Here is a 57671-nt window from a genome sequence, read left to right on the forward strand (position 1 = left end):
CCCAAAGGTCGGCGCCGAACTCACCCGGCGGCTGATCGCCCTGATGCCGCCTGGCGAAATCGAATCCTACGGCAAGGCCGCGGCGGTCGGCGTCAACGGCGAGATCGAGCATGCCTCGGCGCTGATCCACACACTGCGCTTCGGCAATCTGTTCCGCGACGCCGTTGGCGGCACCACCTATCTCGAATTCTGCAATACGCGAAACGCGCCCGGGGCATTGCTGTCATTGCCGATGATGCACAAGAGCGAGAACGGCAGGCGCTCGCATTTCATCACCGCGAACTTCCAGATCGCCGACGCACCAGGGGCCGACGAAGTGCTGGTTGCCATTGGAGCCGCCAATGGCGGACGGGTGCACGCACGCATCGCCGATCGCTTTCAGGATGTTGCGGAGATGGAGGCGGAGAGGACATAGATCACCTTTGAAGCCCTCTGTACCAATCAGGACCCTGAAGGCGATGCGCATTCAATGCGATGAGTTAGCTGATCATTGCTTGATGAACGCGCCCGTGTAGGTCTGGCCGGCTAGGGTATAGGTTCCGGCCAGGGTTCCCTCCGGCTGCATCACAAGACTGATATCCGCGCCATTCGGCAGGCGCCCAAGTTTCAATGTCCCGCCCACAATTCTACCAGCGCCGGCTGCCTCTCCCGGATTGTTATCGCCCAGATTTCCCCACGCAAAGGTGACTGTCACTTCGCCATTCGGAGAAATCGTCTGCACAGCGACTTTGGCTTCATACGTCCCCTCCAATCGTCCAGCCCACATGCCCGAAAATGCAGCGTACTTTATCGGAACGCCCTTCGCGGGGGGAGTGATTGTCACGGATTGATCCATGATTGCCGAGCCAGGAGGAACCGCGCCGGGATCCAAGGCGGGTTGAGGAGGAACGGCATCTGACGCAGGCGCGAGAGTGGCGGGTTGGGGCACCGCAGGAGCCGACTGGCAAGCGGCTAGGGCAAGTGCCAGGAAACCCAGCATCACGTTCCGCATCAAGTTCTCCACCTCGTTCCCAAGCTATCGGTGGGCCCCAGACCCGCCGGATTGCACGTCATTCTACGCCGCCGCCCACTGTAATGCGTATAACTTTCTACATCTGCGCCAACTGCGTTTCAGATCGGTCGCCCCCTTAGGAAGGTCCGAGGGCCGAAAGTCCACCGAGGTGTGGATATAGGACGGAGGGGATGGCCCGCCGAGTGTTTGTCATTGCCCGCCCGCCGGTTACTCCCGCCGCACCGCCGACATAGCCGAAAACTACCGTCAGCAGCGCCAGGGATTGACCTCAAGTCGCTTGGAGCGATCGCAGCTCGGCTTCCGACCGGATTACGGCAAGCGTCGCCGGCGACCTGCCGCGCGTCAGTCGCGCGATATGGACAGCCCCGCGAGAAGCGGCGCGTATGCGGCGAGCCTACGGGATACGAACTCCGTGAAGAGCCGCACGCGCTTCGTCTTGCGTGTCTCGCCCTGTGTCAGAAGCCAAACCGTTCCGTACATGTGCAGGTCGGTGCCCGGCACCCTCACCAGTAGGGGGTCGGCATCGCCAATGAAGCACGGCAGTGTCGTCATCCCGAGCCCTTGCCGTACAGCAACGATCTGCGCCTCGCCGTCCGTGGTCCTGAACGGAACCCCCGTGGTGCGAACCTCACGGGCCCAATCCGGAACTCCATGAATGCTTATGACGATCCACCGGATGGGATCAGGCGCGCCCGCACGCCACGCGGCCAGTCGATCCCGTGACATGTAGACGCCGCCGAACAGCTCCGGTCCCTTCAGGCCGTGAAGATTGAGCGGCAGGGTTTTGCGGTCGTAGACGACGCGGATCGCCACGTCGGCCTCTCGGTTGGTCAGATTTGCCAGCTCGCCGGACGACAAGATTTCCATCTCGATGTCCGGATGCAGACGCGCGAAATCGGCGAAGTCCGGCATGAGCAGGTGTGTCGCAAGGGTCGGTGCCAGTGTCACCCGCAGAAGCCCGCGCACGCTCTGGTCGCGACCGAAGACGCGCGTCTCCAGCTGGTGCGACGACGCTTCCATCTGGTTCGCGAGCTCGAGGACCTCCTCGCCCGCAGCCGTCAGGCGGTAGCCCGAAGGCAGCTTTTCGAACATGTGCGCCCCAAGGCGCTCCTCGAGCTGGGCGATGCGTCGCAGCACGGTTGAATGATTCACCCCGAGGTGCGCGGCAGCAGCTCGCACCGAGCCTCCGCGTGCGACGGCAAGAAAGTAGCGAACGTCATCCCAGTCGATCATGGTGCAATCTCGCACCGCGAGGTGCGCCTTTCAAAGCCCGTGTCCAACACATCGAACAGCATCTCCTATGTGGGTGGCGCGGGGCGGTCATCATAGCCCATGCCGGCAGGCACGGCCTAATTCCGAACGGTGACACCGATTGCCGCGGCTGGCGTCAGCAGTCCGGCCGGATCGATTTTGCACCACCGATGTGCGCGTTTCCGCACTCAAAGCCTGACCCCGGCAGACTTATTTCCAGGCTCTCGGGGTTCTTCCCGAACGACCACAGGCAGAGCCTGAAAGGAAAAGTCATGGGAAAGCTAGACGGTAAGGTTGCAGTCATCACAGGTGGATCGAGCGGCATGGCGCTGGAAAGCGCCAAGCGGTTCGTTGAAGAAGGCGCCTATGTTTTCATCACGGGCCGGAGACAGGAGGCGCTGGACGAGGCCGTCAAGCTGATCGGCCGGAACGTGACCGGCGTGCGCGGCGACGCGGCCAATCTCGACGATCTCGACCGTCTGTTCGACACGGTCAAGCGGGAAAAGGGCAGGATCGACGTCCTGTACGCGAGCGCTGGCACGGGCGAAGCCGTCCCACTGGGCGAGATTACCGAGCAGCACTTCGATGCGGCCTTCAACCTGAATGCGCGCGGCACGCTGTTTACGGTTCAGAAGGCGTTGCCGCTGTTCAACGATGGCGGATCAATCCTCATGACCGGGTCAGTTGCTTCGATCAAGGGTTTTCCTGGTTATAGCGTGTATGCGGCGAGCAAGGCGACGTTGCTTGCATTCGCACGCGGGTGGCTCAACGAACTCAAGGGCAGGAATATCCGGGTGAACGTGCTGCACCCAGGGCCGATCGCCACACCGATGCAGGACCAAGTTCTCACCGAGGAAGCGAAGCAGATGTTCGAGTCCCTGATCCCGCGGGGAAAGATGGGGCGTCCTGAGGAAATTGCGGCGGTCGCGCTGTTTCTTGCTTCGGACGATTCGAGCTTCGTGAATGGGGTGGAATTGTCTGTCGACGGCGGCTTCTCGGCCATCTGAAATCGCGCCAGATCGCGGGAGGCGGCTGACCGGCGGGAACTGGCGTGTCCCTGGTCGAACACTACGCAAAGGTCGCCATACAGCGAACGGATAACCCAGCGCCGTTGAAGGCTGGGGAAACAATACCAACACGGATCGGAGAAGCATTATGAACTACGCGATTGTAGGATTCGGCAAGATAGGCCAGGCCCTCGCCCACGCCTTCGCCCGTAACAACATCGACGTGACCGTCGCGAGCCGCCGGCCGCCCGAGGCGTTGGCGCCGCAGGCTCGGGCGATTGGACCCAGGGTCGTCGCCAAGTCGCTGCGGGAAGCACTCGAGGCCGACACAATCATCTTGGCGGTCCCTTTCGGAGAGCATCGCGAGGTTGCGAAAGCCCTGCCAAGTTGGAAAGGCAAGACGGTCATCGACGCGATGAACGCGTTTCCTGTCCCTGAAGAGCTGGATGGCCTCCCGTCCTCCGCCTTCGTTGCGAAGTCGTTTACCGGCGCCAAGTTCGTGAAAGGCTTCAATCACTTGATTGCAGCCACCCTGGCTACCGATCCGGTCGTCGAGGGCGGCCACCGGGTGGTCTTTCTGTCGAGCGACGACGAGGACGCGATCGCTCCCGTGGCGGCCTTGGCCAAACAACTCGGGTTCGCACCCGTCAAGCTGGGAAAGCTCAACGAGGGTGGCGCGCTGGTGCACGCACGCGGCCGCACCTGGGGCCAGCTGATCTTCCAGGATTTGTTCAAGAAGGAGCAGTAATCGATCAGTTTGACTTGGTTATGAGGATAGCAATGCCCTATGCGACCGAGGAAGATCTTCCACCGCCCGTTAGGACGCATCTGCCCCTCATGCCCAGGAGATCTTTCGCGCTGCCTTCAACAGCGCCTGGGATGAATATGCCGACCGAGGCCAAGAGTGAAGAAATAGCTCACCGCGTCGCTTGGACGGCCGTAAAGCGTCTTTATCGCAAGGAAGGCAGGGACTGGGTGCCTATCTGAGCAGTCCGGCATTTTTTGATCCAGATCAAACCATCCCCGCCGTATTCATTCCATATGATTTCAAATCAGGCGCTTAATTCATGCGGGTTCAATGACGGACATCGTCGCGAGACTTCTCAATGCGTGCAATGCTGAAAAGAACAAAGGAGCGGATTTTCCGACGATCTGGAAAAACACCCTGAAGGTGCACCCTTACGTCGCGGGATCGCCGATCCAGGACAGCGGCGAGAATGGCCCCATACTGAGAATTCCCCTGATTACCGGTCAGGTTCTCGTCTTTCTCGGCTCGAACTTCTCTCTCCTCTAGCAGCAGTAGCTTCCGCGTGTCGGTGATCCGGCCGATGCCCTGGACATCCCTTGACCGATGCCGATCAAGGTCGTGGCATGCGGTCTCTGGCTGTGGCAGCCTGTCCGTCAAGATCAGCGAATCCTGGTCCATGATCCGGGCGGGACTCAAGCCGCCGCCAATGTGTTCTCGATGGCTTCGACGGGGTGTTTCGCGAGATCCTTGGTCAGCTCGCCCACCAGCTTTGCTTTCAGCGAAGCCTCGAAGTGCTTGCGCAGTTCACCCAGCGTGCGCGGATCGGCGATCATCACCACATGCTTGCACGCTTCCGTCAGCGCTTCGCGATTGAGATAGGCATCCGCGTTGATGTCAGGGTATGTCGGCCACGAGCCTTTGATATGGCTCAAATCGGCCAACTTGAGGCAACATCGAAGCGCCGCAGCGAACGATGCTGGTGTCCAGGCGCGCCCACGATTGACGCGGATCAAGGCCGTCGCGGCTGCTCTCTGTTTTGGCTTCGTGAAAATCAGCCACCCCAAGCGGAGTCCTCGCCATGGTCGACATCACATCAAGCCCCGAACAAATCAGATCCGCTTCGCCCGAACTGCGGCGATGGCTGGGGCACGAGATCGCGCGCGCGCTTGTGGAGGAAAAGGCCCCGAACCCGGCAAGAGCTTTTCCGAAGCCGGCCGGTGCCGCGGGAGTCCTTCGGTGATGAACTCTCGGCGGACATGGCTGATCGCCGGCCTCCTGATCGCTGTTGGCGCGGGTGGTTACTACGCATGGCAGAAATCCAAGGATGGCGATCTGCCGGAAGGCATAGCGAGCGGGAACGGCCGCATAGAAGCGGTCGAGATCGACGTGTCGACGAAAGCGCCGGGCCGGATCAAGGAAATCCTTGTCGATGAAGGCGATTTTGTCAAAGCTGGCGAAGTGCTTGCCCGCATGGACACGGTGCAGCTGGAGGCCCAGCACCGTCAGGCCGCAGCCCAGTTGCAACGCGCTATGATCGGCGTGGAGACCGCCAATAGCCTGGTAACGCAGCGCGAAGCCGAAAGAACGGCCGCGGCCGCGGTCGTCGCGCAGCGCGAAGCCCAATTGGACGCCGCCGAGCGCACGCTGGTGCGCACTGAGCAGCTTGCCACCAACAACACCATTTCCCAGCAGGTTCTCGACAACGACCGGGCAACCGCGCAGGGAGCAAAAGCCGCGGTGGCCGCGGCACAAGCTCAGCAAGCAGCAAGCGATGCCGCTATCAATGCGGCAAAGGCTCAGGTCATCGACGCCAAGGCGGCGGTCGACGCTGCCCAGGCCGCGATCGAGAGCATCGACGCCGACATCGACGATTCCACGCTCAAGTCTCCGCGCGACGGACGGGTGCAGTACCGGGTGGCGGAGCCTGGAGAAGTCCTGTCCGCCGGTGGGCGCGTGCTCAATCTCGTCGATCTCGGCGACGTCTACATGACCTTCTTCCTGCCGACGGCCCAGGCAGGCCGTGTGGCGATCGGCACGGAGGTCCGCCTCGTGCTCGACGCAGCCCCGCAATATGTGATCCCTGCCAAGGCCACCTACGTCGCTGACGTCGCCCAATTCACGCCAAAGACGGTCGAGACCGAGGAAGAGCGCCTGAAGCTGATGTTCCGGATCAAGGCGCAGATTTCACCGGACCTGCTGCGCAAGTACATCCAGCAGGTGAAGACCGGCTTGCCGGGCGTGGCCTATATCCGGCTGGATCCGCAGGTTGCGTGGCCGGCCAAACTCCAGGGAAAGCTCGCTCAATGACCGCATGGCCGAGCGCCACCGCAAGCCTTCCCTCACAGCCGGTCGCTCGGCTGGAAGGAGTCGGCCATTCCTACAGCAGGACCCGGGCGCTCGACGGCATCACCTTGGACATACCTGCCGGCTGCATGGTTGGCCTGATCGGGCCCGACGGCGTCGGCAAGTCCAGCCTGCTTTCCTTGATCGCGGGAGCGCGGGCAATACAGCAAGGACGCATCGAGGTGCTTGGCGGCAACATGGCCGACGTCCGCCATCGCCAGACCACCTACCCCAGGATTGCGTATATGCCGCAAGGCCTCGGCAAGAACCTCTATCCGACGCTGTCCGTCTTCGACAACATCGACTTCTTCGGCCGCTTGTTCGGGCATAGCCGGGATGAGCGGGAGCGCCGCATTGGCGAGCTTCTGCAGAGCACGGGGCTGGCCCCCTTCGCTGCCCGACAGGCGGGCAAGCTTTCCGGTGGCATGAAGCAGAAGCTCGGCCTCTGCTGCGCCCTTATCCATGATCCCGACCTCCTGATCCTGGACGAGCCAACGACCGGTGTCGATCCTCTGTCGCGTCGTCAGTTCTGGGAGCTGATTGACCAGATCCGCCGCGGTCGCACTGGAATGAGCGTCATTGTTGCAACCGCCTACATGGAGGAAGCCGCCCGATTCGACTGGCTGATCGCAATGGACGGAGGCCGCGTGCTGGCCTCTGGATCGCCGTCGGAGCTGCTTGAGCGGACCGGCGCGCCTGACCTCGACGAGGCCTTTATCGCACTCCTTCCGCAGGAAAGGCGGGACGGCCATCAGCAGGTGGTGATCCCGCCCCGATCCGCGGGCACCGGCGGCGAAGCTGCCATCGAGGCCGACCATCTCACCATGCGGTTCGGCGATTTCACCGCCGTCGACGACGTGAGTTTCCGTATCGAACGGGGCGAGATCTTCGGCTTCCTGGGCTCGAATGGCTGCGGCAAGACGACCACCATGAAGATGCTGACCGGTCTGCTTCAGGCAAGCGAAGGCAAGGCCCGGCTCTTCGGACGCGAGATAGACCCGAACGACATCGAAGTTCGGCGGCGCGTCGGCTACATGTCGCAGGGATTCTCGCTCTATTCCGAGCTGACGGTCCGTCAGAACCTCGAGCTTCATGCCCGGCTCTTCGGCCTGGCTCCAGACGCCATCCCACAAAGGATCGCGGAGATGGCGCAGCGCTTCGATCTCGCCAGCCATTTGGATGCGCTTCCCGATGCCCTGCCGCTCGGAATTAGGCAGCGCCTGTCGCTTGCCGTGGCGATGATCCACTCCCCCGATATCCTGATCCTCGACGAGCCCACATCCGGTGTGGACCCGGTCGCCCGCGACGGGTTCTGGCAAATCCTCTGCGAGCTATCACGCAAGCAGAACGTCACGATCTTCGTCTCGACACACTTCATGAACGAGGCGGAACGTTGCGACCGCGTTTCGTTGATGCATGCCGGCAGGGTTCTTGTCACCGATACGCCGGCGATGATCGTCCAGAATCGGGCGGCGCCGACGCTTGAGGAGGCTTTCATCCGCTATCTCGAGAGCGCGGCCGCCACGAAGGAGACCGCACCGCCAGATGCCGGGACCGAACCGGGACACGCCACCGACGCGCCGGAAGGGTGGACGAAGCATCCGCAGGAAAAGCGTGGCAATCGCTTCTTCGATCCCCGCCGTATGTTCGCCTATACGCGGCGCGAGGCGCTCGAACTCCTGCGCGATCCGATCCGCGCCACGCTCGCCATCGTCGGCACGCTCATCCTGATGCTCGTCGTGGGTTACGGCATCAACATGGACGTGGAGAATATGACGTTCGCCGTCCTCGATCACGACGATACGGCAATCAGCCGCGACTACGTGCAGCAAATCGTCGGCTCGCGATATTTCACCGAAAAGGCGCCTATATCGGACTACGCCGATCTTGACCGGCGCATGGAAGACGGCGAACTCAGCCTGGCGATCGAGATTCCGCCCGGCTTCGGTCGCGACCTGGCGCGCGGCCGCAACGTCACCATCGGCGCGTGGATCGACGGCGCCATGCCGACGCGTGCCGAGACCGTGCGCGGTTACGTCCAAGGCATGCACGCAGGCTGGCTTGCCCAGAAGGCACGCGAGATCTATGGCGACGCGGCCATGGTCGGTGATTTTCAGCTGGCGATCCGCTATCGCTACAACCCCGATGTCCGGAGCCTCGATGCTATTGTTCCGGCAGTGATCCCGATGCTTCTCCTGTTAATACCGTCGATGCTGGCCGTGCTGAGCGTCGTGCGCGAAAAGGAACTCGGCTCGATCATCAATTTCTACGTCACGCCGGTCACGAGGTTCGAGTTCCTGCTCGGCAAGCAGATTCCCTATGTCGTGCTCGCGATGCTGAACTTCCTGCTGCTGACAGCCTTTGCCATCTTCATCTTTGGCGTGCCATTCACCGGCAGTTTTGCAACCTTCGCCGCCGCCGCGTTTCTCTATGTCATCGTCACGACGGGGATGGGGCTGCTGCTCTCGACTTTCATGAGCAGCCAGATCGCGGCGATCTTCGGAACCGCGCTGATCACGATGATTCCGGCCTCGCAATATTCGGGCATGATCGATCCCGTCTCATCGCTTCAGGGCGTGGGTGCCTTCATTGGCCAGATTTATCCGATGACCTATTTTGTCATCATCTCGCGTGGCGCCTTCTCAAAGGCACTCGGCTTTGACGATCTTTCCAGCGCGTTTTTGCCACTCATCATCGCCATCCCCGTGTTGCTCGGCCTTGGAGCGGCACTTCTCAGGAAACAGGCCCGCTGAAATGCGTTTCGCCAACATCTTCCAGCTCGGCATCAAGGAACTGCGCGGTCTCGCGCGGGATCCGATGCTGCTCGTGCTGATCGCCTATGCTTTCACCTTGGCGATCTACACAGCGTCCAAGGCGATGCCGGAAACCCTCAATCGCGCGCCGATCGCGATCGTCGACGAGGATCAGTCGCCGCTGTCCTCGCGCATCGCAACCGCGTTCTACCCTCCCTTTTTCACGGCGCCCCGGCTCATCTCCCAGCCCGAAATGGACAGGCGCATGGATTCCGGCATGGACACATTCGCGCTCGATATCCCTCCGAACTTCCAGCGCGATCTCCTGGCCGGCAGATCGCCCACGATCCAGCTCAATATCGATGCGACCCGCATGTCGCAGGCCTTCACCGGCGGGGGATATGTCCAGTCGATCGTATCGGGGGAAGTGAGTGAATTTCTGGATCGCTATCGCGCCGAAACCGTACTGCCTGTCAATCTTGACTTGCGCGCGCGTTTCAATCCCGAACTCAACAAGGGATGGTTTGGCGCCATCACCGATGTGATTTCCTCGATCACCATGCTCTCTATCATCCTGACCGGCGCGGCACTCATACGCGAGCGCGAGCATGGCACGATCGAGCATTTGCTGGTCATGCCGGTAAAGCCATTCGAAATCATGATGAGCAAGGTCTGGTCGATGGGTCTCGTCGTGCTGGTGGCTTCCGGCCTATCGCTGGTCTTTGTCGTGCAGGGCCTGCTCTCCGTGCCCACGAACGGATCAGCGCTGCTGTTCATGACCGGCGCCGCCCTGGACATATTCGCCATGACCTGTCTGGGGATCTTCCTTGCGACCATCGCGGGCTCGATGCCGCAATTCGGTTTGCTGCTGATGATGGTGCTTCTGCCGCTTCAGTTGCTGTCCGGCGGCGTCACGCCGCGTGAGAGCATGCCCGAGATCATCCAGGCCATCATGTTCGCCGCGCCCAACACGCACTTTGTCATACTGGCCCAGGCCGTCCTGTTCCGCGGCGCTGGCCTGGGCGTCGTCTGGCCGCAGCTTGCGGCGTTGCTGGCCATTGGCACTGGGTTGTTTGCCTTTTCGCTTCGCCGCTTTCGCCAATTCCTGAGATAGGTTCGAGAGTCCGACGCTCTTGAACGCCGGCTACGCGGTGTTTCGCCCTCTGCCCTCCAGCAGATCGAGCACGGCGCGCGCGGCGTCGATGACATTGGTGCCGGGGCCAAAGATAGCTGACACCCCGTGCTCGAACAGCACCTGATAATCCTGGCGCGGCACGACGCCGCCGCACACGACGATGATGTTGCTCGCGCCCTTTTCCTCCAGCACCTCGACAAGCTGCGGTAACAGCGTCTTGTGGCCGGCCGCCAAGGAAGACACGCCGACGACATGCACCTTCGAGGCTATCGCCAAGTCGGCCGCCTCGCCCGGGGTCTGGAACAAGGGGCCAGTGACGACCTCGAAGCCGATGTCGCCGAAGGCCGAGGCGATGATTTTCGCGCCACGATCATGCCCATCCTGTCCTAGCTTGGCGACCATGATCCTCGGTCTTGAGCCAAGCAACGCCGAGACTTCCTCCATGCGCGCAACCAGCGTGATGAATTCGGGTTCGCACTCATAGGCCTTGCCATAGACCTTGCTGACCACTTCGGGAACGGCCGCATGGTCGCCAAAGGCACTGCGCAAGGCATCGGAAATCTCGCCGACCGTCGCGCGCGCTCTGGCTGCCTCGACCGCGGCTTTCAGGATGTTGCCCTTGCCACTTGCCGCTATCTCGCCAAGCGCGGCAAGGGCTGCGTCAGCGCGCTTGGGATTTCGCTGACGCTTTGTCTGTTCAAGACGGGCGATCTGCGAACGGCGCACCGCCGCGTTGTCGATGTCGCGGTTGTCGATCCTGTCTTCCTCGTCGAGACGGTATCTGTTGACCCCGACGATGACCTCTTCGCCCTTGTCGACAGCGGCCTGACGGCGTGTCGCCGCCTCCTCGATCATGCGTTTGGGCAGGCCGGCGACGACGGCTTTGGTCATGCCGCCCAGTGCCTCGACCTGCTCGATCAGTGTCCAGGCCTTTTCGGCGAGTTCATGGGTCAGGCTCTCGACATAGTAGGAACCAGCGAGCGGGTCGACGACCTTGGTCACGCCAGTCTCGTGCTGCAGGATGAGTTGCGTGTTGCGCGCGATGCGGGCGGAAAACTCGGTCGGCAGTGCGATCGCTTCGTCGAAGGAATTGGTATGCAGCGACTGCGTGCCGCCCAGTGCCGCGGCCATTGCCTCATAGGCAGTGCGCACGATGTTGTTGTAGGGATCCTGCTCCTGCAGCGACACGCCGGAGGTCTGACAATGGGTGCGCAGCATCAGGGACGACGGCTTGCCCGGCTTGAACTCTTCCATAATGCGCGACTTCGGCCTGCCGCTTGCCGGACACAAGGACAATCATGCCGGGCTGATGACCCCGACCCAGGTTGAGATCCTGCGCAAATCGATGAAGGTGCGCGAAGGCCGCGAGTGGAACCCATTCGAAGGCCTCGCTACGCCGGAAGCCACGCTGAAGGAGTTCCTTGCCGACGTACCGTTTGTGCAGTCCGGCCGCCGCCGCTATGTTTCGCCGGTCATCGAGGTGCCGGAGCGGCTCGAATTCGGCGCTCAACCCTCGATGTCGACCCAGCAGGGCTTTGGCCTGGTGATGCATGAGATCGCAAAGAGCGACACGCCATTTGCCAGCCGCATTGTCACCACGGCGCCCGACGTGACAGTGTCGACCAATCTCGGCGCCTGGGTCAACCGGCGCGGGCTTTTCGCCCGGGAGGAGATGGCGGACCTGTTCAAGACAGAACGCATTCCCTCGACCTACAACTGGACCTTCTCGCCCAAGGGCCAGCATATGGAACTTGGCATTGCCGAGATGAACCTGTTCATCATGCTGTCGGCACTTGGCCTGTCGCATTCGATTTTCGGTGAGCGCCTGTTGCCGGTGGGTACGCTCTACGATCCGTTCATCGAACGAGGGCTCGATGCGCTGAACTACGCCTGTTATCAGGACGCCCGCTTCATGTTGGTAGCAACGCCATCTGGCGTAACCCTGGCACCAGAAGGCGGCGCGCACCAATCGATCGCCACGCCACTGATCGGTATGGCGCAGGACGGCTTGGCGAGCTTCGAGCCTGCCTTCGTCGACGAGCTTGCCGTGATGATGCGATGGTCGTTCGAGTACATGCAGCGATCGGGTGAAACGGAATCTGATCGGGTGACTTGGCTGCGCGATTCAACCGGCGGCTCTGTCTATCTGCGCCTGTCCACGCGTTCGATCGAGCAGCCACAACGCGTGATCACGCCGGAGTTGGAGCAAGAGATTCTCAACGGGGCTTATTGGATGCGCAAGCCGGGTCCCAATGCTCAGATCGTCGTTGCCTACACGGGCGCAATCGCTCCGGAAGCGATTGAAGCGATCGGTCTGATGGCGGAGGATCGCCGCGATGTAGGCCTTCTCGCCGTGACCTCGGCTGACAGGCTCAATGCGGGCTGGACCGCAGCGCAGCGTGCCCGCGACAATGGCCTTTCACACGCACGCAGCCATATTGAGCGCCTCTTGGAAGGCGTACCATCGCATTGCGGCATCGTCAGCGTCATCGACGGCCACCCCGCGGCGTTGGCCTGGCTCGGATCCGTGCACGGTCACCGCACACGTTCACTTGGCGTTGAGCACTTCGGTCAGACCGGCACCATTGCCGACCTCTACCGCCACTTCGGCATCGACGCGCGTGGAATCATTGCCGCAGCGGAGGCGCTGACACCTGGCCGGCCTATCAGGAATCTACGCGTAGTCTAGCCGCGCGCCAACCTGGCTATTCGTCCGTCGCTCGGTGGGCGGACCATGGTTCGCCATCAGCGCGCGGCCAACCGCGAGCATTTGCTGCTCGAAATCCACCTCGTCCCACCCCGTCCTGCACTTCGCTCTTGCGCACCATGGTGAGCAGATAAAGCCGCATTCCCAAACGGATCGTGGGAAGCGTGGGGACGTGCTCGAGCTGCTTCAGCATCACCCGGATTTCTGAGGGCGAGAGCGAGCGATCCTTTGAAACGAACGTAGCAATTGACGCCGGCCCGACTTCATCAGCCGGATTGGCGACCTTTTCACCATGCAGAGCTGTAAATCTGCTTCAAGATGTCTCTTACGTGGATAGCCTGCTGGCGATCGCTCCTCGCCAATAGCGCGGTTCGCGCCGAGGCATTTCCCTCAGGCCAACGCGAGCGAGATACCGCCCTCTCCCATATCTGCCCAGGTAGACCGTCTCGCGACGTCCATTGAGCCTGTAATCCAGCCGAAACGAGATCGCACCACTGGGCATGACGGGGACGTACATGCCGTCACGGTCAGCAATCTTGTAGATTTTTACTTTTGGTTTCAGGGCTTTAAAGGCGGCGTCCGTCAGCACACCCATTGCCTCCTGAAAAGTACCATCAGTACAATTTCGAGGCTTCGCGGCAGGAAATTCCTTTTTTCCTCAATGCCTTAAGGCACAAAAAAGTACCGTCACGAGCCTCATTGGCTGCGACGGTACTTGGAAAAATTCGGGTGGGCAATATGCGGAAGGTCCGTCAAGCGGTCCGTCAAAGCCAATCTCTGCTTACCGATTATCGTTGATTGTCCCCGAAAGGATTTATTTTTGTTTTCAGTAGGTTAGGTCGCAGATTGGCGTATTTTCGGCGGCGTTTGAGTGGGCCTGAATCACTCCCACTCAATCATCAATTAGATCTATATCTGTTTGTTTTAACTGATCAAATCTTATCATCTAACCAAGGAATACCGTCAATAATACCGTCAGATTCTTACGCTGTTGAAAACACTGAAACAATGTGGTCGCCGTCGCGGTATGCACACTTTTGACTGCATCATTTACGCCATCCGTGGAGGTCAAAGCCGGAGTTCACAGACCATAAGGCAAGGACGGTCTTGTTCATGCTCGACGGCCCTAGGATTGTCGTCGACCTACGCACTCGCAGTCGTGCTTTCTCGGCTCGATCCGGTCGCAGTTCTTCGCAGTGCCGATTTGGCCGAGTTCGAAGGCGTAATGGCACAGCTTCAAAGCCGCCATCAGGATCCGGGCTTGGCGCGCGATGGTCCAAATCGCGGGGAGACGGTCCTGCCGATCAAATCCGTGATCGCGAACGCCATCTCCGGTTCCCGCCCCTCACGCGAAAGCATGATCCGAGACATGCGGGAGAGAATCGAAACCCTAAGCGCCGGGTTGAAGAGCCGCCTACCGCACGGCAGATCTGCGCGAGATCTTCTGCGCTCGACCGCGTCGACGGCGAGACGCTCGCGTGATCTCAAAGACCGGTTCGTGGGAGACGCGCCAGTCCGGCGGACAGGAGATTGACGTGCAGGGCATACTCCGCGTGCGGGAGAGTAGCGATGCGAATTCAAACCCGTGATGGAGAGTGGCTGGCCGCTCGGACCAGGCAAGAGATGTTCGAGTGAACATCGGCCTCCTTGCAGGCAACGGCGCCGCGACAATCACGAAACACCAGGCCCGCTTCTGCCGGCCGATGGTCCATGAAATCCTTCCCCGCTTACAGCGCCGCGTAGATTGGCGAGCGCCTCGGGGGTCGCCTACTGGCTGAGTGATAGATTGCGCCTCGTCGCCGGCACCATTGAGCCCCGGCGAAAATTCGGAACGAGAGAAGAATCGAGAGAAGAAAAGGGCAGCACGCACACTGCGACGCGCACCCACTCGAATGCGCAAATTAGGCCGTGAGCCAGCATTTGTTGAAGGCGAAACCGTCCATAAGACCCGAGCGCCGACCGCTAACATAGCCGCCGACTTTGTCAGAGATGGCGTCGATTCCTGTGCGAACATCGGCGCGATCACACCGCCCTCGTTCGAACGATGATGGCCACCTCGCGATAGTGGTCCTTGCGCTTATCCTGATCGAGTTCGGCGCGCGCCTCGATGAGAAGTTTATCTTTTCATTGAAGAAGTGCGTGTCGTTCCAGGGCGCCGTGGATAGATAGGTAGTCGACTACGTCTGATCCTGAGTCGGGCGACCGGACAGTAGGTGGCGGAAAAAGGTTGCTTTACCCACACATCAGAAAAGTAGCCTGACCTCAAGGTTGATACCGGCCTCAGCACCGCTCTGCTGGTAGAAGGCGGCATCCACCGCACCCTTTCGGCATGGTACCCTAAGGAACATCGATTGGCTCAGGCGATCCTTTGCTCAGCTGTATGACGTTTGCATTGTTCCGCAGACCCGTCGCGACGACCGACACCCGGGCCACTGCGCTGTCGCCGCCGATCGCATCGAGCTTGTCGGTGGCCCGGGTGCGCCGGACGAGCTGCTGCTGTAGCAACTCACCAAGATCGGCAAGCCGACGCTCGCCTTCCACCAATTCAATTGCGAGCCGGTCGAGATCGAGGCTTTCGAGCAACGACCGCGCGTGGATGATATCGTCCACCGCGAGCTCGCTCGAGAGTCGGTCTTCAAGTTCGGCGACGGCGCTCTGCAAGCGATTTCGCTCGCGAAGCTGTTCATCGCGCTCCACGACTACGGCCAGAGTGTTCACCCAGTCGCCGAGCTGGACGACAATCCGGAGGTTGGCTTTGGCGCGGCCGAGCAGCGCGGCGGCTTATGGATCGCTTGGAGCTGGGGCACGTGCCGCATGAGGCGCTGCGTGCCCGGCATCACGGAGTTCTTCCACGCCGTCCTCAGTCCGCAGGTGGCCGCGCGCGGCGCTTTCCGCGTCGAGGCGCGGGCGCTGGCCGCAAATGGAATGGCGCTGCGCCGCTGCTTCGCGCGCCTGCACGTCCTTGTCGGCAATGGTCGGTGTCGGTGGCAGCGGCTTCAGCGCCGGCGGCTTTTGAAAAAGGCACATGGTTCCAGCTTTCTCTTGTCCAGTCGTAGAGCAAAAAATCTTCGCCGTTCCGGCCGTAACCCGGCAGGCGGCAGCGTTGCGTCGCGCCTAGCCGCCCGAAACCGCTTCGGGCTGAACTCGAGCAGCGCCAGGGCACCGCCGGCACGGTCAAGACCGATCTGTCGCCGAGCGAGCTCACCGGCCAGCGCCGCGTGTTGGTAGGGGGATGAGATAGGCGCGATGAAACACACGTTCAGGAACCGGGCGCTGGCCTGGTGGTATTGGCACCGGCATGCGAGGCAGGTGAAGCGGCCGGGTGTGGGCATAATCTCCCACCTTGAGGGCCCCTTAAGGGCATATGCGCTAAGATAGGTGTTGCAGCGGGGAATCGGTTGTGATTCTACGCTGCGATGACTCACGAATCGCTTGTAGATGACGGCTGGGCCGAGACGATTGAACTCCTCGGCGGTGAAGAGTTGATCACAGGGAGTGCTCGCGAGACGAGGGCGTTCCTGCGGCCGCGGGGTGTCAGGTCGGCTACTGATCTGTTGCGCCTGACGCTGGCTTATTGCCTTGGCAAGGTGGGCATGCGGGGCGTCGTGGCCTGGGCGGCGGCAAGCGGGATCGCCGACATCTCGGATGTGGCGTTGCTCGGCCGGCTGCGCAATGCAGGGCCGTGGCTGCAGCAGTTGATTGGGTATCTTTTGAAGCGCGAGGAGAAAGGCCTGGCCAAAGGCCGGCTGATCCGCATCCTCGATGCGACGGCGGTTGCCAAGGCCGGTGTGCATGAGAAGAAGAACAATGGCCTTTGGCGGATGCACTGCGCCTTCGAGCTTGAGCGCGAGCAGTTCGATTTCATCGAGATCACCGACCAGAGCGAGGCCGAGCTGATCGACCGCGTGCCGGTGATACCGGGCGAGATCCGCATCGGCGACCGCGCCTATCTGCAGGCCGAGCGGATCGCAAAGGTCCTGGCGCAAGGCGGCGACGTTCTCGTGCGCGCGGCGTGGAAGAATGTGCGATGGCTCGACGCCAGCGGCACGGCGTTCGATCTCATCGGCCACCTGAAGAGCTGCCGCGAGGAGGTCATCGAAACGCCTGTCTGGCTGGGCCTCAAGAAGGGCGATCCCCTGAAGATGCGCCTGATCGCCTTGCGCAAATCCGAGGCCGCGGCACAAGAAGCACGACGCAAGATCAACAAGGAAGCCAAGGCCAAGGGCACGCAGGTTCGACAGGAGACGCTGATTGCTGCCGGCTTCGTGATCCTTGTGACCTCGCTCGACCAGGATGAGTTTGACGCCGACACAGTTCTCAAGCTCTATCGCATGCGCTGGCGCATCGAGCTCGCCTTCAAACGTCTGAAGAGCCTGATCGGACTGCGCGCTCCCCCCGCCAAAGACCCAAGGATCGCAAAGCCTTGGATTCTTGCCCACTTCCTCATCGCGCTTGTGACCGAACCCCTCTCGCAGGAGTTTGGTGTCTCTCCCCCTTGAGCGACGGGCGCCCGCTACTGTGGCGCGCCACCCGCCAGATCGTCGCCTCTCTGATCGCAGCGATCTTTGCTCAACCTCCCTTGGCAATCCTGCGCCAAAATCTCCCTGCCTTGCGACATCGATGGCGTGAGCCACCACGAAAGCGCAAATTTCAGTCCATGCCAAAACTATCTTAGCGCATATGCCCTTAAGGGGGAGATTATGCCGAAGGCGACAGCGGGGGTCGGCACGTGTTGAAGCGGCTTATCGGGGACGGAGGATGCCCGCGCTTTACGCGAGACGACCCCTCTGCCCTGCCGAGCATCTCCCCTCAAGGGGTCATCAAGGGGGGGAGACTACGCTCTCACCCCGGCTTGTGCGCGAACGCCCAGACCATCAGCGGATATTCCTCATCGTTGCTGAGGTCGCGCCATAGGCCGTAGGCGCGCACCGGCCCGCCGATATGGGCTTTTGCGCAGGCTTTGTTGCCCCAGCTGAACACTTCAATGTTTGCCTGGGGGAAGCCGCCCTCGACCAGGACCTGCTTGAGGCCGGCGGCGGTCCAGCGGTTGTAGTCGTGCGGCCTGGCATGCACCCTGAACAGGAACGGCGTCGCCACCATCGCCCAGCCGCCCGGCCGGGTCATGGCGTGGATATTCTGTGCCGCGGCAAACGGGCGCTGCACATGCTCCAGCACCTGGTCGGCGATGACGACGGAATATTGCCGGTCGGTGCGATCCTGGCAGATGTCGAAATCAGGGAAATCGACGGAGGTGTAGTTCGAGCAGATCGTCTTCCAGTGACGGTTCCAGCCGGGCGAGATCTCGATCACGTCTGAGGATTTGCGGCCGTCGGCCTCAAGAAACGCGGTGAACGCCTCGATCTGCCTGATGCGCAGCCAGTTGCGGGAATCGTAGCCGATCAGCCGCTTTGCAACCTGCTTGCTTCGCCTCGTCAGGGCGCCGGGTAGGCTCTCCGTCATTGTCAAATCGATCTCCTTGAAGCCCCGCCGCGCTTCCTTGAATATCGCAAAAAGCGAACGAAATTCGACCGGCCCCTCGAAAAGATCTGGGCCTCGAACAAGCTGATACCACCGAAGAAAGAATGCTATGATGAGCGATTCCCGCGCCCACGATATCCTGTCGAGACAGGCGGAACTGGAGAGCGAGCGCCAGTATGAGGCTGCCTGGGAGGCGGTGTCCGCGACCCGGACGCGCTCGATGTCTGAAGTGGGCGCCGGGGCGTCGACTCGCAAGCCGAGCGGCAGGAGCGCCCGTGTCTACGCCAACACCATCAACTCGGCCGCCTCACATTCACCGATACGGATTTCACCTGGTGACATGCATTGGCAGTTTGTCGGTCCAGTACGCGGGACTCTACGTCCTTACGACACATCGGAGTATACTCTGATGTAGCCTAACGCCGACAACTATCGAGGTCGAGGATCCTTGTTTCAAAATGCTGTCACAATCGACGACGCCGGAACATGGAATCGTTTTCGAGCCCGACGATTTACAACTCTATATTGAAGCACCGGGGTGAGTACCGGCACCGACCCAGCCAACTGGATGTCGGTCGACGACTTCCTAGCGAGACGGCCGATTGGCCGGCACACTTGGGAGCGCCCGACAATCTGGTTGCGCTGCTGCGTACGGCGCTCGCCTAGGACGAAGGCTCGCGAACAGCCCCGGAACAGGCGGACGACTAGGGTCGACGGATCAAGGATCTCAAGGAAGGACTAGTATATTAGCTAAGGTGAATGAACGAAATCGTTGAATGACCATGATGAGCCGGACGAGGGTGAAGAGAAGCATTTCCGGATATGCCCTTGGTGCGGTCAGCGGATGGACATGCGGATCTTGCGCAGACGATGCACGATGGGACACCGGGTGATCGCCACTGCCGGCCGTGAGTTAATGGGCACCATTGCACTCCCATCGGATTACCCATCCGGGATCTGAACTCATCTGAACCGGCCTTTGCAGACGCGACTCAGCGGAGATTTTATACAACCGTCGTCCTTTTGTTTTACCGAACCGAGCCCGGCATCTACTTCCTAACCGAGTTTACGTCGAACCCATTGCGCTCTTGGACGCCAGTGATCAACGCGTTTCCCATTCCCGCCTCACCGCAGCCCATCGGTACTTTAACGCTCTGCTCGATGCAGTGACTGATGACGGCGGCGATCAACATCGCTTCGGGCGCTCTTTAACTGCAACCTCAAGCGCCTGGCTGAGAGGCACCGCCTTGGAGAATAGGAAGCCCTGAGCAGTTCTGCAGCCGAGCTTGTACAGAATTTGCCGGTCCGCCTCTGTTTCGACGCCCTCGGCCATGACATCGATCCCGAGCGCCCGACCAAGATCGATCACGGTTTTGACAAGCAGCCGGTCCTCCCGAGACTTGGTCAAGCCGCGGATGAAGCCTTGATCTATTTTCACCTTGCGTATCCGACTGTCCTTGAGCGATGCCAACGTGGAAAAGCCGGTGCCGAAGTCATCGAGCGCGATGGAAATGCCGGCATGTGAAAGCCGTCCGAGCTTTTCATCTACTCTGTCCGGGTCCACTGGAGATTCTTCAGTAATCTCGATTTCGAACATCGTTGCCGGGAGGTTTTTCGCCGCCAGACCATTCAGAACCATGTCGTCGATATCGCCGGCTTCCAATTCGCGCGGTGAAACATTCATTGCCACACGAACATCTCGACGGTCAGCTTTCACCAAGCCGTCGATAAGAGCACAACAGTCGGAGAATACCGTTTGCGTTAACAGTTGAAGCATTCCGGTTTCGCGTGCGGCTGTCATGATTTCGGGTGGAGAGATGGAACCATGGATCGCATGGGACCACCTCAGCAGTGCTTCAAAACCGATCACGGCCTCGGTATCGAGTCTTACGATGGGCTGGAACCAAGGTGCCAACCTTCTCGCCTCTATCGCCGAATGAAGGTCGCGTTCGATGGACTGGCGACGTTGCAATTCCATGTCGAGTTCGGCATCGAACAGGCGAAATTCGTTCCTGCCACGACGCTTGGCCGTGTAAAGGGCGACATCCGCCCGGAGCAACATTTCCGTCAGCCCCGGCCTTTCAGCCAAGTATATTCCGATCGATGCACCGATCCGGACGGACGCGACCGCAGGATAGGGGCTGGCGACTTTGGCTATGATATTGGATGCGAGGCTGCTGGGAGAAAGCGAACTCTTGAGTGACGGAAAAAACAGCACGAACTCATCGCCGCCGATACGGGCGAGCGTTGAGCCTGCCGGCGCTTCCTGCTCTATCCGGCGGGCGATCATGGCGAGCAGTTCATCACCGGTCCTGTGACCGTAGGTATCGTTGATAGATTTGAAGCCGTCTAGATCAATCAGCATTGCCAGGAAGGGACCGTCTGTATTCTCGAGCTGATTGATCGCGTGTTCAAGGCCCCGTCTGTTGAGAAGGGCCGTCAGGGGGTCCTCTCTGGAATTGCGCTCCATTTCCGCCGCAAGCCGCTCCGCCTCATGTCTCAGGCGGCTTGCTTCGCGGAAGCGGGTTTGCCCTACAAACGAGCTTCGAACCAAGCCGCCCATGAAAAGCAGAACGGCAAAAGCCAGAACGTAATCTTCAAAGTTGCCTTTCGCCGACAAGCACCCCACCGTGATCAGGAGTGGCGGTGTGATGAAGTTGGTCGCTACTGCCGCGTATGAACTGCCGTATGTAACCGCACCAGCTGAAATGCCCGCCAGAATAATCAGATGCAGCGGCGCTTGAGGTGTCGTGTAGCCAACAGTAAGGACGGCAAGAAAGGACCAGGCAAACCCTGCCAGAAGAGCAAGGACGCCAAACCAGCGAAGCCGCTGCGAAATCCCTGTTACCGTCTCCTTTAGCTGATAATGGGCGAGTGCAAGGCGGGCGGCATTTATGGCATTGACGACTAAGAACCAGATTGCGGCGGCAAAGCCGTTCCCGGAAAGGGCCTGCACGGTCAAAATCAGGCCGGATAGGACCATGCTTATCGGCATTGACACGAAGAGACCTGCCCTCAGATCACAAAGCTGATCCTGAAGGATTCTGGCCTCCAGCGCGTCTTCTTCTTTCAGGGTCGGGCGGGTCAGCTTGCATCTCCTGCTTGTACGCAGCACATCCCTATGCAAGCCTACTAAAGGAGGGGTTAACTACTCAGCGCGATATCAGCGTTTGGGCTGATAAAGCGCTGACACAATGCCTCTTCGGGCGACATTTAGCGCCTGCCGCGGGAAGCTGTCGCCTCTGCGTGCAGGGGCAGCGAATTACTCCGGGGAATGTGGCCACTCTGTCCCAAGCGCCCCCAATACATCGAGCAAAAGTCCAAAGCTGCTGGTACGGTTTCATCGCCTAAGCATGGCCGAAATGCCGTGCCGCACAAAGGGAACATGTTGGGCGAACCGAAGCCCCACATGTCTTGCAAGCCGTGCCGCCGGGTTCTCGCTTGAGTAGAGCCCGACGAGAATGTTCGTGCCATGGAAGAGCGGCGCCGCTGACACGCGCAGCCACCTTTCGTATCCGTGCAGCATGTCGGGATCGGCAATCTCGCGACCGTCGCGACATGATGTTAGGATTCCAGAGGCGAGTTGCTGCTGGCTGCTGATACCGATGTTGAAACCATGCGCAGTCACCGGGTGCATGCCGATAGCAGCGTCGCCGATGAGTGCGGCGCTGGGAGCTCGGAATTTGTGCGCCCAAGTCGTGACCAGCGGGTAGGTATGGCGCTTGCTTGCCAAGGTCATTTTTCCAAGGCGCCCTCGACACCGGTTCGTCAATTCCCTCAGAAACAAATCGTCGCGGAAGGCAAGCAGTCTCTCAGCGTCGTTTGAGCGGAGAGTGAGCAGCAGCGACGACACGCCCTCCGCCAGGGGCAACATCGCTATCGTTTGATGGTGATCGAACCATTCGATTGCCACCTGGTGGTGGGCGTGCTCATGCCGCACCCGGCATATTAGCATCGAGTAGCCAAGCCGATTGATATCGGCGCCTATGCCGAGCAGATCACGAGTGGCGGACAGACGTGAATCGGCGGCAACGACAAGCCTAGCGTTCAACTGCATGCCATCAGACAGCGTTACGACTGCTCCTGTCTGGCTGGTTGTTGCATCTACGACCGAGTGGCCGCACAGCAGCCGCGCGTGTTTCTGCAAGTGGATGATCTTGAACAGCGCGTCGCGGATCCGGCAATTTGGGACCAAAACTCCGAGGGGTTCTCCAGACCCGCTGGGAGGATCGAAACGCAGAGCGAAAGGGCTCGAACCGTTTAGCACGCGCGCGCCGTGAAGCGGTGATTTGTCCGAAGCGGGGATGGCGTCCCAGGCGCCGAGCTCGCGAAGGATTCTGATCGAGGCGTGGGTCAGCGCGATTTCGCGACCATCAAAAGGCGGATTGGCGAGACTATCGATTGAGTTCTGTTCGACAACTGCGACATTGAGTTGGCTTTGAGCGAGTGATGCGGCGAAGGAAAGGCCGACCGGCCCGGCTCCGACGACAACGATATCGAATCTGTCATCAGGGCCGCCCATCAGCGTGACGCCGTCGCGGTGGCTATCCTCGTGAGACGCTGGTTGAGTTCAGCCTCCTGTTGTGCGCTGCGTTCCAATGCCCATCGCATAGCCTCAAGGCGCAGGGCGGGAAAATCCGCATAAATCAGCAACGAAGCAGGCAATCGCCTCAAACGCGTACGCGGGTGATCGGACCAGCGCTCGCGTCCGCGCAGCCAAGCACATAGCCAGCCACCAAGCGAGATTGTCACGTGGGCGGTTTTTGACCGACGCAGCGCCCATAGCTGCCTGTATACAGAGTCGGCTCCAATCAGGTCGTGGAACTCGTCAACCAGAGCACGGACCGGTGGACCACCCGCCAGACAAATGAAAATGTTATTTGAGGCTTCTGATGACTGCATGTTGTCGGCATTCATTGGTTGAGAAGTGGCCTCTCCATACGGCGACAGCGCTGAATTCAGCTTTCCAGCAGCCACACTTGCATGGAGCCTTTCGCCCGATTGTCCCAGAGATAATATGGCAGAGCGGTTAGCCGACAGCCTGAAACGATCGGGGGCGCATTCCTGTACAGGCTGTCTCCCCACCCTTGGTCTTCGACACGCTCCGCGGAGGCAGTCAGTGTGACCACGCCATCGAAGAGATCGCCCCGTTCCACCGTTTCGATCCTGGCGTCTCGCGGCAGTTTTAGCTGCTGCACCGCCCCCCCGGGATTGTCGACCTCTTCAACGCAATAAACCAACGGCCCGCGCTTGAGAGCCACCCGGCCGATGTCCTGCTTGACCGACGGATGAGCATAGATGCGCTCGGGAGACATCGGTAGCTCGAGGGCGATGATGTCTCCGGCATTCCATAGCCGCGAGATCGAAAGATAGCCATTTCTGGTGCATGCCGTCACGTCGACTGCACATCCCCCAACCGAGGCTTCGGCTTCATGAGCCCAACCGGGAATGCGGAGGTTGATGGTGAACTCGGCCGGCGCGTGAGGGCTGACCTCGATCCTGATCGAGCCGAATAACGGATAGGCGCTGGTTTCCCGTAGGAACACATTGCCCGTAGCGAGCTGGATGTTCGTCGAAATGCCGCCGTAGAGATGGAACGCGATTGCGTTTTCACTGGCCGAGACGAAATAGCCTCCGACCGAAGCAATAAGACGAGACGTATTCATCGTGCAGCATGGGCACGGGTGCCAGGCCCATCTGCTGCGTCGCCCATCGCTCTCGAGCGGATTGGAGTAGAAATAGCGCTCGCCATCGCGCGAAAGGCCGGTCAGCGCTCCGTTGAACAAGGCCTGTTCCAGAACGTCGGCGTATCGGCCGTCGAGTTCGAGATGCAGCATGCGATGTGCCCAGAAGATCAGGCCAACCGAGGCGCAGGTCTCCGCATACGCCGTATCGTTCGGCAGGTCGTGGTCCTCAGTAAAGCCCTCATTCGCTGCAGCCGGACCCAAGCCGGACGTGATGTAGATTTTCGAGGAGATGACGTCGGCCCAGAGCACCTCGCATGCTTTCTTGAGGCTGTCGTCATTCAGTTCCGCCGCGAGGTCGGCCATGGCAGAAAGCATGTACATCGCTCGGACCGCGTGTCCGACCACCTTGGTTTGCTCGCGCACCGGCCTGTGCGATTGGTTGTACTCATATCTTTTCGCCCAGAGATCCCTGGGGTTCTCCCCGCGCGCGACCGCTTCCTGATCGAAGTAGTGCGGCTGGCGCCCGCGCTCATTCATGAAATAGGCCGCGAGATCGAGATGTATTCTCTCTCCCGTCAAGCGATAGAGCTTAACGAGAGCCAGCTCGATTTCCTGATGGCCGCAATAGCCGCGCTGCTGGCCGGAGTTCGGGCCGAAGGTCTTGCGCACATGGTCAACATAGCGCTCAAGGATGTCCAGGAGCCGGCGCCGGCCCGTCGCGAGGAAGTAGGCGATGCCGCCCTCGAGCAGATGTCCAAGATTGTAGAGTTCGTGATTGTCGCGCAGGTTGGTCCAGCGCTTGTCGGGCTCGCGCTGCAGGTACCAGCAGTTCAGATAACCGTCGGGAGCCTGCGCCTTTTCGAGATCATCGACGATCTTTTCGATCCGTGCCTCGATGTCGGGGTCACGCCTGTGTGACAGCGCGTACGATGCTGCTTCTATCCACTTGCCGGCGTCGGAATCCCAGAACACCTGCCCGAAATCGTGCTGGTTGCCTGGGACGTTCAGTGGCAGCGACTGGTTCGGCAGTGTGAGGGATAGCAATACACCTTGCTTGCCAAGCTGGACGTGCTGGCTGGGGATGGTCCGTGTCAGCACCGTCTCCAGCCGCTCGCGCCAGAATTGCCCCTCGAGCGCGACATCAGCGAACCGAACTGGCTTGAACTCGCTCATTCGAACGCATCGGCTCCTGAAATGACGTGCACCGGCCTGCTCGCGGCTTCGACGATGCCCGCGCCACCAGCGAACCCGGCCAGCACCTGATGCCGCTCAGCTTCCGTCCGGCTAGACATGCGTTCTCCCTTGAAAGACTGGTCGATTGAAAGCAGGCCGACGAGGAGTCAGCACTGATCTGGGTCAGCCAGACACGACAAACGCGCCGCGGGTATACGATCGACCGGTCGATCCGCTCCGTTGCACTTGGAACACGTACATCGCCAAGCGCTCGTCCGGCCGTGCGAGGTACTTCGTGGCATCAGCCGCTTGCATCGCGGAATGGGCGACGCGGTCCTTCGAGCGACAGAGGCTTTTCACAAATCAACGTCAAACCCGGCTTGGGAGGCTAGCTGTGGAGCCTGAGCGACGAGGCCGACGGGCTGACGACCCACGCCCGCACAGTCGTCTGCACGGCGGCTTGAATCAGCATTCCGGCCTCTCCTCCCGGTCAATGAGGATACGCTCGGCGGCTCCATCGAGATCCTCGTATTGACCGCTCCTCAAGGCCCACAGGAAGCCGGACAGTCCCAACGCGCCGAGAAAAAGAGCGACGGGTATGAGATAGACAAGCGTCGTCATGAGGATCGTGCCAATGCGCCGATACTGGAACGTTTGCCGTGCGTACGAACCGTCTCGGGTGGGCTCGCAGCAAAGCCTTGCAGCCTCAGCGCATTGCCAATGACAAGCAATGAAGAAGCCGACATCGCGATTGCCGCGATCAGCGGCGTGACGTGTCCCAGGATAGCGATCGGCACGGCGATGGTGTTGTAGACGATTGCGATGGCGATGTTTTGCCGGATCAGCCGTCCGGCCTTTCGCGAGATGTCGAGGGCAAGGGGTACTACCGAAAGGCTTTCGCGCAGGAACACGAAATCCGCTGCTTTGCGGCCGACATCGGCCGCCGTCGCTGGAGCCATCGAGACGTGTGCCGCGCCCAGCGAAGGTGTGTCGTTGAGGCCGTCGCCAACCATCAGCACCTTGTGGCCATCCTTCGCGAGCGTTTTGATACACTCGACCTTGCCAGACGGAATGAGCGCCGGGACAAAGTGATGGATGCCCAACGTCGCCGCGACCTCGCCACAGGCAGCTACAGTATCTCCAGACAGCATTTCCACGGAAACCCGCGCGTTGTTTAATTGCTCGATAGCCGCTCTGGCGTCTGCACGCAGCACGTCCTCGAAGACAAAGGACGCCACGATGATCCCGTCTTTGGTCAGAACCGTTCCGCCGTATCTGCTTTCGCCGCCGGCTCGGGCCTTCCACCCGGCCCAGCCGCATCGGCCAAGCCGCCAGGTGCTGCCGGCGGCGGTGGCTTCTATCCCGAAACCAGGGTGCTCGCTGACGGACCTCAGCTTCGGCTCACCGGCATAGCCGGCACAGCCGGCTATGGCCCTTGAGAACGGGTGGCGGGAATGCGCCGCCATGTCGGCGGCGATTGCCAGCATGGCCGGATCGATGGACGACGCGTTGACGAGCCGGGGCTGTCCGAGCGTAAGCGTTCCTGTCTTGTCGAACACCGCCGTGTCGATCGCCGCCAGGCGCTCCATGGCCGAACCGTCCTTGACCATGACGCCGCTTTCGAACAGACGCCGCGCGGCGACCACCTGCACGATTGGCACGGCGAGACCGAGCGCACATGGGCAGGTGATGATGAGAACGGCGATGGCGATCGTTATTGCCCGGTGCCAGTCGCCGGTGGCCACCATCCAGCCAAGGCACGTCACGAATGCGGTCAGATGGACCACTGGAGCATAGAGCGCTGAAACGCGGTCGGCGATCCTGCGATAACGCGCACGTCCGCCCTCGGCGGCTTCCATCAACCGGACCATTTCGGCCAGGAAAGAATCCTTCGCGGCGGCCGTCGCCTCGACGGTCAGCGGGCCTGTGAGATTGAGCGTGCCGGCCTGCACCGATTCCCCCGATGTCACGGTTCTGGGTGTGCTCTCGCCGGAAACCAGTGAACAGTCGAGATCGGAAGAGCCTCGAATGATCTTGCCGTCGACGGGAATCCTTTCGCCGGCGGTGATCAGCAGGTGCAAGCCAGGTTCGATCTCCTCAACCGGCAGGTAATCGCGCGAACCGTCCTCGCGCAGCACCATGGCGCCCCGCGCCGCCAGCCGTGACAGGCCGTTCACGGCGGTCCGGGCACGCTCGCGCATCACGTGATCCAGCGTGCGGCCGATCAACAGGAAGAACAGGAGCGACACCGACGCGTCGAAATAGGCGTGGTCGCCATGGTTGATGGTCTCGTAGAGGCTCATTGCGTAGGCGAGCGAAACGCCAACCGCAATCGGCACGTCCATGTTCATGCGACCGTGACGCAACGCATTCCATGCCGAGCGGAAATAGATTCCGCCGGCGAAGGCGAGCGCCGGGATAGCGATCAGCGCCGAGACCCAATGGAACAGGTCACGCGTCGCGCCTTCAGCGCCTGACCAGACCGAGACGGAAAGCAGCATGATGTTGCCCGCAGCAAAGCCGGCCACGCCGACGGCCCGGATCAGCTCCGAAAGCGTCTTGTCCTTCTCGCCAACCTGCTGGTCGAACGGATGCGCCGCGTAGCCCAGCCGTCCAAGCGCGGCGGCGAATGGCGGAACCTCATCCCCACGCCACCGGATCGATACCCGTTTCGTTGACAGGTTGACCCGAACGCCCTCGACGCGATCGAGCTTTCCGAGAGCCGTCTCGATCGCATGGATGCAGGCCGCGCAGTGAACCGTCGGCACCGACAGATCGGTCTGGCTAAGGTCATCGCCAAGCGAGCGGCTTGCCAACCTGATCTCCTGGCTCGATGGCAAGCTGGATGTCGCCCCGTCCAGATTCAGCGCCATTTCAGCGCCCGGCGCACAGCAGCTCATAGCAATGCTCCCTGAGAAATCATGATTCGGCGAACGTCGCGATAAGGCTCTGCAAGACCAGCATCGGTGTCGATTTCGACGATCCAGACGCCATCCCTTAGCGTGTGCTGCGCGGCAAATTCCTGGCCCGAGGCAGCGGCGAGAGTGACAGCTTTGTCCGCGCCCTCGTAGGCAGGATGACGAAACAGCACCTTGACACTACGCAAGGGAACCGGCTTGCCGGCGGCATCGCTGAGACTGTAGCGGACTTCGCCCCAAGAGATCGTCAATTTACCAGTCCAGCCGAGCGCCGCCTGTGCGCGCCCTTCCTCGACCTTTCGGTTGAATTGCTGGCTGGCCACATAGGTGTTTTCGACGACCAAGCCGGTCCAGCTCATGCTGGCGAGTGTTGCCATGGTCAGATTCACACCAACGATCACGCCGAAAAAGCCAACAACAATAAGCAACATATGCCTGCCGGTGAGTTCGCGGGGGCTTCGTGCATTGACGCTCATCTGGCGATCTCCGGTGCGTTGAAAGTGGCCGTGTATTCGTCGGCCTCGAAACTTGCTTTGTCTTCGACCCGGAACTTGAAGGTTTGCGCTTGGCCCTTGAGCTGCTCAGCCGGCTGGCGGACGAAAACCTTCAGCATGTTTAGCCGGTCTGGTCCGACAGCGATGGCAAATGAGCGATCTGCTGGCTGGTCGATTCCAACGACGCTCATGTCGGCTCCCTGTAAGCCCTGCATGGTGACAATAATCGTTCTTGGCTCTGGGATCATGTTGAGCAGCTTGACGGTGTAACCGTTGCGGATCGAACCGTCGGACAGCGTCACGAACTGCGGATTGCGGTCGTGCAGAACGTTGACCTCGAGCCGGTCGCGCGTCAGCAGCGAATAGAGCAGCGCAATGCCGACCGCCGACCATGCACCCATGTAGATGAAAGTGCGCGGCCGAAAGACCTTGCGAATATGGAAATCGGCCAATTTGTCGGAGAAGGCGCCGCCGGCGGTCCTGACGAGCGACGGGTCCACCGAGCAAGAGCCGCCTGCCGTCGCCACCGCCATGTTGGCGTTGTAATCGGACAGCGTCGCATAGGAGATCAGCCCGCGCTCCTTGCCGAGTTTGTCCATGACGCTATCGCAGGCATCGATGCACAGCGCGCAAGTGATGCATTCGAGCTGCTGGCCATCGCGAATGTCGATCCCCATCGGGCAGACGGCGACACAGGCATTGCAATCGACACAGTCTCCGACCGACTGCCCGGCGGCCTGGACCTTCTTGGCGTGCCGCGAGCGAGGTTCGCCGCGCCAGTCATTGTAGGTCACGGTGAGCGAATTTTCGTCGAGCATGGCCGCCTGAATGCGCGGCCACGGGCACATATAGGTGCAGACCTGCTCGCGCATCAGCCCGCCGAATGTGTAGGTGGTTGCCGTCAGCACGCCGATGGTGATGTAGGCGACCGGCGCAGCGGTGCCAGCGAAGACCTCGCCAATCAGCGATGGCGCATCGGCGAAATAGAAGATCCAGGCGCCGCCGGTCGCTGCCGCTATGACCAGCCAGATGGCGTGTTTCCACACACGCAGCACAAACTTGCGTGCAGTCCACGGTCCGGCGTCGAGCTTCATGCGGGCATTGCGATCTCCCTCGATCGCGCGCTCTACAGCCAGAAACAGATCGACCCATACGGTCTGCGGACAGGTATAGCCGCACCAGGCTCTGCCAACTGTGGACGTGATCAGGAAAAGGCCGATGCCGGCCATAACGAGAAGGCCGGCCACATAGAAGAACTCCTGCGGCCAGATCTCGATGAACAAGAAATAGAAGCGGCGGTTGGCAAGATCAATCAGCACGGCCTGATCGGGAGCACATGGACCTCGATCCCAGCGCAGCCAGGGCGTCAGGTAGTAAATGGCCAGCGTGATCGCCATCACCAGCCACTTGAAGCGACGGAAATTACCCGAGATTCGCTTGGGGAAAACCTTCTTGCGTGGGGCATAAAGCGGCTGACGGGTGTTGGGGAGGTCGATCGCTTGTGCTTCGGGCGGTTCTGTCTGCGTTTTATCACGCACGTAGCATCTCCAGTCCCGCAGCCGATGTCAGGGCCGCCCGTGGAACAGCCTCCCCGTAGGGCGGTCCGTGCCGCAGCCGGAATGGTGTCGAGGCCCGGCTCACGCCGGGCCCCGTCGCTTGGCCGGGGGAGGGCCGAGAATAGGCTTCCGTTCCTATTCTCCGCCGCCAAGCGAATGGATATAGACCGCAAGTTCCTTGATCTTGACCTCGCCGAGACGCCCACCCCAAGCCGGCATGACGCCTTGCTTTGGCGCGCGAACCTGTGCGGCAATAGCCGCCTCGCCCGCTCCGTACAGCCAGATCGCGTCGGTCAGGTCGGGTGCACCAAGCTCCCTATCTCCCTTTGCCTTATCTCCATGACACGCGGCACAATTCTCGGCGAAAACATCGGCCCCGGGTGTAACCAACGCTTGATCGCCAACAGCGCCGGAGAGACTCGAGACATAAGCGCTGACCTGTCTAATCTGCTCGGGTGTAATGATGTCACCAAAGGCCGGCATTTCCGACAGGCGCGTATCGGGATCGGAGGCAAAGCGGATGCCATGCGTGATTGTCTCCTGGATCTGATCGGCCTTGCCGCCCCACAGCCAGTCGTCATCATTCAGGTTGGGAAAACCCTTCGAACCCTGGGCGCCGGAGCCATGGCACTGAACACAATTTACCTTGAACGCGGCGCCCCCCGCATTGATGGCGACTTCACGCAGCGCATCGTCGGCCGCGATCTCCGAGACGGTTTTGGCCTGAAGGGCGGCAACATACTTGCCTTTGGCCACCTCGGTCACCGCAAGCTCGTTCTTGACATCGTTGCGGCTGGAATAGCCAAGCACGCCTCGGGTGGCGGATCTCAGCATAGGCCATGCGGGATAAGCGATGGTGTAGCCGATCGCCCAGACGATGGTGACGTAGAAGGTGATCACCCACCAGCGCGGGAGCGGATTGTTGAGCTCCTTGATCCCATCCCATTCATGACCGGTGGTCGAGACGCCGGAGACTTCGTCAATGTGCTCACCGCTCATGATCAGCCGTCCTTGAGAGGGATTTGAGCAGCTTCATCGGCTCGCGTCCTGCTGCCGGGACGGAGCGCAAAGGTGATGCATCCGACGAAGAACAGCGCCATAGCGAGCAGGCCCCAAGTGTCGGCAAACGCCCGCATGAAGTTGTAGGTCATCACCATTTCTCCTCAGCGGTAACCGGCGGCTTCATCGTAGTTTTTGAAATCGACCAGGGTGCCAAGCACCTGGAGGTAAGCGACCAGCGCGTCCATCTCGGTGACCTGTTGCGGATCCCCATCGAAGTCACCGAGCTTGGCCTTTGGATACCTAGCTTCAAGACCGGATGTGTCGACGTTGGGATTCGCCTGCGCCATGAGATCGGCATTCGCGTTGGCGATCATGTCATCGGAGTACGGCACGCCCACACGGCTGTTCGCAATCAGGTGCGTCGAGAAGTCCTTCACCTCGATCGGCGTTTCCTTCAAGAACGCGTAGCTCGGCATGATCGATTCCGGAACCACTGAGCGCGGATCCACAAGATGCTGAACGTGCCATCCGTTCGAGTAACGGTCGCCGACGCGGGCGAGGTCCGGTCCAGTGCGTTTCGATCCCCACTGGAAAGGGTGATCGTACATAGACTCAGCCGCCAGGCTGTAGTTTCCATAGCGCTCGACCTCGTCGCGAAATGGCCTGATCATCTGGCTGTGGCAGAGGTAGCAGCCCTCGCGCACATAGATGTTGCGGCCGGCGAGTTCGAGCGGCGAATAGGGCCGCATGCCCTCGACCTTCTCGACCGTGTTGTCGAGATAGAAGAGCGGTGTGATTTCGACGATACCACCGATCGTCACCACCAGGAGGGAGCCCACAAGAAGAAGAGTGGCGTTCTTCATTTTAGGCTCCTGATCGCGAAGGTCGGACGGCGGCGATCGGATGCGGCATCGGCTCCTCCTCGCGTTGGTAGCCAAGGATTGTCATAGTGACATTCCAAGCCATTATCAGTGCGCCGGACAGGTACATTGCGCCGCCGATGGCACGCATGACGTAGTAGGGATGCATGGCGGCGACAGTTTCGGCGAAGGAGAAGACTAGAAAGCCCTGCTCGTCGTACTCGCGCCACATCAGGCCCTGCATGACGCCGGAGACCCACATCACCGCCGCGTAGACGAGAATCCCGAACGTTGCCAGCCAGAAGTGCCAGTTGACGAGCCGCAGCGAATAGAGCCGCTCGCGGTTCCACAACTTGGGCACCATGAAATAGACCGCGCCGAACGAGATCATGCCGACCCAACCGAGCGCGCCTGTATGGACGTGCCCGATGGTCCAGTCGGTGTAGTGCGAGAGCGAATTGACCGTCTTGATCGACATTATCGGGCCTTCGAAGGTCGACATGCCATAGAAGGCTATGGCCATGACCATCATGCGGATGATCGGGTCCGTCCGCAGCTTGTCCCAGGCGCCGGACAGCGTCATCAGACCGTTAATCATACCGCCCCATGAGGGCATCCAGAGCATGATCGAGAACGCCATGCCGAGCGTCTGCGCCCAGTCGGGCAAGGCGGTATAGTGGAGGTGGTGCGGGCCGGCCCAAATATAGAGAAAGATAAGCGCCCAGAAGTGGATGATCGACAGCCGGTAGGAATAAACCGGCCGGTTGGCCTGCTTGGGCACGAAATAATACATCATGCCGAGGAATCCGGCGGTGAGAAAGAAGCCGACGGCATTGTGGCCGTACCACCACTGCGTCAAGGCATCCTGGACGCCGGAGAAGGCTGAATAGCTCTTCGAACCCACAAACGAGACGGGCATCGACAGATTGTTGATTACATGCAGCATCGCGATCGTCACGATAAAGGATAGATAGAACCAGTTGGCGACGTAGATGTGCGGTTCCTTGCGCTTCAGGATGGTGCCGAGAAACAGGACGAGGTAGGCGACCCAAACGATAGTCAGCCAAATGTCCACATACCATTCGGGCTCAGCGTATTCGCGGCTCTCGGTGATGCCGAGCAGGTAGCCGGTCGCGGCCATGACGATGAAAAGCTGATAGCCCCAGAACACGAACCAAGCGAGATCGCCGCCGAACAGCCTGGCGCGGCAGGTGCGCTGCACTACGTAGAGCGACGTGCAAAGCAGCGCATTGCCGCCGAAAGCGAAAACCACGCCGGATGTATGCAGCGGCCGCAAGCGGCCGAAGTTGAACCAGGGCTCGACATTGAGATCCGGGTAGGCAAGCTGCAGCGCGATTACGACGCCGACCAGCATTCCCACCACGCCCCAGAACATGGTGGCGATTGCACCGTAGCGGATCGGCCCATCCATATAGGCGGACGGGTCGATTGCAGCTGGCGCTGCGAAGCTCGTGTTCCGAAGAAGGATGGCCATAAAGCCAAGCAGCACGGTGAACAGCACCCACATATGCTGCCTAAAAGGTTCGTCCACCCCGAAGCCGGCAGCCACCAGGGCCGCAAAAGCAACCAGGCTTAGAAGGACGATCTCTGTGCCGAATTTCATCGCAGGTCCCGATCTCGAATCCGGTGAACGCCAAATCCGCTGTGCACTCATCGCGTAGCCGCCGCCTGTTCGCCCTGATCCATGTCAGGGCCGCACGATTTTTCGGCAGCTAGGTGACCTAATGTCGGCGTCTGAAAGGCAGATGTCGGGAGGAACCGCGCCACGGCGCGTGTTTTCGCTCGCCTTGCTTTCCGCCTTGCTATGCTCGACAGCACTGGTCGGCGCGAGCGGAAATGCGGATGAAGATGCCGACATCGTCGATCCGCTGCGCTATGCGTTGACCATCGAGGCGCCCGACGCCGACGAGGATCTCGCCGAGAAGCTCGAAAACGCCTCGGCGCTGAAGGACGACGAAGAACGTCCGGTCTCCGGTTCGCTCGGCCTGCTGGCCAAGGCGCGTGCCGACCGCGATCAGCTTGTCGCCGCCCTTTATGCGGACGCCCGCTATGAGGGCGTCGTCACCATTACCATCGATGGCAAGCGGCTCGACGATTTGCCGCCCGACGCCGAATTTTTGGGTCCGCAGCCGATTCCGGTGGTTATCAACATTGCGGCCGGGCCGAAGTTCACGCTTGGCGACATCAGGCTGGAGGGCGACGCGGCGGGGCTGGCTGGCGCCGATTTCGGCCTGATCGCCGGCGGCGATGCCGGTTCCGGTGCCGTGCTCAAGGCCGAGGCGTCGATCGTGCGGGCGCTCAAGGAACAAGGCAGGCCGCTGGCCAAGGTGACGGCCCGCGAGATCGTTGCCGATCACGCCACCTCGACGCTCGACGTGACGCTGACCGTGGCCGCCGGGCCGGTTGCCGGCTACGGCGACACCACGGTCGAAGGCACCGAGAAGGTCGACCGCGATTTCACCGAATACATGACCGGCCTGAAGCGCGGCCGCCAATATTCGCCGGAAGAGGTCGACGAGGCGCGCGACCGGCTGCTCGGGCTGGAAGTCTTCAACAGCGTCACGCTGAAAGAGGCCGACGGTCTCGACGCCGACGGCAACATCCCGATCGGCGTTGAAGTGAGCGAGCGCAAGCCGCGCTATTTCGGTCTTGGCGGCACCTTCTCCAACACCGAGGGGCTCGGCCTCGAAGGCTATTGGGGTCACCGCAATCTGTTCGGCCGTGCCGAAAAACTGCGCATCGAGGGCGAAATCAGCGGCATCGGCAGCAACGAACTGACCGAGCTCAACTACAATGCCGGCATCATGTTCGAAAAGCCGGGCGTGGTCGGGCCGGCGTCTAAATTCTTCGCCGGCGCCAACACCGTGCTGGAGCATCCCGACGCCTACGACCGTTTCTCGGTCAAGGGCAACACCGGCCTGTCGTATGACCTCGACAGGCAGCAGACGGTTTCGGCGGAAGTCGCGCTCGACTATTCGAAGATCACCGATTCTTTCGGCAAGCACACCTATCTGATTGCCAGCGTTCCGCTGCGCTATGTCTACGACAACCGCGACAGCCGGCTCAACCCGACGACCGGATTCAGGGCGCTGGCCTATGCCGAGCCGAGCTACGACATTTTGAACGGTGCCGCCTTCGTCAAGCTGAGGGGCGAAGGATCGGCCTATCAGGCGCTCGACGCGGCCTCGAAGTTCGTCCTGGCCGAACGCGTCGCCATCGGCTCGATCATCGGCGCCGGCCTTCAGGATGTTCCGGCCGACCGGCGCTTCTATTCTGGCGGCGGCGGCTCGATCCGCGGTTATGCTTATCAGGGCATCGGTCCGAAGGACGCCGACGGAGAGCCGATCGGCGGGCTGTCCTTCTTCGAGACCTCGTTCGAGATGCGCATCGCCATCACCGACACGATCGGCGTCGTGCCGTTCGTCGATGCCGGTGCGGTATCGAATATGTCGGTTCCCAACTTCTCCGACGTCAAGGTCGGCGCCGGTGTCGGCCTGCGCTATCTCGCGCCGTCGGGCCGCTGCGCATCGACGCCGCCATACCACTCAACCGAACCCCGGCGATCGGAAGTACGGCATCTATGTCGGCATCGGACAGGCGTTCTGAGTGATGGAGATATTCAGGCGCATCCTTCGCATTGTCCTCTACACGCTGTCATCGAGGTCGCCGGAGCGATTGGGGCGCTCGTTGTCCTAACCAGGACCGAGCGTGGACGAGACAACCTCGCCGGCACCATTTCGCGTCTGGCTTCGACCGACGAGCGCAAGATCAGCGGCATCAACGGCATCTGCTCGGGAGCGCTCAGCGTCGACCATGTCGTGCTGAAGGACTGCGAGGGCGCCTGGCCGGTGGCGCGCAAGGTGGCCATCGTTGGTCGCCGCTGGCGCTGCTGTCCAAGAACTTCAGTGCTGAATGCCCGCGGCCGAGCGCATCGAACTCGCACCTCGGCCGGTGATCGGTACGCAGCCAACGGCGCCGAAGCCGCGCCTTTGACGGTGGAGACGGTGCTCAACGTCACCCGCCAACACGGCAAGCAAGGCAATGACGATGCGAACGTCCGTTTTTCGCCGGCGGACAGCAAGTTCGCATAATCTCAAGACGTCGGAGCCGGCCGGCGGCGGCATCGCGATCTGTTCGGTCAGCCGGATGCGCCTCCGCATCGTCGTTTCGATCACCGGATCGGGCGTAGAGGCGATCGCGGGCGATGTGGATGAGGCAACGTCTGCAGAGGGGCAATCTTGCCCCCACCGGCCGGTTACGCGTTGGCCACCCTAGAGGATCAATGCTTCGTCGGAATGTGCTCAAAACACACCATTGGTCATTGTGATCCGAAAGAAAGCGCTGAAGCTGTTGCGATCGTGCTACGCGGCTCCTTCGAAGGCTGGCGGTGACACGCATAGAACGCGAACATGTCCTGCCGCGGACCCGAATAAGCGACGTGGGCCTCGCGGGTTAGGGTTGCCGCGCGCCTAGGCCGCCACAGCGCTGCTCCAGACGGCTCATGCTGTCCACCATCACATGGCGTGTGTTCTCGATCCGGATCACGCCGTCAGCCCGCAATCGCGTCAGCTGCCGGGTCACAGTCTCGTTCGTAATTCCAAGGAAATCAGAGATCTCGGCACGCGTCAGCGGCAGATCGAAGGACGCTGACCTGGCTGCCGGGTCAACACTGGAATCCATATTCCGAGCGATCATGAGGAGAAAACTCGCCACCTTTTCCGATGCGGTCTTGCGCCCCAACGTCACCATCCACTCGCGTGCTTCATCGAGTTCATTCAGCGTCTGCTTGAGCAGGCGATGCTCGAATTCCGGCGACTTCTTCATCATCCGTTCGACGGCTGCCCTTGGAAACGAGCACAGCGTGACAGCTGTCACCGCTTCCGCATTGATCAAGCTTTCCACCTTAAAAGGACGTCCCAGAAAATCCGGTGCAAACTGGAGACCGACGATCTGCTGGCGCCCATCCGAAAGGCTCTTTGTCAGCTTCACCACGCCTGAAAGCACGTTCGAATAGCTGTCGACCGCCTGTGCGTCGCCGATCAGTTCCACTCCTGACTCGATCTGGCGCCGAGAGCAAGTCTTGGCGAGCCCAACCAAATTATCTGGATCGAGCGCACCGCAGACGCCGCGACGCCGTGCCTCGCATGAGAGGCAAAGAACGGGAATGCCGGAAGTATGAATGTCGTGCCGTACTGTCATGCGCTCGCTCCACCCGATCCCAATTGCCGGCAGGGTACCAATCTACGGTAGAGAAATCCTTGCGGCAGTTTGTCCTTGCTCGTGGTTTGATCAAAATCAGGGATTTGGCTCACCAATGCGTCCAGAGTCCCAGCGATGCAAACACGGTGGACAAAGGACATGCAATCGGCATTAGCTGCCAGGATTGGCGAGAACGTCCCGCGATATACCAGTTATCCGACTGCGCCGCATTTTCACGCAGGCGTCGATGTCGCCGTTTATCGCGACTGGCTGGAGGCACTCGAAAGTGGCGGCGAGATCTCGCTTTATCTGCACATCCCCTATTGCGACAGACTGTGCTGGTTCTGTGCGTGTCATACTAAGCAGACGCGTCACTATGAGCCGGTGGCCGCCTATCTGCGCTCGCTAAAAGCGGAGATCGCGACGGTTGGCGGGTCTCGTCAGCAGAAAGGGGCATGTCCGCGCAGTCCACTTCGGCGGCGGTTCGCCCACCATGCTGAAGCCCGGGGACATGGTGGCTCTTGGCACGTTTTTGCGCGACAGCTTCGATTTTGTCTCGGATACGAAAATCAGCGTCGAGATCGATCCAAACGACATGGATGAGGCGCGCCTTGATGCGCTCGCCGGAATCGGCATGACCAGGGCGAGTCTCGGCGTCCAGGATTTCGATCCAAAAGTGCAAAAGGCAATCAACCGCGAGCAAAGCTTTTTGCAGACGAAGGCTGTCGTCGACAGAGTTCGCTCCTGCGGGGTCGGTTCTGTGAATCTGGACCTGCTCTACGGCTTGCCGCACCAGACCAGGGAGAGCGTCTGTTCCACCCTAGCGCAGGCGCTGACGCTGGAACCGGACAGGATGGCGTTGTTCGGCTACGCGCATGTGCCCTGGTTTAAGAAGCACCAGACGATGATCGACGAAGCGTGGCTGGCTGGCCCTGCCGAGCGGTTCGTCCAATCGCAACTCGCTGCGCGAGCGATTGTGGATAAGGGATATGAAACAATTGGGCTCGATCATTTTGCCAAGCCGGGCGATGCCTTGGCGATAGCGTCCCGCGCAGGGGCTTTGCGTCGCAATTTTCAGGGCTACACCGAGGATCGCTGCGAGACTTTGATCGGACTTGGCCCCTCGTCCATCGGCCGTTTTCGCCAGGGCTACGTACAGAACAAGACTTCAACCGCCGAGTACGCAGGTATGGTTGCGCACGGCGGGCTGGCGACTGTCCGGGGTATCGCGCTTTCCGACGACGACCGCGTTCGCGGCTGGATCATCGAAAGGCTGATGTGTGATTTCGCCTTCTCGGCAGTCGATCTGGTGGAGCGCTTCGGCAAAGCCGGCCAGAAGCTCCTTCTTCAGTCGAGTACCATGGCCCTCCACGATCCCGTTCGATTGCTGGAACTCGATGGCGACAGTTTGGTCGTGCCGGCTGAAAGTCGCCCCTTCGTCCGAAGCATCGCGGCCAAGTTCGACAAACATTTTCAAAGCGGAACGGCCAGGCACTCGGTCGCAGTTTGAGCCAGATAGTGCGGTCGCGGTTTGAGTCGGTCGCGAACCGACTGCTCGACGTTTGACTAGCCATTGGCGACCTTAGCAACAAGACGCGTTCAGAACCTGATGGGAAAGTCGTTCGCCATAGGCGACGCTATCGTCCGCGTACCTGAAGATGCGAAAGTTAAGGTGTCTCTCTCTCTCTCTCTCTCTCTCTCTCTCTCTCGTGGGGGAAACGAACGACACATAGCCATTACCAATCGAAGACGGGCAAAGTTAAACTGATGCGGAGCATCTACGTGCTGCCGATGATGACATCGACCCAGTGTTACTCCGCATTCTTGGTATACCCGGGTGCCTGGGCTTCGGCACGACCACTAGGCCGCGACAGCCAGACAGGATTCGTGTTCCTCTAGCGATAGTGTCGATGGACACCCCGCGATCGGGTGGCGAGCCATGGGTGGACTTGACCAACTCTCTGCCTCAATTACTCGGAATCTGAGCCTCCCAGGCATTGGGGCCTGTCCGGTATGCTGGCCGTCGTCAAACCTTCTTTCTGGCCTTGGCAAACGCTCGGTCGCCTTCCAGAAACCCCGCCAGCATAAATGGAATGAGTTCGGCCACTGTTTCCGACTCGCCGTAGGTCTCACGGTAAAGCGCCGCATAGTCCTGGAGCGCTTGGCTCAGGTCCGCGCTAACGGTGATAGTGATCTTGGAAGGCGTCCGGTCTGGAAGCTTTCCCAATTTCAGGTTGGCCATGACTACTCCTGTTCAACTCGGGTACTCCCCCAGCACGAGATCCTTGTGTACGACAACGCGCAGCGGCCAACCGGGGCGGATGGTGATGGTGGGTTGAATATTGAGGTTCTTTTCGGTGATGCGCTGGCCGGCCCGACTGACGTTCTGCTGGGCGGATTCCCGGATTGCTTTCACCAGATCGCTTTCGTCTTCCCCGAGGCTCAATTCCGTGCCGACGCCAAGCAATGTGGCTAATGCAACTCCCTTGATCAGCTGCCAAGTGTGGAAATCCACCTTGTCCTCAAGGCCAGCATAGCCGGCAGTGTCTGTCGCGGGCAGATTGTCGATTTCGATTGACGAGCCGTCGGGGAGCAAAATGCGTTGCCAGACCAGCAGCGCGCGTCTTTGCCCGAAGGCGACAACGCTGTCATAGGTGCCGATCAGGCGAGACCCCTGTGGGATAAGCAAGATACTGCCGGTGACCGTGTCGTGCACATTCTCGGTGACCTGTGCGACGGCGAGGCCGGGCAAGTCGGAATTGATGCCGGTGATCAGGCTTGCTGCGATCACGCTGCCGGCCATCAGCTGATACGGCGAAGCCGGCGTCTGCAAGGAATGCGGGTTGTAGATCCCGCTTGTGTTCCGCTGGCTGATAAGATCGAGCTTGCGCTGCTGATTGTTCTGGTCGCCCTCGGCCGGGGCAACGGAAACCGACGCGCGTGCGGCATCGGATTGCCGAAGCGGCTCAATTGGCCTCTGCACATCCTGCCCACTGCCGGCGACGTCTATCTGCCGGGATCGATTCTCAATCGAAAAAAAGACTTGCGATTCACGTGCCTCAATCGCCTGCTGAGCAAGCCGCTGTTCCTCGTCGGAAATCTCGTGCCCCGGCGCGATGCCGAGCTGGCGCTGGCGTTCGAGGATCGGCCGGCCCAGATCGCCTGGTAATGGCGGGCCGAGCACAGGCGGGTTCGGCTTTATGCCGGAATAGTCGCTTGGAAGCGTTTCAAGTCCCTCGGCGGTTGGCTTGCGCTGGGTGTTGTAAAGCTCCTCTGCCTGCTCTTTGATGCGCAGTGCCGGTCCCTGCAACGCCAGGATAGTGACGCCGAATATGGCGCTGGATCCAAGTGCAGCGATCGCGATGATAACACCGCGCTTGAATCGCACCGCACGACGGGGTGAGGCCCGTAACTGCAGCTGTTCGGGGTCGAGTTTCGGCGGAGCATTGGAGCGAGTAGTGTCGGTCATGATACCTTCCCCCTCACCTGTCCGAACGCGCAAAATGTGCTATCCGCCGGGGCGGCTGCCGGCCGTCAGTTCTCGTGATGCGGACCACCTGCTGCTGCTTGGCGCCGAGCCGCAGTTCGGCCGCGGCAAAGAGGCGATCGACGATGTAATAGTTGCCACGCATGCGGTAATTGACGAGCTGGCTGTCCCCGTCAGCTCCAACGACGAAGAGCGGCGGCGCCTCGCCCTGATCGATGCGGCGCGGGAATTCGATATAGACCTTGCGGCCATCGTCGAAGGCACGCGTCGGCCTCCAAGGCGGCGCGTCGCCGGTAATCGAATAGCGGAAGCGAATATTCTCGAGCGCCACATTCGACGCCACCGGCATGGCTGCCTCGGCTTGAGCGTTGCGCCGGCGAAGCGCGATGATCTGGTCCTCGCTGTAGGTCCAGGAAATAGCCGCCATAGCCGTCTTTTCCGTGCTTTGAAGCTGCAGGTGATAGGTCCGCCGGTTGGTGCTGATGACCAGATTGGTGCTGAGCCCCGGTGCGAAGGGCTTCACCAGCACGTGGGTTCGCTCGTTGTCGCCGTATCCACTGACAGTGTCGCCAATCACCCAGCGCACTGTATCGCCGGCCGACACAGATGAGAGTTTCTCGCCTGGTTGCAGCGCGATGTCGACGACGCGCTCGGGTGCGGCGTAGAGCTGGTAAAGTGCTCCTTCCGTGTAGGGATAGACCTGTACCGCGTTGACATAGCCATACTTGTTGGGCTGCTGCGTCGCCGCCTTGTTGGCATCTGCGACACGTTCTTCAGGGGAGCGCTTGTCTGCAACGATTTTGCCCGGTTCGGGCTGCAGTTGGCCGGGTAGCGGCAGGGGCTTTGGCACCTCGACGACCTTGACCGGCTTTTCCGGGGCCTTTTCAATTGCCGCCGGTTTGAACTCAGCAGCGTCATAGGAAATCTGAGGTGGCGGTACCGGCTTCGATGCACAGGCGCAGAGGACCGCTGCCGACGCCGACAGAATCAGCGCGGCACGGACCGAGGACATTTTATTCTTCATTGGCGGACTCCTTCGGGGAAACGGGTGTCGGCGCGGCGCTGTCGAGTTCGCGCGACCAGTCGATGGCATTGATGAAGACGCCAAGGGGATTTCGGCGCAGCTGGTCTGCATTGCTTGGCGGGCGGATCACCACTGTAAGGATCGCGGTCCAGCGACTGGTGCTGGCGAGGCTGCCGCGCTCATAGACCTGTTCGGCCCACTTGACCTGGAAGGAGTTGTCGGAGGCTCTCACGACACTGGTGACCTGCACCGAAACACTGCGCGTACCGATCTTTCCGAACGGGTCGTTCGCCTTTGCGTATTCATTGAGGAAAAGAGCGGCACGGTCGGTGGCGAAATCGTAGGCCGAAAGCCAGTTCTGGCGCACCAGCACCGGATCGGTGGAGATGGCGCGGACATTCGAAACGAATCGGCCGAGGTGCCAGGCAATTTGTGCATCCGACGGCTCGTAGTTCTGGATCGCTGGTGCGACGGCGCGTGCTTCGCCGAACCGGTCGACCTCGACGACGTAGGGAGCGACGCGGCTTTGCATCGATTGCCACATCAGCCCGCCGGAAAGCCCGATCGCCAGTGCCAGGCTGCCGAAGGCCATGCGCCGCCAGTTCCTGGCTTGAACGCGGGCGGACCCGATACGCTCATCCCAGAGCTGACCGGCCTTTTGATACGGTGTGACGGGTTCGGGTGTCTTCCCGTAACGCTGAACGGGTCGCTTGAAGAGCATCTAGTCGTCCTTATCGTTGAGGGAGGGATTGGCGCTGCCGCCCGGCCGATCGCCCTCACGGAGGGCTTGCATCGCGGTGTGACGATGGGCTCGCGCTTTCTGTTCGGAGCGAAGGCGCCTTGCCCAGGTCGGAGCAGTATCGGAGCTCGCAGCGGCAGGACTTCCGGTCATTGATGCGGTCGGCGTACCGCCCGTCGCAGTCCAGGCGGCTTCACGGCCGGCATCGGCGCTGCGCCTGACCGGTTCGGCAGCAGATCGCGCTCCGCCTATGATGGCGCCGGCGACGGCGCTTGTGACGCCGTGCATTCCAGCAGCTACGCCGGACAGGCCGGAGTCGGGCGAGGTTGCACGTCGGATCTGCCAAGCGGTGGAAGCAGCCGATCCCATGGTTGTGCCGGCGCGGACTGCGGCGAGGCTGCCGCCGGTTGCCATGCGCGCGCCGGCAAACGCCGCACCTCCGGCAACGAGCGATGCACCGGCGGCGGCCGCCGTTGTCCCGAGTGCGGCACCCGCGCCAAGCTGTGGTGCGCCAGAGACAAGGCCCGAAGCGATCCCAGGCCCGAAGATGCCGAGCCCAAGCAGGGCCAGCGCGCCAAGCACCTGTGCCATGGCGGCGGCCAGATCCGGCTCCTTGCCTTGCAACGCGGAAGCGAACTCGCCGAAGAGCGTGGAGCCTATGCCGACGATGACGGCGAGCACCATGACCTTGATGCCCGATGAGATCACATTGCCGAGCACGCGCTCGGCCAGAAAGGCCGACCGATTCCAGAGTGCGAAAGGCACCAGAATGAAACCGGCCAGCGTCGTGAGCTTGAACTCCAGGATGGTGATGAAGAGCTGGATGGAAAGAATGAAGAAGGCGATGATGACCAGGAACCAGGCCACAAGCAGCACGAAGATGGTGAGCGCGTTGCCGAAGAACTCAGGGAAGCCAAGAAACTGGCTCGCCTGATCAAGCAGCGGCCACGCGCCCTCGAAGCCGGCGGCGGCAATGCGGCCGGGCCGCAGGAGATTGTCCGGGGAGAGAGTGCCTGATGAGGCATTGATGCCGAGACCGGCAAAGGAGCGGTAGATGATGTCGGAGAGATTCTTGAAATTGTTCAGGATGAAGGCGAAGACGCCGACATAGAGCACCTTCCGGGTGAGCCGCCCGAGAACATTGGGTTCGCCGCCGAGCGCCCAGGCCAGGCCTGCCAGTGTGATGTCGATGCCGATCAGGATCGTAGTTAGGAAGGCGACGTCGCCCGAAAGCAGGCCGAACCCGCTATCAATATAGCGGATGAAGGTCTCCATGAAGCGATCAATGACGCCGAGGTCGTTCATGCCGCCGCCTTCCTCGTTCGAAGAGATGCTTGTCAGTTGCCGGAATAGGCTGTGCCGGAGCCAAGGAAGCGCCGCGTGGTCTCGCGGGCAGCTTCCTCGGACTGTGCCTTGCGCGCCGCATCCTCAGCCTCAGCCCGAAACTGCGTCGCGAGCAGCGTCTGGATCTGCATCTGCTGCTTGGTGGAGAGGGCGATCAGCTGGTTGGCGGCCTGGCTTGCCTGAAGCGAACCAGCCGCGCCCTGGCTGCGGTTGACGAGATCGGAAAGCAGGTCGCCATCGGTACGGACGTTCTCGACAATCTGCGACTGGACGCCCATGGTCTGGCGGAATGCCTGCATCGCGCTCTGCCAGCGCTCGCGCGCGGCGCTCGCCACGTCGCTGACCTTGATCGCGGCGTCGTAGCTTTCCGGATATTGCTTGCGCCACTGGTCTTGAAGCTGGTCGAGATCAAAGCTCAGCCCGCTCGCCTGCACCATCAGCCCGTCGACGCGATGGAGCGCGCCGGTGAGTTGACCAACCGAGGAAAAGTCCAGACGCTGAAGGTTGCGCGCCATGTTCTGCAGCATGGTCGCCTGGTTTTGCAGCGACTGGATCTGGTTGTTGATCTGCTCCAGCGAGCGTGCCGCCGTCAGCACGTTCTGCGTATAGTTCGACGGATCGAATACGATCAGGGCGGAGGCCGGCTGGATGTAGTCGGCCATCGGTTTGGCGATCAGGGAAACGGTGATCAGGCTGGTGAGAAGGCGGCGCCGCATCATGACGATTGCTCCTTGTTTGGTTGATGGAATTGCCGGAGAAGCTCGGCGGCCCAATCGAGGCCGCGTGCGCTCAGGAAACGCGAGGCAAAGCTGTCCTGCCCGTGCTCGGACAGGATGGTGTCGATCAGGCTCTGAGTGGCCGGATCGGAGGTGCCGCACAGCGCCAGAGCAATGGGGCCAAGCCCGAGTTCGAAGAGACGGTTGCCACGGCGCGACTGCAAATAGTAATGGCGCTTCGGCGTGGCGCGGGCGATCAGTTCGATCTGTCGCTCGTTCAGACCGAAGCGCTCGTAGGCTGCCCGCGCCTGCGGTTCCACGGCACGGTCATTGGGAAGAAAAATGCGCTGTGGACAGCCCTCGATGATCGCCGGCGCGATCGAAGAGCCTGCAATGTCGGCAAGCGACTGCGTCGCGAAGACAACCGACACGTTCCGCTTTCGCAGCACCTTAAGCCACTCGCGGATGCGGGCGGCAAAGAGCTGGTTGTCGAGATACACCCACGCCTCGTCGAGCATGAGCAGCGTCGGCCGGCCGTCGAAGCGCTCCTCGAGCCGGTGGAACAGATAGGTGAGCACCGGCACAACGGCGCCTTCCTGATGCATCAACTCCTCGGTCTCGAAACACTGCACATCCGACAGGGCCAGCCGATCATCATCAGCATCGAGCAGCCGGCCGAAGGGGCCGTCCAGCGTGTAGGGCATCAATGCAGACTTCAGTTCATTGGACTGAAGCAGGATCGACAGGCCGGTCAGCGTACGTTCCTGCGCCGGCGCGGTGGCAAGGCTGGTCAGTGCCGACCAGATCGCCTCCTTCACCTCCGGCGTAACGGTGACGTTCTCATGGGCAATGAGGCCGGTGATCCATTCTGCTGCCCAGGTGCGGATAACCTGCTTGTCGATGTTACGCAGCGGCTGAAAGGCAGACGTGCTGTCGGCGCCTAGCGCGTGGTGCTCTCCACCCATGGCAAGCGTTGTGGCACGCGCGGAATTGCCCTTGTCGAAGACGTACACCTGCGCGCCGGCATAGCGTCGGAACTGCAGAGCAATCAGGCCAAGCAGAACCGACTTGCCGGCACCGGTCGGACCAACGACCAACATATGGCCGACATCGTCGACATGGGTAGAAAGCCGGAACGGTGTCGACCCGCTGGCCTGGGCAAACAGAAGCGGCGGGGCCTCCCGCTGGGTGATCTTGGCCAGATGCTCGTTCGCCGTCGGGCCGGCCCACACCGACGACAGCGGCATGAGATGGGCAAGGTTCAGCGTGTGAACGAGCGGCTGGCGAATGTTGGCATAGACATGACCGGGCAACGAGCCGAGCCACGCCTCGACCGCATTGGTGCTTTCACGGATTGTGGTGAAGCCGAGGCCGTTGACGATGCGTTCGACCGCGCGAAGTTTTTCCGCGGCGGCTTGGTGATCCTCGTCCCACACCGTCGCCGTTGTCGTGAGGTAGCCGAAGCCGACGTGATCGCCGCCCAAAGCCTGAAGTGCTGCGTCGGCATCGAGTGCCTTGTTATCGGCATCGCTGTCGAGGAGCGGGACGGGTTCATTGGTCACGACCTCGCGCAGGATGGCCGCAATCGACTTGCGCTTGGCAAACCACTGCCGCCGCAAGCGCGTCAGTGTCTTTGTGGCTTCCGTCTTGCCGAGCGGAATGAAGCGCGTCATCCAGCGATAGGCGAATTCCTGATGATTGAGCGCATCGAGGATTCCGGGCCGTGTGACGTTCGGGAAACCGAGGATTGTGAGCGTGCGCAGGTGCTGGTCGCCCAGCATCGGCTCCAAGCCACCGCTAAGCGGCGCATCGACCAGGACGCCGTCGAGATACATCGTTGTTTCTGGCACGGCCACTGGATGGCGGCGGGTCGAGATTGTGCCGTGGAGATAAGTCAGCGTCTCTGCATCGTCGAGAACGCGCACTTCGGGCATGAAGCCCGACAGAAGATCCAGAACCCGGTCGGTCTCGTCACGGAACCGCGCCAACTCCTGATGCCAGTCTCTCGCGCCTTCGGAACGATGCGCATCGACCAGCGCGCTTTCGGCACGTGCCTGGCCATCCGGCCGCGGCATGAACAGCAAGGTCAGGTTATGGCGGCTCTCGAAGTGCGCGACCTTGCCCTCGAACGCCGCGCGCCGTTCTTCGTCGACCAGCCATGACGCTGCGTCTGGAAAACGCGAGCTCGGATACTCCAGCGCTTCGATGCGCTCGGCCTCAAAGAACAATGCCCAGCCGGAGCCGAGCCTTCTCAGCGCATTGTTCGCCCGCGCGCATATGCCGACAAGTTCCGCTTCCGCCGCGCTTTCGAGATCGGGCCCGCGGAACCGGAAGGTCCGCTGAAAGCTGCCGTCCTTGTTGAGCACGATGCCGGGCGCGACCAATGCGGCCCAGGGCAGATGGTCGGCAAGCCTTTCGGCTTTGCTGCGGTATTCTGAAAGCTTCAGCATCCAAACCAACCCTTCTGACGAAGATGACGGACAAGCACGCCCGCGAAGTCCGGATCGCGTCTTGCGGCAAAGACCGCGAGCGTGTGTCCCGCGATCCAGAGGACCAGCCCGGCAATCCACTGCTGCAAGCCAAGGCCGATGGCGGCGGCCACCGTGCCATTGAGGATCGCCACGGCTCGCGGCGCACCGCCCAGCAGGATCGGTTCGGTCAGGGCCTGGTGAACGGGAACTTCAAAGCCCTCGATATGCTGCTCTCCGCCCGCCATCAGACGAGCGCTCCGCCGCCGAAGGAGAAGAAGGATAGGAAAAAGCTCGATGCCGCGAAGGCGATCGACAGGCCGAAGACGATCTGGATCAGCCTGCGGAAGCCGCCTCCCGTGTCACCGAAGGCAAGCGTCAGGCCGGTGGTGATGATGATGATCACCGCGATGATCTTGGCGACCGGTCCCTGCACCGACTCCAGGATCTGCTGCAGCGGCTGTTCCCAAGGCATCCCGGAGCCAGCCGCATGAGCCTGGGCCGTGAGAAGAAACACGAGCGCGGCTGACGAACGAACGCGAAGCTTATTGCGCATGGAAGTGACCTTTCAAAATTGCTGAAGTTGCGGGAGCGTGAGTTGGGTGACGGCGTAATCGCCGCTGCCGTCGAGGCCACCGACCTCGGCGATCGCCTCAATGCGGCGCGACGAGCCGCGCCCCGCGATGAACACGATCAGGTCGACGGCATCGGCGATGAGGCGGCGCGGAACGGTGACAACTGCTTCCTGTGCGAGCTGCTCGATACGGTAGAGGGCAGCGCGGGCCGAATTGGCGTGGACCGTGGCGATGCCGCCGGGGTGCCCGGTATTCCATGCCTTCAGCATGTCGAGTGCTTCCGCGCCCCGAACTTCGCCGACGATGATGCGGTCGGGTCGGAGCCGCAGCGTTGAGCGCACCAGATCGGCGAGCGTGACCGAACCCCGCCTCGTCCTCAAGGCAACGCAATCTCTCGCTGCGCATTGCAGTTCGCGCGTGTCCTCGAGCAGGATCACCCGCTCGTCACATTTTGCGACCTCCGCCAGCAGCGCATTGGCAAGCGTTGTCTTGCCCGAAGACGTGCCGCCGGCGACCAGGATGTTGCGCCGTTCGCGAACGGCCCTCTTGAGCGCATCGACCTGCAGCGGCAGCATGATCCGGTCCGCGACATAGTCGGCCAGCGTGTAGAGCTTTGCCGCTGGTTTACGGATGGCAAAACATGGCGCGAGCACGACCGGCGGCAGCAGCCCCTCGAAGCGCTCGCCCGACGGCAGTTCGGCACTGACAATCGGATTGTCCGCATGCGCCTCGACACGCACATGGGAGGCGACCAGGCGGATGATGCGTTCCGCCTCGGAAGGGTGCATATGCACGCCCGTATTGACTCGACCCTCGCCCAGCCGGTCGAGCCGCAGTGCACCGTCGGGATTGACCATCACCTCGATGACGGATGATTCGGCAAGGGCTTCGGTGATCGCCGGCCCCATGGCAGTGCGCAGCATGGCACGGCGGCGATGGTCGGCTTCCGGATGAGAACTCATTGTTCCCCTTCCCCGCTATTGTCGCTAACAAGCGACCGTTTCCCGGAAGCGATCTGGCGGCCGACCTGCTCGACGAATTTATCGAAGCGCTCTTGGGCAATCGCTTGCGTCGCCTTGTCCGGCACCGGGGTGTGAGCATGAAGCGTGATCGAAAAGCGGATGAAGAGCGCCAGGCTCTCCAGGATCATCTCGACATCGCGCCTGACATGTCCGACGTCCCGGGAAAGACGGTCGAGCCTCTTGCCGTAGCGCTGGTCGAGTTCATTCTCCCCACGCCGCTCGATAAGGGCCTCGACCGCCTTCGCCACGACCGCTGATTTGGTCGTCGAGGGATTGCGGCTGAGCTTCTCCAGCTTCTCGCTCAATTGGGGCTCAAGCAGAAACTGATGACGAATGCGGTGCGGCTTCATGCGGCTCATTCCAACTGGCCGGCGCTGCTGCGCCGGGTGCGGAAAGAGCATCGGCCAGACACTCGAAAACGCTTATGGCCGTTATCTACTCTGAAATGCGCCTATGCAGCGGAGCTCAGAAGCCGGGCACGATGTCCTCGTCGTCGCCCATTCCTTCATTGATGCCATACGCGCGCGCCGCGATGGAAATCCGGTCCATCACGCGCTTGTCGGCAGCCGCCTCGCTATCGTCGTCAGCAGGCTTCAACAGATCCTCCTGATCGGGCTCGCGGGCAAGGAGGGGATGGTCTTCGGGAAGACCTGGATGCCGCTGCTGCTGGATACCGCCGTCCTCTTCGATTGCTGCGCCGGTGCTGTCGCCCTCGGCAGCAAGACGGCGGTCAACGCCGCGCACTTGTCCGACCCAATCGTCCGGGCGCGACGCTGGCCGATCGGCGTAGGTACCGTCTTGCAGCACTGGCGAAGGCAGCACCCGCTCGGTGAAATTCTGATCCTGGTAGTAGCGCAGTTTCTTCGCGCGGATCGGCGGCAACCCCGAAACCAGTACCAATTCGTCTTCCTGCGGCAACTGCATCACCTCGCCCGGCGTCAGCAGCGGCCGTGCGGTTTCCTGGCGGCTCACCATGACGTGCGAAAGCCAGGGCGCCAGCCGATGGCCGGCATAGTTGCGCATGGATCTGAGTTCCGTCGCCGTACCGAGCGCGTCCGAGATACGCTTGGCCGTGCGCTCGTCATTGGAGGAAAAGGCAATCCGCACATGGCAATTGTCGAGAATGGCGTTGTTTTCGCCATATGCTTTCGAGATCTGATTCAAGGATTGCGCGATCAAATATGCACGGATGCCATACCCGGCCATGAAGGCGAGCGCCGTTTCGAAGAAATCTAGGCGACCGAGCGCCGGGAATTCGTCCAGCATCATGAGCAGTTGATGCTTCCTGCTCTTCTTCGGATCGCCCTCCAGCCGCTCCGTCAGGCGCCTGCCGATCTGATTGAGCACCAGTCGCACCAGCGGCTTCATGCGCGAGATGTCTGATGGCGGCACGACCAGATAGAGTGACATCGGTCGCTCGGCATCCAGGAGGTCGGCAATGCGCCAGTCGCAGGCTGATGTCGCTGCCGCCACCGTGGGATCGCGATAAAGGCCGAGAAACGACATGGCGGTCGAAAGAACGCCCGAACGCTCGTTCTCCGACTTGTTCAACACCTCGCGAGCTGCCGAGGCCACGACCGGATGGACCTGGGGCTTATCCGCCGCACCGAGATGGTTGGTCGTCATCATTCGCCGCATTGTTGCGGCAAACGAGCGTTGCGGGTCCGACAGGAAGGTGGCGACCCGAGCGAGCGTCTTTTCCTCTTCGGCGTAGAGCACGTGTAAAATGGCGCCGACCAAGAGTGAGTGACTGGTTTTCTCCCAGTGGTTCCGCCGGTCCAGCGCGCCTTCCGGATCTACCAGGATGTCGGCTATGTTCTGGACGTCGCGGACCTCGTCTGGACCTTTTCGTACCTCCAGCAGCGGGTTATAGCGCGCGGACCTCGGATCGGTTGGATTGAACAGAAGACAGTAGGAGAACTTCGACCGCCAGCCGGAGGTCAACTGCCAGTTCTCGCCTTTTATGTCGTGAATGACGGCCGAGCCGGTCCAGGACAGAAGAGTTGGAACAACCAGTCCGACGCCCTTGCCTGATCGTGTCGGGGCAAAGGCCATGACGTGCTCTGGCCCGTCATGGCGCAGATAACGGTCCTTCAGCCTGCCTAGGAAAACGCCCGCCGGCCGAAACAGCCCTGCCGTCTCGATCTCCTGAGTCGCGGCCCACCTTGACGACCCGTAGGTGGTGACCGACCCGAGCTGTCGCGCGCGCCAGAGCGAGCCGGCGATCGCGGCGGCACAGCCCACGAACCCACTGGCGCCGGCAAGCGCACCGGCCTTATCGAAGACCTCGGGCGCATAAGCGTCGAACTGGAACCACCATTCGAACAGTTTCCACGGCTTGTAGATCGGCCAGCCAGCCGCGAGTAACCATGGTGAGCCGAGTGGCGGTTGATGGCCCAGCATGTGGGCGCACCACTGCGTGGCCGCCCATACGCCGAGTATGACGATTGCGAACACGACGGCGATCTGCTCAATCAGCAACTTCGTAGGCGTCATTGGCTTCTCCGCTGTTCTGGACATGCGGAAGCATCGCGCGGCGCGATGTGAACTGAAATGTACACTACGCACGACCGGGTGCGACGAGCTAATGGGCCGGGATGACCGGAACCGCGAGAGTTGCCAGAGGTCCGCTGGCGAAGACTATGGACAGTTCCGTATCGGTTCGCCGCGGATACCCACCCTGAGCCGAGAGTCGCTCGGCCACTGCATGGCTGCAAGGTGCGCTGGCAACCAAACCGCCGCTGTTCGACGATCATCTCGCCGTTTTGTCTCTAAAGCGTTCTTTTTTCCGAATCGCGTACTCGGAGTCGTGACGCAGAGATCGGGGCTTCGCCCGCAGAGTTTGGAAAAAATCATGCTCCGGCGTGAGCAAAGGGAAGCCGGCTTTTACCCGATCGGGAGCCGCGCCTATTCTGGGTCAAGGCCCGGGTTCTGGCTGATGTGTCGCGCTGATCGCCGCCGGTTGGCGTCCACCTGGTTGCCGCGGCTTCATTTCGGCCGGCCGTGGTCGGGCACGATGTCAGCGTCAATACGCGTCGAGCTGGTCCCGGATCGCGGTCAGCATCAGCCGCTCGAGGGTTGCGACCAACATCTTGTGATCGACAGCCCTCACCACCAGCCGCCCCCCCACCAATGCCTCATAACCGGCCGGTGGCCCGCAACAGAGCGGAAAGCGCAACGATCTCCGCCCGCGCCGAACGTACCTTCGCAGCAGCGCGGTTGGCCAGCTCCCGACACAAGGCATGATCCGCCACCACCTTGCCCGCATGATGCACGGGTAGAGCTTGAACGCCGGTCGATGGTGATCTGGAGTGCGGCGACCTCACACACCGAGGTGCCTGGCATCGATGGATCGAAGGACGCCATGCGGCGTGTCGCACGCGCGCTCTCATGGCCTTGCGCTTCAGAGCGTGCGGATGGCTCGCAATTTCTGGCGGCTGGAAGCGCGTGTCGCGTGTCCAAATCCTGACAGCGCAGACAAACTGTCAGGTTCAGAACAAACACTGGTAAAAATGTCAGGTTCATTACGACCGGCCATCTCGGCACTGCGGAGGCTTTTTCAAAGCGTAGTATGGCTTTCTGGGCGCTGAACACGTTGGCACGGCCTTTGCTCATTAGATTCGGCAAACATGAGTGAGGGGTGACCGCGCGCAGACGCGTGAGGCAGCGGTCCGTCTCTTCGCTCAGTGAAGTGGCGCAACTTTTGGCATAGCTTTGGAGATCAGCATCGTGTGCAGACGGAGTCCTCGGGTCCTTCGATTCAGGTGGAAACCTGCGTGGCGAGCGCTCACGAGTTTCCAGCACTGCAAAGTGGACCTCGTCGAATTTTGGGGAACGTGGTGCGAACCAGTATGGCGGTGATGCTCCATCTGCTCAGCTGCAGGAGAAATATAAGGACAGCGGACTTGAGGAGTCGCTGCTGATGAAGACGCTCCGTCCGCCGACAAGGCCCGAACCAATTGGACGCTTGGCTAACCGAAAACTGCCCGAACTGTCGGTTCGCGTTCGACCACACAGGCGAAAGAACAAGCTTTGGATGGAGCCAGCCTTTCTGTCGGGATCCCGACCTCGTTCGTGGTCGACCGCGAAGGCCACATATGCAGCGCAGCGGATCGCCAGAGCGAGCTGAGCGGTCGAGATCGTCATCGCGCCATCAGGTGATCTGCGGGCATAGTGTCAAGCAAGAGCGGCTGTGATTCGACGCTTCGGCAACCAGGACTTGCCGCGTCGCCCCGCCAATTCAATGGAGAACGGCATGATCGACCTCATTCCCACTGTGGTCCAGGCGCTGGGCATTTACCACTGGCTCCTCATTGCTTACGTGATTTTCTCATGGCTTTGCGCTTTCAACGTCATCAGTTCCCGTCACCGGTTCGTCGGCAACGTGAGCTATTTTTTTTTCCGTACCACGGAGCCGGTGCTGGCGCCGGTCCGCCGCCTACTGCCCAACCTCGGCTGCATCGACATTTCGCCGATGATCGTGCTTTTGGTCCTCGACTTCATCCGAGGCTTCCTCCTCCTGACCGCGGTGTAATTACCCCCACCCCGCTCAATGCGGCACAATGTCTTGTCACTCGTTTTTTCGATGTCCGGATACTGCTGGGGAGCCTTGCCGTTGCTGAGGATTTGCGGGTAGCTGGCATCGGGTTGAGCTGCCCTGTGCCAATAACTTTCGTGCGGAAGCGGGACTCGTCACCGTAGTCATACAGAGCCCCACTGGCAGGCCGCGATGACGCGTGTGGCCTTACGCCGCGAGAGTCACTTGCTTCCATATCGGCGAAACTTCGAACCGCCGGGCCTAGTCAAACAGCTTTCGCGTCGGCCTGACTAGAAGCATAGGCATGGCCCATGCCGAAGCCATGGGAGAAATACGGGCACGTTCGGTCGAGCCCACGTCGTGACCTATAAGCGCGTCACAATCATTCGACAGTGACCGATTTTGCGAGATTGCGCGGCTGGTCGACATCTTTGCCCATGAAGACCGCCGTATCATAGGCGAGAAGCTGTATCGGCAGCGAGAAGATCATCGGCGCGATAATCTCGTCAACGGCCGGCAGCACGATCGTATGCATCGTGGCTAGTTTCGACGCAGCGGCCCCCTCTTCGTCGGTGATGAGGATAATCCGTCCTCCACGGGCGGCCGCTTCCTCCATATTGGAGACGGTCTTGTTGAAAAAGCGATCATGTGGCGCGATGACGATCACTGGCATGTTCTCGTCAATCAATGCGATCGGACCATGCTTCAATTCACCAGCCGCATAGCCTTCAGCATGGATGTAGGAAATCTCCTTGAGCTTCAGCGCACCTTCCATCGCCAGTGGGAAACTGGTGCCGCGGCCGAGATACAGGACGTCACGACATTTTGCCAGTTCGCGCGACAGGAGCTCGACATCGGGCCGAATGCTGTTCAGTACCCGGCCCATGACGCCCGGCATTTCGCTAAGGCTCCCGACGAGCGCCTTCACCTCATCTTCAGTTACCGTTCCACGGGCCTTAGCAGCGCTAATGGCGAGTGTGGCAAGTACCGCAAGCTGGCAGGTGAAAGCCTTGGTGGAGGCGACGCCGATCTCCGGGCCGGCAAAGATCGGGAAGACCGCGTCGGCCTCCCGAGCGATGGTCGATTCGCGGGTATTAACGACAGCGCCGGTTTTCAGCCCACGCTCCTTGCAGTACCTTAGGGATGCGAGCGTATCGGCGGTTTCGCCGGACTGCGAAATGAAAAGAGCCGCCGATTGCGGCGGCAACGGGATCTCCCGGTACCGGAATTCGGACGCAACGTCGATTTCGACCGGCAGGCGCGCATAGCGCTCGAACCAGTATTTTGCGATCAGTCCGGCCAGATAGGCGGTGCCGCATGCCGAGATCGCCAGGCTCGGGATGCTGGCGAAATCGATGCTAGAAGCCGTATCGACGGAATTCCCTTCGATGTTGATGTAGTGACCGAGCGCACGGGCGATGACCTCGGGCTGCTCGTAAATTTCCTTCTTCATGAAGTGGCGATGGTTGCGCTTATCGGCCAGGTATGCCCCGGCCATTGAAGTCTGGCGCGGACGCTCGACGGGATGGCCATCGAAATCGAAGATATCGGCGCCTGTCTTGCCGATAACGGCCCAGTCACCGTCGACGAGATAGGTGATTGCATTCGTGAAGGGAGCAAGCGCGATGGCGTCGGAGCCCAGGAACATTTCGCCATCGCCGTGACCGATCGCCAGCGGTGGTCCATTGCGCGCCGCCATTATGGTCGACGGATCATCCTCGAAGAGAATGGCAAGCGCGTAGGCGCCCCTGACGCGTTTCAGCATGGCATGCATTGCCTCACCTCGCCCCATGCCCTCCCTGCGGTGTCCTGCTAAGAGATGCACGACGACCTCGGTGTCGGTGTCGGTCTGGAACTTGGCGCCTGCCGCCGCCAGTTCGTCCTTCAATTCGGCGAAATTCTCGATAATCCCGTTATGAACGACGGCCACACCGTCCGTAAAGTGCGGGTGCGCGTTGCGCTCAGTTGGCGCTCCATGAGTTGCCCAGCGGGTGTGTGCGATGCCGATGGTGCCACTCAGCGGCTCTTCCTTCAATCTCGCCTCGAGGTTGACGAGCTTGCCCTTGGCGCGCCGACAGTGCAACGAGCCCTCGGCGATGGTGGCAACGCCGGCTGAGTCATATCCTCGATATTCGAGACGCTTCAATGCGCCGACCAACCGCTCCGACACCGGCTGGTGCCCGACGATGCCAACAATCCCGCACATGCTCGTCTCCGAATTCTTCCCGGTAGCGTCAGTCGACCCGAAGGGCACCGCCCGGCACCGAGCCTCCTAGTAGCATGTGGTAAACTGGTAAAATCGATTGTTGGGATAGCTGCCATCCAGCCAGTGGATAGGTGAGGCGTGTTTGACCATCCGGCGACCCTGACCACTCATCTCGGCCATCCGGGTTTCCTGACGCGAAGCTGCGTTTTGCATTTTCCTAGCTGTGCGCCACGACACGGCTGGTGCCTGGGCGGATCGCACGTAACCTGCGATTTCATGGAGGTGTCACTACGAAGAGGCTGGCCTCGACGCAGAGTGGCTTCGTGCAGCCCTCCATGAGAGCCGGGGTGAGAGACTGGTTGCGCACGATGTGCGCAGTCTCCGTTGCCATCCGGTCATTCTACAGAAGAGTGCATCTGCTCATCAGCCCGGGCTGGAAGCGATGGCCGGGGCTGGCTCCAGCCATCATGGTCCCCGTGGGCGTGGGCCTGCGTCCTCGGCTAGATGACGGCCGGAAGTTGCCGCGGGTCGATCGAGCGTTTTACCAAGCAGGCATGGGCTCTGGGTCGGGCTGTGCCCAGTGCCGCGGGATCGTGAGAAACGATACGCGCAGTGCCGGTTTGCGTCCACCAACCGCCAGTTGGGACGAGGTTCTGTAGCCGGTTGAGGCGTGCCGATCATCGCAATGTCGCTTTTTACATGCTGTTGACTCGCCCAGCCCAACGTGCCCTAATTTTGGTCTCTTGACTGCGACAATCACGGCCTTCGGAAGCTTGGGGGTTTTCAAAATGCCGTTTAAAAGAGCCGGTCTATCCCCTTCCGATCTCGATCTATGCCAACGGGTATTCGACCAGGTATGCAGTGAAGAGCATATCGCCCGCTCATCGTTAGAGGCCGAGCACCTCGCCCTGGATATTTTGGTTGCGTTGGAAGAAGGGGCTGACGCGGATGAGGCTGAGCTGCTTGAACTCATCAGGTCGAACCGGCGGAGTACTAGTCATCCGAAATTCTGTAGAGAGGGATGACGAACGCATTCCTCGCCGCCGAGATGCAGTCACCCGGACCTTGATCCCCGGCCTGATCCACTGCGTAGTGGACCGGTTCGGCAAGTTCTTGCATGCACGCCGGCGCGTCCTGTCGCCGTCTGTCGAATCGTCAGTTCTGGACAATGCCAAAGCACCACATGGGACCAATCCTGAATGCCATCGGCACGCTGACGTCCGGCCGCCGGCTTCTCTCGTGTTTTGCGCCTACGCTGCGCTTTGGGTGATCTTCGACCCGCTCCAGCTTAGACTGGCATGGCGTCATCACTCTGGCACTTGGGCCATGACGCTGTTCATCTAGCGCGCCGAGCATCGTGATACTCAGGCTCTGCACGTCGGGTGGGGAATTCACCCACGGCGCTCAACTGCCTACGCTGCCGCCGCAACCGGGCCCTGTCTATCTTGAGCAGGGCCGAATGCCAGGCCCTGCCGATGGCGTTAAGGATAAATTGCATTCTACCTCGCTATGCAGCCCACGGCATTACCATCTTCTGCGTCAGTCGACTTGATCGTGCTTCAGGGATCGCTCTCTTGCGAATCGGGTCGCTATCAGTCCGCTTTTTGGTTGGCTATGCAATGCATTTGAGCGCCGTCCTTCGCACGGCGGTCTTCCGCGCTGCAGCGAAGGCGAAGCGGAAGCGGCGCGCAAGCCCGCCCTGTCGTCAGCGCGAGCTTACCGGCTGCAGGCAGCACCGTCACATCTCTCGGGCCGGCGCCATGCGTTGCGGAACTACGCCGCTCGTTCGCTGGCCATTCCAGTTTTTGGGCGCTGTTCGGGTGGTCAGCCCTCTACGTCATGAGGTCGGGCCGCGGCAGCTCGGGCTCCGCCGGCCGGCAACAGCACGCTGTAGGCTCTTACTCACGTGTTTGTGGCTGCACCGCCAGCGGAAAGTGGGACCCAAGGAAAAGGTGACCTCCGGTTCGCCCGTTTGAAGGCGCTTTCGTGTCCCGCCAGTGAGAGCAGCTTCCTTCTGTTCGGAAAGCATGCACATGATCCCCAAAGCGCTGTGTGTCGAATCATCCGGTGGCCGGCATCGTCGATGCTTCATCTGAAGGCATTGCTGTCAGATCGCCGGCGCCTCGACGAACAGGCTGGTCATTGGCGAACCTCTCCTGTCCAGTGCAGGCTCGCCGACGATTGCGTCGTGGATGGCGTAATCCTCACC

45 protein-coding genes and 5 pseudogenes (2 of these 50 only partly in view) are annotated in these 57671 nt (G+C 61.0%); 13 read left to right on the forward strand and 37 right to left on the reverse strand.

The annotated features are described in order from the left end of the window. Positions 1 to 415: the 3' portion of an amino acid synthesis family protein gene (locus tag ACZ89F_RS22145; protein WP_476094189.1), read on the forward strand. Its footprint begins 164 nt before the window's first position; only the last 415 of its 579 coding nucleotides appear in the window; the start codon falls outside the window, past its left edge; the stop codon is at positions 413 to 415. Positions 416 to 487: 72 nt separating this feature from the next. On the opposite strand, the gene ACZ89F_RS22150 is transcribed toward ACZ89F_RS22145, so the two are convergent. Together ACZ89F_RS22150 and ACZ89F_RS22155 are read right to left on the reverse strand one after the other, a co-directional pair. Beyond that, a complete protein-coding gene (locus tag ACZ89F_RS22150; protein WP_476094191.1) occupies positions 488 to 991 on the reverse strand; it encodes a hypothetical protein in 504 nt (167 codons plus the stop codon). 363 nt (positions 992 to 1354) lie between these two features. Further along, positions 1355 to 2245 (reverse strand): LysR family transcriptional regulator, encoded by an 891-nt coding sequence (locus ACZ89F_RS22155; protein ID WP_476094193.1) that lies wholly within the window; start codon positions 2243 to 2245, stop codon positions 1355 to 1357. A 290-nt stretch (positions 2246 to 2535) separates the two neighbouring features. On the opposite strand from ACZ89F_RS22155, the gene ACZ89F_RS22160 reads away from it, so the two are divergent. From ACZ89F_RS22160 to ACZ89F_RS22175, 4 genes are all read left to right on the forward strand, one after another. After that, positions 2536 to 3270, forward strand: coding sequence for an SDR family NAD(P)-dependent oxidoreductase (locus ACZ89F_RS22160; protein ID WP_476094195.1), 735 nt, complete (start codon positions 2536 to 2538; stop codon positions 3268 to 3270). 148 nt (positions 3271 to 3418) lie between these two features. Further along, positions 3419 to 4018, forward strand: a complete 600-nt coding sequence (locus ACZ89F_RS22165) for an NADPH-dependent F420 reductase (protein ID WP_476094197.1) — start codon at positions 3419 to 3421, stop codon at positions 4016 to 4018. Between the two features lie 100 nt (positions 4019 to 4118). Continuing rightward, the gene (locus tag ACZ89F_RS22170) at positions 4119 to 4178 is read left to right on the forward strand and encodes a hypothetical protein (RefSeq protein ID WP_476097336.1); all 60 of its coding nucleotides are present in this window, start codon (positions 4119 to 4121) and stop codon (positions 4176 to 4178) included. Positions 4179 to 4348: 170 nt separating this feature from the next. Then, the gene (locus ACZ89F_RS22175) at positions 4349 to 4564 is read left to right on the forward strand and encodes a hypothetical protein (protein ID WP_476094198.1); all 216 of its coding nucleotides are present in this window, start codon (positions 4349 to 4351) and stop codon (positions 4562 to 4564) included. A gap of 146 nt (positions 4565 to 4710) precedes the next feature. Here ACZ89F_RS22175 and ACZ89F_RS22180 read toward each other — a convergent pair whose 3' ends face one another. Continuing rightward, a complete protein-coding gene (locus tag ACZ89F_RS22180; protein ID WP_476094200.1) occupies positions 4711 to 5031 on the reverse strand; it encodes a baeRF12 domain-containing protein in 321 nt (106 codons plus the stop codon). A gap of 226 nt (positions 5032 to 5257) precedes the next feature. On the opposite strand from ACZ89F_RS22180, the gene ACZ89F_RS22185 reads away from it, so the two are divergent. The 3 genes from ACZ89F_RS22185 to ACZ89F_RS22195 are packed head-to-tail and all read left to right on the forward strand — an operon-like array spanning position 5258 to position 10228. Continuing rightward, entirely contained in the window at positions 5258 to 6325 is a 1068-nt protein-coding gene (locus ACZ89F_RS22185) for an HlyD family secretion protein (RefSeq protein WP_476097337.1), read from the forward strand. Beyond that, entirely contained in the window at positions 6322 to 9114 is a 2793-nt protein-coding gene (gene rbbA, locus ACZ89F_RS22190) for a ribosome-associated ATPase/putative transporter RbbA (RefSeq protein ID WP_476094202.1), read from the forward strand. The genes ACZ89F_RS22185 and rbbA overlap by 4 nt, the downstream gene beginning before the upstream one ends. Before the next feature lies 1 nt (position 9115). Next, positions 9116 to 10228 carry an ABC transporter permease gene (locus tag ACZ89F_RS22195; protein ID WP_476094204.1) on the forward strand — a complete coding sequence of 371 codons (1113 nt, stop codon included), beginning with the start codon at positions 9116 to 9118 and terminating at the stop codon, positions 10226 to 10228. Between the two features lie 30 nt (positions 10229 to 10258). On the opposite strand, the pseudogene ACZ89F_RS22200 reads toward ACZ89F_RS22195, so the two are convergent. Then, a pseudogene (locus ACZ89F_RS22200) lies at positions 10259 to 11512 on the reverse strand (methylmalonyl-CoA mutase family protein); the annotation flags it as partial. Here ACZ89F_RS22200 and ACZ89F_RS22205 point away from each other — a divergent pair. Then, positions 11505 to 12938: pseudogene (locus ACZ89F_RS22205) on the forward strand (transketolase-like TK C-terminal-containing protein); the annotation flags it as partial. The pseudogenes ACZ89F_RS22200 and ACZ89F_RS22205 sit on opposite strands and share 8 nt — an antisense overlap. A 39-nt stretch (positions 12939 to 12977) precedes the next feature. On the opposite strand, the pseudogene ACZ89F_RS22210 reads toward ACZ89F_RS22205, so the two are convergent. From ACZ89F_RS22210 to ACZ89F_RS22225, 4 genes and pseudogenes are all read right to left on the reverse strand, one after another. After that, positions 12978 to 13545 (reverse strand): annotated as a pseudogene (locus ACZ89F_RS22210) (integrase arm-type DNA-binding domain-containing protein); the annotation flags it as partial. A gap of 1312 nt (positions 13546 to 14857) precedes the next feature. Then, positions 14858 to 15277 (reverse strand): annotated as a pseudogene (locus ACZ89F_RS22215) (ABC transporter substrate-binding protein); the annotation flags it as partial. 16 nt (positions 15278 to 15293) lie between these two features. Continuing rightward, positions 15294 to 15674, reverse strand: a complete 381-nt coding sequence (locus tag ACZ89F_RS22220; RefSeq protein ID WP_476094206.1) for a hypothetical protein — start codon at positions 15672 to 15674, stop codon at positions 15294 to 15296. A gap of 63 nt (positions 15675 to 15737) precedes the next feature. Further along, positions 15738 to 15983 carry a hypothetical protein gene (locus ACZ89F_RS22225; protein WP_476094207.1) on the reverse strand — a complete coding sequence of 82 codons (246 nt, stop codon included), beginning with the start codon at positions 15981 to 15983 and terminating at the stop codon, positions 15738 to 15740. A 389-nt stretch (positions 15984 to 16372) separates the two neighbouring features. Between ACZ89F_RS22225 and ACZ89F_RS22230 the strand changes: the two genes are divergently transcribed. After that, positions 16373 to 17455, forward strand: coding sequence for a transposase (locus ACZ89F_RS22230; RefSeq protein WP_123150424.1), 1083 nt, complete (start codon positions 16373 to 16375; stop codon positions 17453 to 17455). 343 nt (positions 17456 to 17798) lie between these two features. Here the strand turns inward: ACZ89F_RS22230 and ACZ89F_RS22235 are convergent, their stop codons facing one another. From ACZ89F_RS22235 to ccoN, 14 genes are all read right to left on the reverse strand, one after another. After that, positions 17799 to 18416, reverse strand: a complete 618-nt coding sequence (locus ACZ89F_RS22235; RefSeq protein ID WP_476094209.1) for a methyltransferase domain-containing protein — start codon at positions 18414 to 18416, stop codon at positions 17799 to 17801. Between the two features lie 1204 nt (positions 18417 to 19620). Then, a complete protein-coding gene (locus tag ACZ89F_RS22240) occupies positions 19621 to 21549 on the reverse strand; it encodes a putative bifunctional diguanylate cyclase/phosphodiesterase (RefSeq protein WP_476094210.1) in 1929 nt (642 codons plus the stop codon). Positions 21550 to 21774: 225 nt separating this feature from the next. Continuing rightward, positions 21775 to 22956 carry a 5-demethoxyubiquinol-8 5-hydroxylase UbiM gene (gene ubiM / locus ACZ89F_RS22245; RefSeq protein ID WP_476094211.1) on the reverse strand — a complete coding sequence of 394 codons (1182 nt, stop codon included), beginning with the start codon at positions 22954 to 22956 and terminating at the stop codon, positions 21775 to 21777. Further along, positions 22956 to 23351 (reverse strand): globin domain-containing protein, encoded by a 396-nt coding sequence (locus ACZ89F_RS22250; protein ID WP_476094212.1) that lies wholly within the window; start codon positions 23349 to 23351, stop codon positions 22956 to 22958. Before ACZ89F_RS22250 ends, ubiM begins: the two co-directional genes overlap by 1 nt. Before the next feature lie 41 nt (positions 23352 to 23392). Continuing rightward, the gene (locus ACZ89F_RS22255) at positions 23393 to 25294 is read right to left on the reverse strand and encodes a glycoside hydrolase family 127 protein (protein WP_476094214.1); all 1902 of its coding nucleotides are present in this window, start codon (positions 25292 to 25294) and stop codon (positions 23393 to 23395) included. Then, positions 25291 to 25413 carry a hypothetical protein gene (locus ACZ89F_RS22260; protein WP_476094215.1) on the reverse strand — a complete coding sequence of 41 codons (123 nt, stop codon included), beginning with the start codon at positions 25411 to 25413 and terminating at the stop codon, positions 25291 to 25293. The genes ACZ89F_RS22255 and ACZ89F_RS22260 overlap by 4 nt, the downstream gene beginning before the upstream one ends. A gap of 346 nt (positions 25414 to 25759) precedes the next feature. Beyond that, positions 25760 to 25915: a cbb3-type cytochrome oxidase assembly protein CcoS gene (gene ccoS, locus ACZ89F_RS22265; RefSeq protein WP_476094217.1), complete on the reverse strand. Its 156-nt coding sequence runs from the start codon at positions 25913 to 25915 to the stop codon at positions 25760 to 25762. Then, a complete protein-coding gene (locus tag ACZ89F_RS22270) occupies positions 25912 to 28194 on the reverse strand; it encodes a cation-translocating P-type ATPase (protein ID WP_476094219.1) in 2283 nt (760 codons plus the stop codon). Before ACZ89F_RS22270 ends, ccoS begins: the two co-directional genes overlap by 4 nt. Continuing rightward, entirely contained in the window at positions 28191 to 28688 is a 498-nt protein-coding gene (locus tag ACZ89F_RS22275; RefSeq protein ID WP_476094220.1) for a FixH family protein, read from the reverse strand. Before ACZ89F_RS22275 ends, ACZ89F_RS22270 begins: the two co-directional genes overlap by 4 nt. Further along, complete coding sequence (gene ccoG / locus ACZ89F_RS22280) at positions 28685 to 30244, reverse strand: cytochrome c oxidase accessory protein CcoG (RefSeq protein WP_476094221.1); 1560 nt, start codon at positions 30242 to 30244, stop codon at positions 28685 to 28687. Before ccoG ends, ACZ89F_RS22275 begins: the two co-directional genes overlap by 4 nt. 153 nt (positions 30245 to 30397) lie before the next feature. Further along, positions 30398 to 31261, reverse strand: a complete 864-nt coding sequence (gene ccoP / locus ACZ89F_RS22285) for a cytochrome-c oxidase, cbb3-type subunit III (RefSeq protein ID WP_476094223.1) — start codon at positions 31259 to 31261, stop codon at positions 30398 to 30400. Positions 31262 to 31263: 2 nt separating this feature from the next. Then, a complete protein-coding gene (locus ACZ89F_RS22290; RefSeq protein ID WP_476094225.1) occupies positions 31264 to 31413 on the reverse strand; it encodes a cbb3-type cytochrome c oxidase subunit 3 in 150 nt (49 codons plus the stop codon). Between the two features lie 12 nt (positions 31414 to 31425). Then, complete coding sequence (gene ccoO / locus ACZ89F_RS22295) at positions 31426 to 32127, reverse strand: cytochrome-c oxidase, cbb3-type subunit II (protein ID WP_476094226.1); 702 nt, start codon at positions 32125 to 32127, stop codon at positions 31426 to 31428. A gap of 1 nt (position 32128) precedes the next feature. After that, a complete protein-coding gene (gene ccoN, locus ACZ89F_RS22300; RefSeq protein WP_476094228.1) occupies positions 32129 to 33748 on the reverse strand; it encodes a cytochrome-c oxidase, cbb3-type subunit I in 1620 nt (539 codons plus the stop codon). Positions 33749 to 33890: 142 nt separating this feature from the next. Between ccoN and ACZ89F_RS22305 the strand changes: the two genes are divergently transcribed. Then, positions 33891 to 36236 (forward strand): autotransporter assembly complex protein TamA, encoded by a 2346-nt coding sequence (locus ACZ89F_RS22305; RefSeq protein ID WP_476094230.1) that lies wholly within the window; start codon positions 33891 to 33893, stop codon positions 36234 to 36236. Positions 36237 to 36597: 361 nt separating this feature from the next. Here the strand turns inward: ACZ89F_RS22305 and ACZ89F_RS22310 are convergent, their stop codons facing one another. Continuing rightward, a complete protein-coding gene (locus ACZ89F_RS22310; RefSeq protein ID WP_476094232.1) occupies positions 36598 to 37344 on the reverse strand; it encodes a Crp/Fnr family transcriptional regulator in 747 nt (248 codons plus the stop codon). Between the two features lie 159 nt (positions 37345 to 37503). Here ACZ89F_RS22310 and hemN point away from each other — a divergent pair. After that, positions 37504 to 38854, forward strand: a pseudogene (gene hemN, locus ACZ89F_RS22315) (oxygen-independent coproporphyrinogen III oxidase). Between the two features lie 516 nt (positions 38855 to 39370). Here hemN and ACZ89F_RS22320 read toward each other — a convergent pair. The 12 genes from ACZ89F_RS22320 to ACZ89F_RS22375 all read right to left on the reverse strand — a co-directional run bounded on the left by ACZ89F_RS22320 (position 39371) and on the right by ACZ89F_RS22375 (position 51215). Further along, positions 39371 to 39586: a DUF2274 domain-containing protein gene (locus ACZ89F_RS22320; RefSeq protein ID WP_476094234.1), complete on the reverse strand. Its 216-nt coding sequence runs from the start codon at positions 39584 to 39586 to the stop codon at positions 39371 to 39373. A 12-nt stretch (positions 39587 to 39598) separates the two neighbouring features. After that, positions 39599 to 40813 carry a TraB/TrbI/VirB10 family type IV secretion system protein gene (locus ACZ89F_RS22325; protein ID WP_476094235.1) on the reverse strand — a complete coding sequence of 405 codons (1215 nt, stop codon included), beginning with the start codon at positions 40811 to 40813 and terminating at the stop codon, positions 39599 to 39601. A gap of 13 nt (positions 40814 to 40826) precedes the next feature. Continuing rightward, positions 40827 to 41855 (reverse strand): P-type conjugative transfer protein TrbG, encoded by a 1029-nt coding sequence (trbG, locus tag ACZ89F_RS22330; protein ID WP_476094237.1) that lies wholly within the window; start codon positions 41853 to 41855, stop codon positions 40827 to 40829. Beyond that, positions 41845 to 42576 carry a conjugal transfer protein TrbF gene (gene trbF / locus ACZ89F_RS22335; protein ID WP_476094239.1) on the reverse strand — a complete coding sequence of 244 codons (732 nt, stop codon included), beginning with the start codon at positions 42574 to 42576 and terminating at the stop codon, positions 41845 to 41847. The genes trbG and trbF overlap by 11 nt, the downstream gene beginning before the upstream one ends. After that, positions 42577 to 43899, reverse strand: coding sequence for a P-type conjugative transfer protein TrbL (gene trbL, locus ACZ89F_RS22340; RefSeq protein ID WP_476094240.1), 1323 nt, complete (start codon positions 43897 to 43899; stop codon positions 42577 to 42579). Between the two features lie 32 nt (positions 43900 to 43931). Continuing rightward, complete coding sequence (trbJ, locus tag ACZ89F_RS22345; RefSeq protein ID WP_476094241.1) at positions 43932 to 44657, reverse strand: P-type conjugative transfer protein TrbJ; 726 nt, start codon at positions 44655 to 44657, stop codon at positions 43932 to 43934. Then, positions 44654 to 47104, reverse strand: coding sequence for a conjugal transfer protein TrbE (gene trbE, locus ACZ89F_RS22350; protein WP_476094243.1), 2451 nt, complete (start codon positions 47102 to 47104; stop codon positions 44654 to 44656). Before trbE ends, trbJ begins: the two co-directional genes overlap by 4 nt. Then, positions 47098 to 47370 carry a VirB3 family type IV secretion system protein gene (locus ACZ89F_RS22355; protein ID WP_476094245.1) on the reverse strand — a complete coding sequence of 91 codons (273 nt, stop codon included), beginning with the start codon at positions 47368 to 47370 and terminating at the stop codon, positions 47098 to 47100. The genes trbE and ACZ89F_RS22355 overlap by 7 nt, the downstream gene beginning before the upstream one ends. Beyond that, the gene (locus ACZ89F_RS22360) at positions 47370 to 47678 is read right to left on the reverse strand and encodes a TrbC/VirB2 family type IV secretion system protein (RefSeq protein ID WP_476094246.1); all 309 of its coding nucleotides are present in this window, start codon (positions 47676 to 47678) and stop codon (positions 47370 to 47372) included. The genes ACZ89F_RS22355 and ACZ89F_RS22360 overlap by 1 nt, the downstream gene beginning before the upstream one ends. Before the next feature lie 12 nt (positions 47679 to 47690). Continuing rightward, positions 47691 to 48659: a P-type conjugative transfer ATPase TrbB gene (gene trbB, locus ACZ89F_RS22365; RefSeq protein ID WP_476094248.1), complete on the reverse strand. Its 969-nt coding sequence runs from the start codon at positions 48657 to 48659 to the stop codon at positions 47691 to 47693. Continuing rightward, a complete protein-coding gene (locus tag ACZ89F_RS22370) occupies positions 48656 to 49069 on the reverse strand; it encodes a CopG family transcriptional regulator (protein WP_476094249.1) in 414 nt (137 codons plus the stop codon). Before ACZ89F_RS22370 ends, trbB begins: the two co-directional genes overlap by 4 nt. Before the next feature lie 115 nt (positions 49070 to 49184). Beyond that, complete coding sequence (locus tag ACZ89F_RS22375) at positions 49185 to 51215, reverse strand: conjugal transfer protein TraG (protein ID WP_476094250.1); 2031 nt, start codon at positions 51213 to 51215, stop codon at positions 49185 to 49187. Between the two features lie 1759 nt (positions 51216 to 52974). Between ACZ89F_RS22375 and ACZ89F_RS22380 the strand changes: the two genes are divergently transcribed. After that, the gene (locus ACZ89F_RS22380; protein WP_476094251.1) at positions 52975 to 53253 is read left to right on the forward strand and encodes a YggT family protein; all 279 of its coding nucleotides are present in this window, start codon (positions 52975 to 52977) and stop codon (positions 53251 to 53253) included. Positions 53254 to 53638: 385 nt separating this feature from the next. On the opposite strand, the gene glmS is transcribed toward ACZ89F_RS22380, so the two are convergent. Both glmS and ACZ89F_RS22390 read right to left on the reverse strand, forming a co-directional pair. Continuing rightward, a complete protein-coding gene (gene glmS / locus ACZ89F_RS22385) occupies positions 53639 to 55462 on the reverse strand; it encodes a glutamine--fructose-6-phosphate transaminase (isomerizing) (protein WP_476097338.1) in 1824 nt (607 codons plus the stop codon). Between the two features lie 2107 nt (positions 55463 to 57569). Beyond that, positions 57570 to 57671, reverse strand: the end of a protein-coding gene (locus ACZ89F_RS22390) for a hypothetical protein (RefSeq protein ID WP_476094253.1). 168 nt of this gene lie beyond the right edge of the window; 102 of the gene's 270 nt are visible here — the last part of the coding sequence; its start codon lies beyond the right edge, outside the window; its stop codon occupies positions 57570 to 57572.

Source organism: Mesorhizobium sp. USDA 3734, assembly GCF_056279665.1.

What these genes read in the sequence shown, in the direction of transcription:
- ACZ89F_RS22150 (WP_476094191.1), bottom strand. Translation starts at nt 991, where the DNA reads ATGCGGAACGTGATGCTGGGTTTCCTGGCACTTGCCCTAGCCGCTTGC.
- ACZ89F_RS22155 (WP_476094193.1), bottom strand. Translation starts at nt 2,245, where the DNA reads ATGATCGACTGGGATGACGTTCGCTACTTTCTTGCCGTCGCACGCGGA.
- ACZ89F_RS22160 (WP_476094195.1), top strand. Translation starts at nt 2,536, where the DNA reads ATGGGAAAGCTAGACGGTAAGGTTGCAGTCATCACAGGTGGATCGAGC.
- ACZ89F_RS22165 (WP_476094197.1), top strand. Translation starts at nt 3,419, where the DNA reads ATGAACTACGCGATTGTAGGATTCGGCAAGATAGGCCAGGCCCTCGCC.
- ACZ89F_RS22175 (WP_476094198.1), top strand. Translation starts at nt 4,349, where the DNA reads ATGACGGACATCGTCGCGAGACTTCTCAATGCGTGCAATGCTGAAAAG.
- ACZ89F_RS22185 (WP_476097337.1), top strand. Translation starts at nt 5,258, where the DNA reads ATGAACTCTCGGCGGACATGGCTGATCGCCGGCCTCCTGATCGCTGTT.
- rbbA (WP_476094202.1), top strand. Translation starts at nt 6,322, where the DNA reads ATGACCGCATGGCCGAGCGCCACCGCAAGCCTTCCCTCACAGCCGGTC.
- ACZ89F_RS22195 (WP_476094204.1), top strand. Translation starts at nt 9,116, where the DNA reads ATGCGTTTCGCCAACATCTTCCAGCTCGGCATCAAGGAACTGCGCGGT.
- ACZ89F_RS22225 (WP_476094207.1), bottom strand. Translation starts at nt 15,983, where the DNA reads ATGTGCCTTTTTCAAAAGCCGCCGGCGCTGAAGCCGCTGCCACCGACA.
- ACZ89F_RS22230 (WP_123150424.1), top strand. Translation starts at nt 16,373, where the DNA reads ATGACTCACGAATCGCTTGTAGATGACGGCTGGGCCGAGACGATTGAA.
- ACZ89F_RS22235 (WP_476094209.1), bottom strand. Translation starts at nt 18,416, where the DNA reads ATGACGGAGAGCCTACCCGGCGCCCTGACGAGGCGAAGCAAGCAGGTT.
- ubiM (WP_476094211.1), bottom strand. Translation starts at nt 22,956, where the DNA reads ATGGGCGGCCCTGATGACAGATTCGATATCGTTGTCGTCGGAGCCGGG.
- ACZ89F_RS22250 (WP_476094212.1), bottom strand. Translation starts at nt 23,351, where the DNA reads ATGAATGCCGACAACATGCAGTCATCAGAAGCCTCAAATAACATTTTC.
- ACZ89F_RS22255 (WP_476094214.1), bottom strand. Translation starts at nt 25,294, where the DNA reads ATGAGCGAGTTCAAGCCAGTTCGGTTCGCTGATGTCGCGCTCGAGGGG.
- ACZ89F_RS22260 (WP_476094215.1), bottom strand. Translation starts at nt 25,413, where the DNA reads ATGTCTAGCCGGACGGAAGCTGAGCGGCATCAGGTGCTGGCCGGGTTC.
- ccoS (WP_476094217.1), bottom strand. Translation starts at nt 25,915, where the DNA reads ATGACGACGCTTGTCTATCTCATACCCGTCGCTCTTTTTCTCGGCGCG.
- ACZ89F_RS22270 (WP_476094219.1), bottom strand. Translation starts at nt 28,194, where the DNA reads ATGAGCTGCTGTGCGCCGGGCGCTGAAATGGCGCTGAATCTGGACGGG.
- ACZ89F_RS22275 (WP_476094220.1), bottom strand. Translation starts at nt 28,688, where the DNA reads ATGAGCGTCAATGCACGAAGCCCCCGCGAACTCACCGGCAGGCATATG.
- ccoP (WP_476094223.1), bottom strand. Translation starts at nt 31,261, where the DNA reads ATGAGCGGTGAGCACATTGACGAAGTCTCCGGCGTCTCGACCACCGGT.
- ACZ89F_RS22290 (WP_476094225.1), bottom strand. Translation starts at nt 31,413, where the DNA reads ATGACCTACAACTTCATGCGGGCGTTTGCCGACACTTGGGGCCTGCTC.
- ccoO (WP_476094226.1), bottom strand. Translation starts at nt 32,127, where the DNA reads ATGAAGAACGCCACTCTTCTTCTTGTGGGCTCCCTCCTGGTGGTGACG.
- ccoN (WP_476094228.1), bottom strand. Translation starts at nt 33,748, where the DNA reads ATGAAATTCGGCACAGAGATCGTCCTTCTAAGCCTGGTTGCTTTTGCG.
- ACZ89F_RS22305 (WP_476094230.1), top strand. Translation starts at nt 33,891, where the DNA reads ATGTCGGGAGGAACCGCGCCACGGCGCGTGTTTTCGCTCGCCTTGCTT.
- ACZ89F_RS22310 (WP_476094232.1), bottom strand. Translation starts at nt 37,344, where the DNA reads ATGACAGTACGGCACGACATTCATACTTCCGGCATTCCCGTTCTTTGC.
- ACZ89F_RS22320 (WP_476094234.1), bottom strand. Translation starts at nt 39,586, where the DNA reads ATGGCCAACCTGAAATTGGGAAAGCTTCCAGACCGGACGCCTTCCAAG.
- ACZ89F_RS22325 (WP_476094235.1), bottom strand. Translation starts at nt 40,813, where the DNA reads ATGACCGACACTACTCGCTCCAATGCTCCGCCGAAACTCGACCCCGAA.
- trbG (WP_476094237.1), bottom strand. Translation starts at nt 41,855, where the DNA reads ATGAAGAATAAAATGTCCTCGGTCCGTGCCGCGCTGATTCTGTCGGCG.
- trbF (WP_476094239.1), bottom strand. Translation starts at nt 42,576, where the DNA reads ATGCTCTTCAAGCGACCCGTTCAGCGTTACGGGAAGACACCCGAACCC.
- trbL (WP_476094240.1), bottom strand. Translation starts at nt 43,899, where the DNA reads ATGAACGACCTCGGCGTCATTGATCGCTTCATGGAGACCTTCATCCGC.
- trbJ (WP_476094241.1), bottom strand. Translation starts at nt 44,657, where the DNA reads ATGATGCGGCGCCGCCTTCTCACCAGCCTGATCACCGTTTCCCTGATC.
- trbE (WP_476094243.1), bottom strand. Translation starts at nt 47,104, where the DNA reads ATGCTGAAGCTTTCAGAATACCGCAGCAAAGCCGAAAGGCTTGCCGAC.
- ACZ89F_RS22355 (WP_476094245.1), bottom strand. Translation starts at nt 47,370, where the DNA reads ATGGCGGGCGGAGAGCAGCATATCGAGGGCTTTGAAGTTCCCGTTCAC.
- ACZ89F_RS22360 (WP_476094246.1), bottom strand. Translation starts at nt 47,678, where the DNA reads ATGCGCAATAAGCTTCGCGTTCGTTCGTCAGCCGCGCTCGTGTTTCTT.
- trbB (WP_476094248.1), bottom strand. Translation starts at nt 48,659, where the DNA reads ATGAGTTCTCATCCGGAAGCCGACCATCGCCGCCGTGCCATGCTGCGC.
- ACZ89F_RS22370 (WP_476094249.1), bottom strand. Translation starts at nt 49,069, where the DNA reads ATGAAGCCGCACCGCATTCGTCATCAGTTTCTGCTTGAGCCCCAATTG.
- ACZ89F_RS22375 (WP_476094250.1), bottom strand. Translation starts at nt 51,215, where the DNA reads ATGACGCCTACGAAGTTGCTGATTGAGCAGATCGCCGTCGTGTTCGCA.
- ACZ89F_RS22380 (WP_476094251.1), top strand. Translation starts at nt 52,975, where the DNA reads ATGATCGACCTCATTCCCACTGTGGTCCAGGCGCTGGGCATTTACCAC.
- glmS (WP_476097338.1), bottom strand. Translation starts at nt 55,462, where the DNA reads ATGTGCGGGATTGTTGGCATCGTCGGGCACCAGCCGGTGTCGGAGCGG.